Annotated in this window: 63 protein-coding genes and 1 tRNA gene (1 of these 64 cut by a window edge); 41 read left to right on the plus strand and 23 right to left on the minus strand. The window is 63.3% G+C overall.

The annotated features are described in order from the left end of the window. The first annotated feature begins 276 nt into the window (after positions 1–276). Positions 277–492 carry a hypothetical protein gene (locus tag NKJ26_RS26885; protein ID WP_352600194.1) on the plus strand — a complete coding sequence of 72 codons (216 nt, stop codon included), beginning with the start codon at positions 277–279 and terminating at the stop codon, positions 490–492. 82 nt (positions 493–574) lie between these two features. Here NKJ26_RS26885 and tolA read toward each other — a convergent pair whose 3' ends face one another. Next, positions 575–943, minus strand: a complete 369-nt coding sequence (tolA, locus tag NKJ26_RS26890; RefSeq protein ID WP_352698301.1) for a cell envelope integrity protein TolA — start codon at positions 941–943, stop codon at positions 575–577. 51 nt (positions 944–994) lie between these two features. Between tolA and NKJ26_RS26895 the strand changes: the two genes are divergently transcribed. Next, positions 995–1,261 (plus strand): hypothetical protein, encoded by a 267-nt coding sequence (locus NKJ26_RS26895; RefSeq protein ID WP_352600198.1) that lies wholly within the window; start codon positions 995–997, stop codon positions 1,259–1,261. 503 nt (positions 1,262–1,764) lie between these two features. On the opposite strand, the gene NKJ26_RS26900 is transcribed toward NKJ26_RS26895, so the two are convergent. The 3 genes from NKJ26_RS26900 to NKJ26_RS26910 form a co-directional block, all read right to left on the minus strand. Next, a tRNA-Glu gene (locus tag NKJ26_RS26900) sits at positions 1,765–1,839 on the minus strand. 91 nt (positions 1,840–1,930) lie between these two features. Next, positions 1,931–2,338 (minus strand): VOC family protein, encoded by a 408-nt coding sequence (locus tag NKJ26_RS26905; RefSeq protein ID WP_352698363.1) that lies wholly within the window; start codon positions 2,336–2,338, stop codon positions 1,931–1,933. Between the two features lie 14 nt (positions 2,339–2,352). Further along, positions 2,353–2,751 (minus strand): fimbrial protein, encoded by a 399-nt coding sequence (locus tag NKJ26_RS26910; protein ID WP_352600200.1) that lies wholly within the window; start codon positions 2,749–2,751, stop codon positions 2,353–2,355. Between the two features lie 26 nt (positions 2,752–2,777). Between NKJ26_RS26910 and NKJ26_RS26915 the strand changes: the two genes are divergently transcribed. Continuing rightward, positions 2,778–3,830 carry an RluA family pseudouridine synthase gene (locus tag NKJ26_RS26915; RefSeq protein ID WP_352600202.1) on the plus strand — a complete coding sequence of 351 codons (1,053 nt, stop codon included), beginning with the start codon at positions 2,778–2,780 and terminating at the stop codon, positions 3,828–3,830. A gap of 210 nt (positions 3,831–4,040) precedes the next feature. Further along, a complete protein-coding gene (rpoH, locus tag NKJ26_RS26920) occupies positions 4,041–4,952 on the plus strand; it encodes an RNA polymerase sigma factor RpoH (protein WP_352600204.1) in 912 nt (303 codons plus the stop codon). Between the two features lie 152 nt (positions 4,953–5,104). Here rpoH and NKJ26_RS26925 read toward each other — a convergent pair whose 3' ends face one another. The 4 genes from NKJ26_RS26925 to NKJ26_RS26940 form a co-directional block, all read right to left on the minus strand. Next, positions 5,105–5,977, minus strand: coding sequence for an MBL fold metallo-hydrolase (locus tag NKJ26_RS26925; protein WP_352698302.1), 873 nt, complete (start codon positions 5,975–5,977; stop codon positions 5,105–5,107). Between the two features lie 142 nt (positions 5,978–6,119). Then, positions 6,120–6,779, minus strand: coding sequence for a peroxiredoxin (locus NKJ26_RS26930; protein WP_027023480.1), 660 nt, complete (start codon positions 6,777–6,779; stop codon positions 6,120–6,122). Between the two features lie 208 nt (positions 6,780–6,987). Continuing rightward, on the minus strand, positions 6,988–7,353 hold the full coding sequence (locus tag NKJ26_RS26935) for a cell division protein ZapA (RefSeq protein WP_027023481.1): 366 nt from the start codon (positions 7,351–7,353) through the stop codon (positions 6,988–6,990). 4 nt (positions 7,354–7,357) lie between these two features. Beyond that, the gene (locus NKJ26_RS26940; RefSeq protein WP_023763725.1) at positions 7,358–7,630 is read right to left on the minus strand and encodes a DUF4164 domain-containing protein; all 273 of its coding nucleotides are present in this window, start codon (positions 7,628–7,630) and stop codon (positions 7,358–7,360) included. A 259-nt stretch (positions 7,631–7,889) separates the two neighbouring features. Here NKJ26_RS26940 and tkt point away from each other — a divergent pair, with 259 nt between their 5' ends. The 7 genes from tkt to NKJ26_RS26975 all read left to right on the plus strand — a co-directional run bounded on the left by tkt (position 7,890) and on the right by NKJ26_RS26975 (position 17,598). Continuing rightward, entirely contained in the window at positions 7,890–9,881 is a 1,992-nt protein-coding gene (gene tkt / locus NKJ26_RS26945) for a transketolase (RefSeq protein ID WP_352600210.1), read from the plus strand. 158 nt (positions 9,882–10,039) lie between these two features. Beyond that, a complete protein-coding gene (gene gap, locus NKJ26_RS26950) occupies positions 10,040–11,050 on the plus strand; it encodes a type I glyceraldehyde-3-phosphate dehydrogenase (protein WP_352600212.1) in 1,011 nt (336 codons plus the stop codon). A 348-nt stretch (positions 11,051–11,398) separates the two neighbouring features. Continuing rightward, the gene (locus NKJ26_RS26955) at positions 11,399–13,288 is read left to right on the plus strand and encodes a potassium/proton antiporter (RefSeq protein ID WP_352698306.1); all 1,890 of its coding nucleotides are present in this window, start codon (positions 11,399–11,401) and stop codon (positions 13,286–13,288) included. Between the two features lie 175 nt (positions 13,289–13,463). Next, positions 13,464–14,660, plus strand: a complete 1,197-nt coding sequence (locus tag NKJ26_RS26960; RefSeq protein ID WP_352698308.1) for a phosphoglycerate kinase — start codon at positions 13,464–13,466, stop codon at positions 14,658–14,660. 160 nt (positions 14,661–14,820) lie between these two features. Continuing rightward, on the plus strand, positions 14,821–15,846 hold the full coding sequence (locus tag NKJ26_RS26965; protein ID WP_352698310.1) for a class I fructose-bisphosphate aldolase: 1,026 nt from the start codon (positions 14,821–14,823) through the stop codon (positions 15,844–15,846). Positions 15,847–16,015: 169 nt separating this feature from the next. Then, on the plus strand, positions 16,016–16,834 hold the full coding sequence (locus NKJ26_RS26970) for a DUF899 domain-containing protein (protein WP_352698312.1): 819 nt from the start codon (positions 16,016–16,018) through the stop codon (positions 16,832–16,834). Between the two features lie 47 nt (positions 16,835–16,881). Then, positions 16,882–17,598 carry an SGNH/GDSL hydrolase family protein gene (locus NKJ26_RS26975; protein WP_352698314.1) on the plus strand — a complete coding sequence of 239 codons (717 nt, stop codon included), beginning with the start codon at positions 16,882–16,884 and terminating at the stop codon, positions 17,596–17,598. Positions 17,599–17,632: 34 nt separating this feature from the next. Here NKJ26_RS26975 and NKJ26_RS26980 read toward each other — a convergent pair whose 3' ends face one another. Further along, positions 17,633–17,812: a hypothetical protein gene (locus NKJ26_RS26980; RefSeq protein WP_032919006.1), complete on the minus strand. Its 180-nt coding sequence runs from the start codon at positions 17,810–17,812 to the stop codon at positions 17,633–17,635. Between the two features lie 98 nt (positions 17,813–17,910). After that, positions 17,911–18,864 (minus strand): ring-cleaving dioxygenase, encoded by a 954-nt coding sequence (locus tag NKJ26_RS26985; protein WP_352698316.1) that lies wholly within the window; start codon positions 18,862–18,864, stop codon positions 17,911–17,913. Between the two features lie 309 nt (positions 18,865–19,173). Between NKJ26_RS26985 and NKJ26_RS26990 the strand changes: the two genes are divergently transcribed. From NKJ26_RS26990 to NKJ26_RS27005, 4 genes are all read left to right on the plus strand, one after another. Further along, on the plus strand, positions 19,174–19,335 hold the full coding sequence (locus tag NKJ26_RS26990; RefSeq protein WP_081689354.1) for a hypothetical protein: 162 nt from the start codon (positions 19,174–19,176) through the stop codon (positions 19,333–19,335). A gap of 80 nt (positions 19,336–19,415) precedes the next feature. Further along, positions 19,416–20,006 (plus strand): DJ-1/PfpI family protein, encoded by a 591-nt coding sequence (locus tag NKJ26_RS26995; RefSeq protein WP_352698318.1) that lies wholly within the window; start codon positions 19,416–19,418, stop codon positions 20,004–20,006. Positions 20,007–20,080: 74 nt separating this feature from the next. Further along, a complete protein-coding gene (locus NKJ26_RS27000; protein WP_352698320.1) occupies positions 20,081–20,485 on the plus strand; it encodes a hypothetical protein in 405 nt (134 codons plus the stop codon). A 72-nt stretch (positions 20,486–20,557) separates the two neighbouring features. Next, the gene (locus tag NKJ26_RS27005) at positions 20,558–21,277 is read left to right on the plus strand and encodes a helix-turn-helix transcriptional regulator (protein WP_013529238.1); all 720 of its coding nucleotides are present in this window, start codon (positions 20,558–20,560) and stop codon (positions 21,275–21,277) included. Between the two features lie 63 nt (positions 21,278–21,340). Here NKJ26_RS27005 and NKJ26_RS27010 read toward each other — a convergent pair whose 3' ends face one another. From NKJ26_RS27010 to NKJ26_RS27020, 3 genes are all read right to left on the minus strand, one after another. After that, on the minus strand, positions 21,341–22,039 hold the full coding sequence (locus NKJ26_RS27010; RefSeq protein WP_352600230.1) for a DUF1013 domain-containing protein: 699 nt from the start codon (positions 22,037–22,039) through the stop codon (positions 21,341–21,343). 366 nt (positions 22,040–22,405) lie between these two features. After that, a complete protein-coding gene (locus NKJ26_RS27015; protein ID WP_064987068.1) occupies positions 22,406–22,546 on the minus strand; it encodes a DUF1127 domain-containing protein in 141 nt (46 codons plus the stop codon). A 195-nt stretch (positions 22,547–22,741) separates the two neighbouring features. Then, positions 22,742–23,752: an NAD(P)H-quinone oxidoreductase gene (locus NKJ26_RS27020; protein ID WP_352698323.1), complete on the minus strand. Its 1,011-nt coding sequence runs from the start codon at positions 23,750–23,752 to the stop codon at positions 22,742–22,744. 123 nt (positions 23,753–23,875) lie between these two features. Between NKJ26_RS27020 and NKJ26_RS27025 the strand changes: the two genes are divergently transcribed. From NKJ26_RS27025 to NKJ26_RS27035, 3 genes are all read left to right on the plus strand, one after another. Then, a complete protein-coding gene (locus tag NKJ26_RS27025) occupies positions 23,876–24,070 on the plus strand; it encodes a DUF1192 domain-containing protein (protein ID WP_352600234.1) in 195 nt (64 codons plus the stop codon). Positions 24,071–24,159: 89 nt separating this feature from the next. Then, positions 24,160–25,407 (plus strand): MFS transporter, encoded by a 1,248-nt coding sequence (locus NKJ26_RS27030; protein ID WP_352698325.1) that lies wholly within the window; start codon positions 24,160–24,162, stop codon positions 25,405–25,407. A 31-nt stretch (positions 25,408–25,438) separates the two neighbouring features. Continuing rightward, positions 25,439–25,702, plus strand: a complete 264-nt coding sequence (locus tag NKJ26_RS27035; protein WP_027023496.1) for an ArsR/SmtB family transcription factor — start codon at positions 25,439–25,441, stop codon at positions 25,700–25,702. A gap of 29 nt (positions 25,703–25,731) precedes the next feature. Here the strand turns inward: NKJ26_RS27035 and NKJ26_RS27040 are convergent, their stop codons facing one another. Further along, positions 25,732–26,388 (minus strand): glutathione S-transferase family protein, encoded by a 657-nt coding sequence (locus NKJ26_RS27040; protein ID WP_352698328.1) that lies wholly within the window; start codon positions 26,386–26,388, stop codon positions 25,732–25,734. Positions 26,389–26,445: 57 nt separating this feature from the next. Beyond that, positions 26,446–27,300, minus strand: a complete 855-nt coding sequence (locus NKJ26_RS27045) for an alpha/beta fold hydrolase (RefSeq protein WP_352698329.1) — start codon at positions 27,298–27,300, stop codon at positions 26,446–26,448. Positions 27,301–27,391: 91 nt separating this feature from the next. On the opposite strand from NKJ26_RS27045, the gene NKJ26_RS27050 reads away from it, so the two are divergent. The 3 genes from NKJ26_RS27050 to NKJ26_RS27060 all read left to right on the plus strand — a co-directional run bounded on the left by NKJ26_RS27050 (position 27,392) and on the right by NKJ26_RS27060 (position 28,744). Next, a complete protein-coding gene (locus NKJ26_RS27050) occupies positions 27,392–27,913 on the plus strand; it encodes a winged helix-turn-helix transcriptional regulator (protein WP_352600242.1) in 522 nt (173 codons plus the stop codon). A gap of 76 nt (positions 27,914–27,989) precedes the next feature. After that, a complete protein-coding gene (locus NKJ26_RS27055; protein WP_352600244.1) occupies positions 27,990–28,223 on the plus strand; it encodes a hypothetical protein in 234 nt (77 codons plus the stop codon). Positions 28,224–28,312: 89 nt separating this feature from the next. Next, positions 28,313–28,744 (plus strand): GlcG/HbpS family heme-binding protein, encoded by a 432-nt coding sequence (locus NKJ26_RS27060; protein ID WP_352698332.1) that lies wholly within the window; start codon positions 28,313–28,315, stop codon positions 28,742–28,744. 100 nt (positions 28,745–28,844) lie between these two features. Here NKJ26_RS27060 and NKJ26_RS27065 read toward each other — a convergent pair whose 3' ends face one another. From NKJ26_RS27065 to NKJ26_RS27075, 3 genes are all read right to left on the minus strand, one after another. Next, positions 28,845–29,246 (minus strand): hypothetical protein, encoded by a 402-nt coding sequence (locus NKJ26_RS27065; RefSeq protein WP_352698334.1) that lies wholly within the window; start codon positions 29,244–29,246, stop codon positions 28,845–28,847. 335 nt (positions 29,247–29,581) lie between these two features. Then, the gene (gene rpmF, locus NKJ26_RS27070; protein WP_008834724.1) at positions 29,582–29,764 is read right to left on the minus strand and encodes a 50S ribosomal protein L32; all 183 of its coding nucleotides are present in this window, start codon (positions 29,762–29,764) and stop codon (positions 29,582–29,584) included. 143 nt (positions 29,765–29,907) lie between these two features. After that, positions 29,908–30,669: a biosynthetic peptidoglycan transglycosylase gene (locus NKJ26_RS27075; RefSeq protein ID WP_352698336.1), complete on the minus strand. Its 762-nt coding sequence runs from the start codon at positions 30,667–30,669 to the stop codon at positions 29,908–29,910. 78 nt (positions 30,670–30,747) lie between these two features. Between NKJ26_RS27075 and NKJ26_RS27080 the strand changes: the two genes are divergently transcribed. The 3 genes from NKJ26_RS27080 (at position 30,748) to NKJ26_RS27090 (ending at position 35,134) form a co-directional block, all read left to right on the plus strand. Further along, positions 30,748–31,665 (plus strand): polyprenyl synthetase family protein, encoded by a 918-nt coding sequence (locus NKJ26_RS27080; protein ID WP_352698338.1) that lies wholly within the window; start codon positions 30,748–30,750, stop codon positions 31,663–31,665. Between the two features lie 24 nt (positions 31,666–31,689). Next, a complete protein-coding gene (locus tag NKJ26_RS27085) occupies positions 31,690–32,445 on the plus strand; it encodes an SDR family oxidoreductase (RefSeq protein WP_352600254.1) in 756 nt (251 codons plus the stop codon). Positions 32,446–32,797: 352 nt separating this feature from the next. Next, positions 32,798–35,134 (plus strand): response regulator, encoded by a 2,337-nt coding sequence (locus NKJ26_RS27090; RefSeq protein WP_352698340.1) that lies wholly within the window; start codon positions 32,798–32,800, stop codon positions 35,132–35,134. Between the two features lie 6 nt (positions 35,135–35,140). On the opposite strand, the gene NKJ26_RS27095 is transcribed toward NKJ26_RS27090, so the two are convergent. The 4 genes from NKJ26_RS27095 to NKJ26_RS27110 form a co-directional block, all read right to left on the minus strand. Beyond that, positions 35,141–35,893, minus strand: coding sequence for a Stf0 family sulfotransferase (locus NKJ26_RS27095; RefSeq protein WP_352698342.1), 753 nt, complete (start codon positions 35,891–35,893; stop codon positions 35,141–35,143). 135 nt (positions 35,894–36,028) lie between these two features. Beyond that, a complete protein-coding gene (locus tag NKJ26_RS27100; RefSeq protein ID WP_027023508.1) occupies positions 36,029–36,883 on the minus strand; it encodes a transglycosylase SLT domain-containing protein in 855 nt (284 codons plus the stop codon). A gap of 5 nt (positions 36,884–36,888) precedes the next feature. After that, positions 36,889–38,139 carry a flavodoxin-dependent (E)-4-hydroxy-3-methylbut-2-enyl-diphosphate synthase gene (gene ispG, locus NKJ26_RS27105; RefSeq protein WP_352600260.1) on the minus strand — a complete coding sequence of 417 codons (1,251 nt, stop codon included), beginning with the start codon at positions 38,137–38,139 and terminating at the stop codon, positions 36,889–36,891. 307 nt (positions 38,140–38,446) lie between these two features. Next, positions 38,447–38,626, minus strand: coding sequence for a YdcH family protein (locus NKJ26_RS27110; RefSeq protein ID WP_027023510.1), 180 nt, complete (start codon positions 38,624–38,626; stop codon positions 38,447–38,449). Between the two features lie 239 nt (positions 38,627–38,865). Here NKJ26_RS27110 and NKJ26_RS27115 point away from each other — a divergent pair, with 239 nt between their 5' ends. Further along, complete coding sequence (locus NKJ26_RS27115; protein ID WP_027023511.1) at positions 38,866–39,069, plus strand: YdcH family protein; 204 nt, start codon at positions 38,866–38,868, stop codon at positions 39,067–39,069. A 33-nt stretch (positions 39,070–39,102) separates the two neighbouring features. On the opposite strand, the gene NKJ26_RS27120 is transcribed toward NKJ26_RS27115, so the two are convergent. Further along, positions 39,103–39,891, minus strand: a complete 789-nt coding sequence (locus NKJ26_RS27120; RefSeq protein WP_352600263.1) for an IclR family transcriptional regulator — start codon at positions 39,889–39,891, stop codon at positions 39,103–39,105. A 172-nt stretch (positions 39,892–40,063) separates the two neighbouring features. Here NKJ26_RS27120 and NKJ26_RS27125 point away from each other — a divergent pair, with 172 nt between their 5' ends. From NKJ26_RS27125 to NKJ26_RS27200, 16 genes are all read left to right on the plus strand, one after another. Continuing rightward, the gene (locus tag NKJ26_RS27125; protein ID WP_352698365.1) at positions 40,064–40,894 is read left to right on the plus strand and encodes a transporter substrate-binding protein; all 831 of its coding nucleotides are present in this window, start codon (positions 40,064–40,066) and stop codon (positions 40,892–40,894) included. 76 nt (positions 40,895–40,970) lie between these two features. Beyond that, a complete protein-coding gene (locus NKJ26_RS27130; protein ID WP_352698345.1) occupies positions 40,971–41,636 on the plus strand; it encodes an amino acid ABC transporter permease in 666 nt (221 codons plus the stop codon). A 1-nt stretch (position 41,637) separates the two neighbouring features. Then, positions 41,638–42,288 (plus strand): amino acid ABC transporter permease, encoded by a 651-nt coding sequence (locus NKJ26_RS27135; protein ID WP_352698347.1) that lies wholly within the window; start codon positions 41,638–41,640, stop codon positions 42,286–42,288. Positions 42,289–42,292: 4 nt separating this feature from the next. Further along, positions 42,293–43,081, plus strand: coding sequence for an amino acid ABC transporter ATP-binding protein (locus NKJ26_RS27140; protein ID WP_352698349.1), 789 nt, complete (start codon positions 42,293–42,295; stop codon positions 43,079–43,081). A 38-nt stretch (positions 43,082–43,119) separates the two neighbouring features. Next, a complete protein-coding gene (locus NKJ26_RS27145) occupies positions 43,120–43,581 on the plus strand; it encodes a RidA family protein (RefSeq protein ID WP_027023517.1) in 462 nt (153 codons plus the stop codon). Between the two features lie 25 nt (positions 43,582–43,606). Then, the gene (locus tag NKJ26_RS27150) at positions 43,607–44,812 is read left to right on the plus strand and encodes an aminotransferase class V-fold PLP-dependent enzyme (RefSeq protein WP_352698351.1); all 1,206 of its coding nucleotides are present in this window, start codon (positions 43,607–43,609) and stop codon (positions 44,810–44,812) included. Between the two features lie 130 nt (positions 44,813–44,942). Further along, positions 44,943–45,902 (plus strand): metallophosphoesterase family protein, encoded by a 960-nt coding sequence (locus NKJ26_RS27155; protein ID WP_352698352.1) that lies wholly within the window; start codon positions 44,943–44,945, stop codon positions 45,900–45,902. Between the two features lie 18 nt (positions 45,903–45,920). After that, entirely contained in the window at positions 45,921–46,265 is a 345-nt protein-coding gene (locus tag NKJ26_RS27160; RefSeq protein WP_352600274.1) for a cupredoxin domain-containing protein, read from the plus strand. A 46-nt stretch (positions 46,266–46,311) separates the two neighbouring features. Continuing rightward, a complete protein-coding gene (locus NKJ26_RS27165; RefSeq protein WP_352600276.1) occupies positions 46,312–46,851 on the plus strand; it encodes a sigma-70 family RNA polymerase sigma factor in 540 nt (179 codons plus the stop codon). Continuing rightward, positions 46,848–47,753, plus strand: a complete 906-nt coding sequence (locus tag NKJ26_RS27170) for an anti-sigma factor family protein (protein WP_352600278.1) — start codon at positions 46,848–46,850, stop codon at positions 47,751–47,753. The genes NKJ26_RS27165 and NKJ26_RS27170 overlap by 4 nt, the downstream gene beginning before the upstream one ends. Positions 47,754–47,916: 163 nt before the next feature. Beyond that, positions 47,917–48,906: a TIM barrel protein gene (locus tag NKJ26_RS27175; protein WP_352698355.1), complete on the plus strand. Its 990-nt coding sequence runs from the start codon at positions 47,917–47,919 to the stop codon at positions 48,904–48,906. 44 nt (positions 48,907–48,950) lie between these two features. Then, positions 48,951–50,009, plus strand: coding sequence for a sugar ABC transporter substrate-binding protein (locus NKJ26_RS27180; RefSeq protein ID WP_352698357.1), 1,059 nt, complete (start codon positions 48,951–48,953; stop codon positions 50,007–50,009). Between the two features lie 62 nt (positions 50,010–50,071). Continuing rightward, the gene (locus NKJ26_RS27185) at positions 50,072–51,586 is read left to right on the plus strand and encodes a sugar ABC transporter ATP-binding protein (RefSeq protein WP_352698358.1); all 1,515 of its coding nucleotides are present in this window, start codon (positions 50,072–50,074) and stop codon (positions 51,584–51,586) included. Positions 51,587–51,595: 9 nt separating this feature from the next. Then, on the plus strand, positions 51,596–52,564 hold the full coding sequence (locus tag NKJ26_RS27190) for an ABC transporter permease (protein ID WP_352600286.1): 969 nt from the start codon (positions 51,596–51,598) through the stop codon (positions 52,562–52,564). After that, positions 52,561–53,436, plus strand: coding sequence for a MurR/RpiR family transcriptional regulator (locus NKJ26_RS27195; RefSeq protein ID WP_352600288.1), 876 nt, complete (start codon positions 52,561–52,563; stop codon positions 53,434–53,436). The genes NKJ26_RS27190 and NKJ26_RS27195 overlap by 4 nt, the downstream gene beginning before the upstream one ends. Then, a protein-coding gene (locus NKJ26_RS27200; protein ID WP_352698360.1) for a PfkB family carbohydrate kinase crosses the window boundary here: on the plus strand, positions 53,433–53,905 show its 5' portion. Its footprint extends 427 nt past the window's final position; the window shows 473 of its 900 coding nt (coding positions 1–473); the start codon lies at positions 53,433–53,435; its stop codon lies beyond the right edge, outside the window. The genes NKJ26_RS27195 and NKJ26_RS27200 overlap by 4 nt, the downstream gene beginning before the upstream one ends.

Genomic DNA, 53,905 nt, shown 5'->3' on the forward strand with positions numbered 1-53,905 from the left:
CCGTTCGAATCATCAAAACCTCCAAAATGAGGCTTGAATCACTCAAAGGGCGAAAGTGGAATCCTGATTCTCAACAACCCCTAGTTTGATATAGCCGCGCCTGTAAAATCTATATTGCATTTTCATTTCAAGATTGAGACGACACGGCAAACAACGCGGCCAGATCTGCGCCGCAGCGCCAGTGGGCAGAGGCGCACGGATCAATCTGCCGCAACCCACAACCGATGCTGAAACCTTTGGCTGGCCTGCGGCGTTGAATGGCAAAGGAGAACGCGGATGTCGATCCACTTCACGGTATCGGAACTGAGAAGAAATCTCTTTCATTCCCTCGGACTGGATCACCAGCGCGTGCCAAGGCGGCTCAATCCCGAGCAAAGCTTGCTGCTGGAATGCTATCTGGCCGGGCAGATTCCGGAATCGGCCTGGAACGACTACGTCTTCGAGACACCCGATCTGGCGCGGCATGCCGAAGCACGGCGCATGAAGCACTGACCGTTGGGGCAATCCTGGACAGGGCCTGGCGGAGGCCGAAGCCTGCGCCCATTGCCATCCTCCGGCGAGCGATCTGTGGGAGCTACTGTTTGGGAGACACGAACTGCAATGTGAACACGTTACCGGCAATCCCTTGCGCCAGCGTTGGCGAAAGCGTCAGGGGCGTGCAGTTCTTCACTGCCGCGCTTGCCGCGTCGATGAACGATTTTCGCGCCTTGTCGTCGCCGGCCACCTTGGCGGCGGTAGGCCGGGGCGGGCCGAGTAGCGTGCCGTCCCGCTTGAAGCTGAAGCTCAACGTCACACTGGAATTTCCGGCATCCGCCGGGGGCGTCCAGCACGCCTGAATCGCCGCCCCGACTTCGTCCATGGTGTTGAGCGGGGCAGCTGCCAATGGGTGGGTGACACCCGCCGACATCATGCCCGCAATCGCCAGTCTGGCAACGCCTTTCATTGCAAGCCCTCATCCTCGCCTCCAACGGCGAATCCGTGATGGACCACTGAAATGGATGGTAGGGCCAACGTCGGCAATGACAATATCTCCCGGCAAAAAGTTGGCCTCGAAGCGCTGATGCTGGACGCATCGCGTGCGGCCGTCACGCCTATCTCGGCGATGACGTCAAAAAGCAAAAAGGCCGGCATTGCGCCGACCTTTCCTTTCGCCTCGACATCGCGCCAGTACATCCGTGGTCGCGGCCGAGAGCGAATTGCCTCCAATAGACAGGCTAATGGTAAACGAAATCTAAATGCGCGCGTAGTCCAAGCACGATGACGAGAAATCCGATCTTGCTAAAGGCCGACAGGGTGGCACCTCATGTCTATGCGACCGCTCTGAGCGCAGCTTCCGCCAGTGTTCCCAAACCGGCACATTCTGCGCAGACGACGCTCGTCCCCGGACAACCAATCCGATGGGTTCCTTGCGGGCAGCAATGCCCGTATGACGCGTGCCATCTCGAGCACTCGAAAACCTTGCCGCCGCCGTGGCAGCGCGGACATACCGTGTTCACCGAAGTCATTTCTACTTTTCATCCGACCCAAAATCCGCGCTGCGGCGCGGGGTACCCCGCGCCGCAAGTAACAGGAATTGCTGCGCTTTCAACCGTCATGGCCTGACTTAAATTGGGTGCATTCGCGCATTCGAGATGGTCGGGCTTTTCGCAGACACGCCGATCCTCTCGCACGCAGTTAGATGCGCGCAGTCAAAAGGGAGCTCCGGAGAAGAGTGCTTGAACGCTGTTTGACATTTGGGGAGCAACGACCGAGCCGCTGTTTCATTGGTACGCCCAAGGGGAATCGAACCCCTGTTCCCGCCGTGAGAGGGCGGTGTCCTGACCGCTAGACGATGGGCGCGCTCAAGAACCGGCGATATAGGCTGACGGCTGGGAAAAAGCAACTGGGGTTCGGCGAGCTTTGCCACATCGCGCAAAAGTCGGCCGCAGGCTTACCGCTTCGGCTCGACCAGGTCCCAGAGATTGCCGTGGAGATCGGCGAAAACCGCCACTGTGCCGTAGGGCTCGAAGCGCGGCGCCTCGCGGAATTCGACGCCCTTCTCCAGCATCGCCGCATGGTCGCGGGCAAAGTCGTCGGTTTCGAGGAACAGAAACACCCGGCCCCCGGTCTGGTTGCCGATACTTTTCGTTTGCGTCTCGTTGGCAGCCTCGGCCAGAAGCAGCCTGGCCCCGTGCCCCCTGGCCGGCGCGACCGTGACCCGGCGCTTGCCGCCACCGAGATCGACGTCCTCGATGAGCAGAAAGCCCAGCCGCCCGACATACCAGGCAATAGCCTCGTCATAGTTGGCGACGACCAGCGCAACGGTCGCCACCCGGCGCTGTTCGGTGAACCCGGCCACTTGTTGCGGCACGCTCATTTGTTGCGGATCGCAAACTGCCCGATCAGCCTGCGCTCCGCGATATCGTAGATGAAGATCGTCCGGCTGCCGTCGGCGAGCTCGGCATCGATGGAGACGCGGTTTCCCGACAGCGATTGGCTGACCACCTTGGAGCCGACCGGCAGCACGATGTCTCCGCTGGCCGGCTCGCCGGCGGGCGTCTGGATGTCACCAGCCAGCGGCGGGTTCGCCGGGGGCACCTTGCGTGATTTGTAGACAATCGCCGCGATCACCACCATAAGGGCCAATAGCAGCAGGCCGAGATTGATGGCCATGAAGCGGATGAGCTTGCCGCGCACCTTTTCGATCTCGGGTTCGAGCGGCTTTTCCCTGCCTTCAACGACTTGGTCTTCCTCGGCGGTTGGGCTGGCCATGGCAAATATTCCGGAACGGTTTTTCGATGAGCGCTCATAGCGAAGAGGCCCCTGAATTGATAGAGGACCAATTCAGCGGGCCCCCAACCGTGCTGGTTGCGGGCGCGGATGCGGCCGGTCAGCGCCTCGACCAATGGCTGGCCGCCCAGTTTGCCCCCGATCTTTCGCGCAGCCGCGTGCAGATGCTGATCAGGCAGGGCGCGGTTTTGATCGACGGCAAGCCTGTCGTCGAGACCAAGCGCAAGATGATGCCGGGCGAAAGCGTGTCGATCGCCATGCCGGAGCCCGAGCCGGCCGAGCCGCAGGGTGAGAACATTGCGCTCGATGTGCTCTATGAAGACGACGAGTTGATCGTCATCAACAAGCCGGCCGGACTTGTCGTGCATCCCGGCGCCGGCAACTGGACCGGCACGCTGGTCAACGCGCTGATCCATCATTGCGGCGACAGTCTTTCAGGCATAGGCGGCGTGCGCCGGCCAGGCATCGTGCACCGCCTTGACAAGGAGACCAGCGGCGTCATGGTGGTGGCCAAGACCGACCGCGCCCATAAGGCGTTGTCGGAAGCCTTCGCCGATCACGGCCTGACCGGCGATCTCGAACGCGCCTATCTGGCGCTGGTCTGGGGCATACCGCAAAGACCGACCGGTACGGTCGAAGCGCCGCTCGGGCGCGCCGCCGACCGCGTGCGCCGCGCTGTCGTGCCGGAAGGGCGCGGCGATGCTCGCCATGCCGTCACCCATTTTGCCGTGCAGGAGCGCTTCGGCGGGGAACAGCGGGAATTCGCCGCCGCCAGCCTCGTCGAATGCCGGTTGGAGACCGGCCGCACCCACCAGATCCGCGTCCATATGGCCCATATCGGCCACCCAGTGATCGGCGACCCTGATTATGGCCAGGCGTTCCGCACCAAGGCCAACCGGTTGCCGGAACCGCTGAGAAGCCAGGTGAAGGCATTTCCCCGACAAGCTTTGCATGCCTGGCTCCTTGAATTTCGCCACCCCACTACCCATTTAACGATGAGGTTCGAGGCGGCGATCCCGAGGGACATGGAGGAACTTGTCGGCGGCTTTCGTAAACTCTGAACCTGACACCAGGAAGCTTCAGCACAGCCATCAAAAAACCTGACCCGCGTTGTTCACTTCAGCGTGACACACTGTTTCGCGTTGAACAAAAGCTGTCGTTTCTGGTTTTGTTCCTGTATACATCCGATGTCGCGGGTGAGCCGTTTGGTGCTCGCGTCACATGCCCGCCGCGTTTCGGGGGCATCACTCCAATAGAGAGGGGGCGCTATCATGGCCCAGTCACTACCCAGTATCGTTTCCGGCGAAGGCGGCCTCAGCCGCTACCTGGAAGAAATTCGTCGCTTTCCCATGCTTCAGCCGCAGGAAGAGTACATGCTCGCCAAGCGTTATGCCGAGCATGAGGACACGTCCGCCGCGCACAAGCTCGTCACCAGCCATCTCAGGCTCGTCGCCAAGATCGCCATGGGCTATCGCGGTTACGGCTTGCCGATCGGCGAGGTGATCTCGGAAGGCAATGTCGGCCTGATGCAGGCTGTCAAGAAATTCGAACCCGAGCGTGGCTTCCGTCTCGCGACCTATGCCATGTGGTGGATCAAGGCCTCGATCCAGGAATATATCCTGCGCTCGTGGAGCCTGGTCAAGATGGGCACGACCGCCAACCAGAAGCGTCTGTTCTTCAACCTGCGCAAGGTGAAGGGCAAGATTCAGGCGCTGGACGACGGCGATCTCAAGCCCGAACAGATCGCCGAGATCGCCACGAGGCTGAACGTCTCGGAAGCCGAAGTGGTGTCGATGAACCGTCGCCTGTCGGGCGATGCCTCGCTCAACGCCCCGATCCGGGCGACGGAAGGCGAGTCCGGCGAATGGCAGGACTGGCTGGTCGATGACCACGAAAGCCAGGAAGAGATGCTGATCGAGCAGGACGAGCTGGAAAACCGGCGCGGCATGCTGTCAGGCGCTCTTGCCGTGCTCAACGAGCGCGAGCGGCGCATCTTCGAGGCCCGTCGCCTCGCCGACGAGCCGCTGACGCTGGAAGAGCTGTCGGCCGAGTTCGACATCAGCCGCGAGCGCGTGCGCCAGATCGAGGTGCGCGCCTTCGAGAAGGTGCAGGACGCGGTCAAGGCCGCCGCCAAGCGCCAGACCCAGGCGCTGCGCACCATCGAGGCACAACCGGCGGCGTAAAGCCGGGTTCGGCAGTGAGATACAATGGCGGCGTCAGGAAACTGGCGCCGCCGTTTTTTTGGAGGTTCGGTCAACCGCGACGGCGAACTTCATCCTTTGGCGTAGCGCCGCGCGACTTCCCAGAAAGCGGAATGTCCCCTGCGAGCGCTTCCCTATAGCCCATCCAGCGGGAACTTCAGATACCGCCTTCCATTGGCCTCCGGCTCCGGCAGCCGGCCGCCATTCATGTTGACCTGCAGCGCATGCAGGATCAGCCTCGGCATCGGCAATGTCTTGTCGCGCGCCTCGCGCAAGGCGACAAAATCGGCCTCGTTGCGCGCGGCTACGAGGTGGATATTGCCGATCCTCTGCGCCGCGATCGTGCTTTGCCACAAAGGCGCGCGGCCGCCCGCCTGATAGTCATGGCCGACGAAGACGCGCGTTTCGTCCGGCAACGCCAGAATATCCTGGATCGAGCGCCAGAGCCGCGCGGCACTGCCGCCGGGAAAATCCGTCCTGGCCGTGCCGCTGTCGGGCATGAACAGAGTGTCGTGCACGAAAGCGGCGTCACCGATTACATAGGTGATCGAGGCCAATGTGTGCCCGGGTGAGAACAGCACCTTGACCGGAAGAGTTCCGATCCGGAACGTCTCGCCTTCTGAAAACAGCCTGTCCCACTGCGACCCGTCGGCGGGAAAATCCGGCCAGTTGTAGATCGCTTTCCAAAGTTTCTGGACCTCGACGACCCTGTCGCCGATTGCCGTCGGCGCCCCGGTCTTTTCCGTCAGGTAATGTGCGGCCGAGAAATGATCGGCATGTGGATGGGTGTCGAGAATCCACTCGAGTTGCAGCCCGTTTTCCCGGATGAAATCGAGCACGGCATCCGCGCTCTTCGTGCCCGTCGCCCCGGATTTTTCATCGAAGTCGAGGATCGGGTCGATGACGGCGCAACGCTTCGTCGCCTGGTCGGCAACGACATATTGGATCGCCCCGGTCGGCTTGTCGTAGAAGCCGCTGACCTGCGGCCTGGCCAAAGCTATGTCCAATTCCGGCTCCCTCAACCCCGGCCAACAGGAATGATTTTTCCTGACGGCGCCCGAGAAGAGCATGGTTGTCTTCCCGAGCACCCCAGTCAAGCGTCACCTGGCCCGCAAGCGCGAGAAAGCCAAAATTGCTGCTGGGCGCCGATTAGGCGGACGGTTGCTTGGTCTTCCTGAGATAGGGCAGGATCGTCTCATAGGCGCCAAAGCGCTTGATCGCGTCCTCGTTGGAGACGGCCGCGGTGATGATGACGTCCTCGCCCTGCTTCCAATTCGCCGGCGTCGCCACCTGGTGCTTGGCGGTCAGTTGCATGGAATCGACCGCGCGCAGGATCTCGTCGAAGTTGCGGCCCGTGGTCATCGGGTAAGTGAGCACCAGCTTGATCTTCTTGTCCGGGCCGATGACATAGACCGAGCGCACGGTGGCGTTGTCGGCCGGAGTGCGGCCTTCAGAGGTTTCGCCGGCACCGCCCGGCAGCATCTCGTACAGCTTGGCGACCTTGAGGTCCTTGTCGCCGATCAGCGGATAGCGCACCGAATGGCCGGTCGCCGTCTTGATGTCGTCCTGCCATTTGCCGTGGCTTTCGACTGGATCGACCGAAATGCCGATGATCTTGACGTTGCGTTTCTTGAACTCGCCTTCGAGCCCGGCCATCGTGCCAAGCTCGGTCGTGCACACCGGCGTAAAGTTTTTCGGGTGACTGAACAAGATCGCCCAGCCGTCACCGATCCATTCGTGAAACTTGATCGTCCCTTGCGTGGTCTCGGCGGTGAAGTCCGGCGCAATATCGTTGATACGGAGGCTCATGGCACATTTCCCCTTTGAACAGATCGCGTCGGGCGAGAGCGGCAATCAAGGCTGCGGTTAAAGCATTCGCGCTCCGACATCTCCGCATCTTAGCGCAAAAATCGTGACCGCAAGATAATATGAAACTCTTGTCGTCGTCAGAATGGGTATTTTTATGCTGCGGGCAGCCGGATGAGAGCCTCTCGACCGGCCCGGGAAGGCTGCGCGCTCAGGCCTTGTTGATCGCCAGCGTCGTCGCCAGATCTTCCATGCGCTGCGCCAGCGCGCCAAGCGCATCGGTCAGCATGTTGTCGTTCTTGTCGGCCTTGGTCAGCGCGTCGTCGCGCGTCTTGCGCAAGGTCAGCACCTCGCTTTCCATGCCCTTGACGCGCTTCTGCAATTCCGAAAGCTCGTCCATTACCATGATGCCGGCCATGACGGTGAGCCGCTGGTCACCGATCTCGCCGAACGAATCCTTCAGGTGCGAGACATAGCGGTCGAAGCGTTCGGCAAGGTCGATCAGATGCTCTTCCTGGCCTTCGTCGCAAGCCATGCGATACTGCTTGCCGTCGATTGAAACCGTGACCTGTGCCATTGGCCTACCTGTCCAACACAGCGCGGATGGTTTCCATGGCGGTCACCAGTCGTCGCGACACTTCCTTGTTGGCATCCTCCAGCCGTTCGGCGCGCGCCTCGGAATTGTCGAGTTCCTGCGCCAGCCGGGAGCGGTCGGCGTTCATGCGCTGCACCTCGGCCTCGGCTTCCGAATAGTCGCGCTCGTGCTCGAGCTTGGCTGCCACGGCATTTTCCAGCCCTTCCATGGCCTTGCCCAGCCTGGCGATGACTTCCTTGAGCGTGGTTTCCCCGGTCATGGCTTTCGTCCTGCCCTGCCCATCACCGAATCGTTCGCGTTCAGAACGCGTTATCCAGGAAACATTAGGCACCGGGTGAAGGCGACGTCAACAAAGCTCTCGCGACTGTCCCCCGCTAACGCTAATGTAGGCCGCCCGCGGCTTCACAAGACCGGCAAATATGCACCCGATTTGTTGACTAAAAGCCCGCGCCTGCTATGTGTCGCGCACCCTTTTCAAGGGCTCTCCCAAGCCCCCAAACTCCCACCCTGGAGGAACCATGACGTCGCGCGAACAACATGACCGGATGGCAAATGCAATCCGTTTTCTGTCCATGGACGCCGTCGAGAAGGCGAATTCCGGCCATCCCGGCCTGCCCATGGGTTGCGCCGACATCGCCACCGTACTGTTCACGCGCTTCCTGAAATATGATGCCAAGGCCCCGCACTGGGCCGACCGCGACCGCTTTATCCTGTCGGCCGGCCATGGTTCGATGCTGCTCTATTCGCTGCTCCATCTGACCGGCTATGAGGACATGACGATCGACCAGATCAAGCATTTCCGCCAGCTTGGCTCGAAGACGGCGGGCCATCCCGAATACGGCCACGCCACCGGCATCGAAACGACCACCGGCCCGCTCGGCCAGGGCCTTGCCAATTCGGTCGGCTTCGCGCTCGGCGAGCGCATCATGAACGCCGCCTTCGGCAGCGACCTCGTCGACCACTACACCTATGTGCTGGCCGGCGACGGCTGCCTGATGGAAGGCGTCAGCCAGGAAGCCATCGCGCTTGCCGGGCACCTCAAGCTCAACAAGCTGATCGTCTTCTGGGACAACAACAACATCTCGATCGACGGTCCGGTGTCGCTGGCCGACAATACCGATCAGGTTGCCCGCTTCCAGGCCTCCGGCTGGAACGCCAGCCACATCGACGGCACGGATCCCGAAGCCATCGCCTATGCCATCGAGGCCGCCCGCCATTCCGACAAGCCGACGATGATCGCCTGCAAGACGACGATCGGCTTCGGCGCGCCGACCAAGGCCGGCACCAACAAGGCGCACGGTTCGCCGCTCGGCGCCGACGAGATCGCCGGCGCGCGGAAATTCTTCAACTGGGATTCTCCGCCCTTCGAAATTCCGGCCGACATCCTCGACGCATGGCGCACCGCGGGCAGGGCCGGCGTCAAGGCGCGCACCGACTGGGAGGGTCGCCTGGCCAAGGCCGACGCAACGCTGAGGGCCGAGTTCGAGCGCCGCACCGCAGGCAAGCTGCCGTCCAATTTCGACGCCGTCATTGCCGACTACAAAAAGAAGCTCTCCGCCGACAAGCCGAAGGTCGCCACCCGCAAATCGTCCGAGATGGCGCTGGAAATCATCAATGGCGCCGTGCCGGAAACGATCGGCGGCTCCGCCGACCTGACCGGCTCCAACAACACCAAGACCAGCCAGACCAAGAACATCACCCCGGACGATTACGGCCAGCGCTATGTCCATTACGGCATCCGCGAGCATGGCATGGCCGCCGCGATCAACGGCCTGACGCTGCATGGCGGCCTCATCGCCTATGGCGGCACGTTCATGTGCTTCTCCGACTATGCCCGTCCCTCGATGCGGCTTGCCTCGCTGATGGGCATCCGCTCGATCTTCGTCATGACCCACGATTCCATCGGTCTGGGCGAAGACGGCCCCACCCACCAGCCGGTCGAGCATATGGCGGCGCTACGCGCCATTCCCAACCACAATGTCTTCCGCCCGGCCGACGCGGTGGAAACCGCCGAATGCTGGCAGCTGGCCCTTGAATCCGAAAAGACGCCGTCGACCCTGGCGCTGACCCGCCAAAACCTGCCGACGGTGCGCACCGAATTCTCGGCCAAAAACCTCAGCAGCCAAGGCGCCTACGAACTGGCCGCGGCCAGCGCCGAGGCGGCGGTGACGATCTTCGCCACCGGCTCCGAGGTGGAGATAGCGCTTGGCGCCAGGGACCTTCTGGAAAAACACGGTCATCCGACTCGTGTCGTCTCCGTGCCTTGCTTCGAACTGTTCGACAAGCAGAGCGATGATTATCGCAGCAAGACGATCGGCAACGCACCGATCAAGATGGCGATCGAGGCAGGCATCCGCCAAGGCTGGGATCACCTGATCGGCAGCGACGGCATCTTCATCGGCATGACCGGCTTCGGCGCCTCAGGCACCATCGAACAGCTCTACCCGCATTTCGGCATCACCGCCGAAGCGGCGGCCGAGGCAGCCGAAGCCCGCCTGCACGGCAAATAAGGAATTGAGGACGCCAGTTCACGCAACCGCACCCGGCGATTTCGTCGGCTGGCCCAACCCAATCGATTTAAATCCATGCCTTGGATGGCTGGATTCTTCGGCCGTCCGCCGCTATGAAGCTGCGGACCAAATTACCTCCAGCTCCCAGGGAGAGAAAAATGACCGTCAGAGTTGCCATTAACGGATTCGGCCGCATCGGCCGCAACATCCTGCGCGCCATCCATGAATCCGGCCGCAAGGATATCGACGTCGTCGCCGTCAACGACCTCGGCCCGGTCGAGACCAACGCGCACCTTCTGCGCTACGACAGCGTGCACGGCCGCTTCCCGCACGAAGTGTCGGTTTCCGGCGACCAGATCACGGTCGGCAAGGAAACGTTCAAGGTCACCGCGATCAAGGATCCGACGCAGCTGCCGTGGAAGGAGCTGGGCGTCGACATCGCGCTCGAATGCACCGGCATCTTCACCGCCCGCGACAAGGCCGCCGCGCACCTGACCGCTGGCGCCAAGCGCGTCCTCGTCTCGGCGCCGGCCGAAGGCGCCGACCTCACGGTGGTCTACGGCATCAACCACGACAAGCTGACCAAGGACCACATCGTCATCTCGAACGCGTCCTGCACAACCAACTGCCTGGCGCCACTGGCAGCCGTGCTGCACGAGACGGTCGGCATCGAAAAAGGCATGATGACGACGATCCATTCCTACACCGGCGACCAGCCGACGCTGGACACCATGCACAAGGACCTTTACCGCGCCCGCGCCGCCGCCCTTTCGCAGATCCCGACCTCGACAGGTGCGGCCAAGGCAATCGGCCTCGTGCTGCCCGACCTCAAGGGCAAGCTCGACGGCATCTCGATCCGCGTGCCGACGCCGAACGTCTCGGTCGTCGACTTCAAGTTCATCGCCAAGCGCCCGACCACGGTGCAGGAGATCAACGACGCGGTGATCGCCGCTTCCAACGGCAAGTTGAAGGGTATCCTCGGCGTTACCCATCACCCGAACGTCTCGATCGACTTCAACCACGATCCGCGGTCCTCGATCATGGCGCTCGACCAGACCAAGGTCATGGACGGCAACTTCGTTTCGGTGCTGTCCTGGTACGATAATGAATGGGGCTTCTCCAACCGCATGGGCGACACCGCTGTCGCCTTCGGCAAGACGATCGCCTGATCGCCCGGACCTCGCTCAAGAACATCAAACGCCCGGCCCTGGCCGGGCGTTTTTCGTTGGGGCGGCCATCCTTTCGTCATCCACGGGCGGAGCAAGGAGCGTAGCGACGCAGCGCAGTACCCGAGGATCCATGCCGCGACCTCAGAATATGGTCACGATGCAGAATTCTGCTCCGCTGCGTTCCACGACCACACACAGGATTCCAGGGTCGCCGCGACAGAGCTTCGCTCCTGCTCCACCCTGGAATGACGACGCTTCGGCCAAAAAACCGCCCTCCCGCCTTGCGCCGGCCATGCCTTCGCCCCACTCTTCCTTGAATCGAGAGAAGAGGAAGGGGACAAATCACGGATGGAGCATGCGATCTATCTCGTCACGCTGGTCGGCACAGCGCTAGTCGTCGCCGCCGCTTTTTCGAGCCTGATCGCCTTCCGCTTCGGTGCCCCTCTCCTGCTGCTGTTTCTCTGCATTGGGCTCGCTACCGGAACCGACGGCCTCGGCATCCACTTCGACAATGCCCGCATCGCTTATTTTGCCGGCTCACTGGCGCTGGCCGTCATCCTGTTCGATTCCGGTTTCGGCACGCCGCTCAACGCCTTGCGGCAGGCGGCAGGCCCGGCGCTGTCGCTGGCGACCTTCGGCGTGCTTATCACCACCGGTCTGTTCGGCGCCGCCGCCTATTATCTGCTCGACTTGAGCTGGCTGGAATCGTTCCTGCTCGGAGCCGCCGTCGCCTCCACGGACGCCGCCGCGGTGTTCTTCCTGCTGCGTGCCGGCGAGATCAACCTGCGCGAGCGCGTACGCTCCACCCTTGAGGTGGAATCCGGCACCAATGATCCGATCGCCATCTTCCTGACCATCACGCTGGTCGAGGTCATCGCCGCGCACGCCAATCCCGAGGCCAATGTCCTGGTCACCAATCTGGTCCTCGGCTTCCTCGTCAACATGGGTCTGGGCGCCGTCGTCGGCGTGCTTGGCGGCCTCGCCATCGTGCGCCTCGTCGACCGGCTCAATCTCGACCATGGGCTGCTGCCGATCTTCGTGCTGACCCTGTCGCTGATGGTCTTCGCCGCTGCCGGAGCCATCGGCGGTTCGGGTTTCCTCGCGGTCTATCTTGCGGGTCTCGTCGCGGGCAATTCCGACATCCGCGCCGTTACCATCCTGAAGCGCTTCCAAGACGGCATGTCGTGGCTGGCGCAAATCATCATGTTCCTCATCCTCGGCCTGTTCGCGACGCCTTCGCAATTTCCGGCGATCATGGTGCCCGCCATTTTGCTTGGACTGTTCCTGATGTTCGTCGCCAGGCCGATCGCGGTCTGGCTCTGCCTGATCCCGTTCCGTATGCCGCGCCCCGAGGTCGCCTTCATATCCTGGGTCGGCCTGCGCGGCGCGGTCTCGATCCTGCTCGCCATCACGCCGCTGCTCGGCGGGCTGGAGAACGGCCGCGTCATCTTCAACGCCGCCTTCATCATCGTCCTGGTGTCCCTGGTCATCCAGGGCTGGACGGTCGGCCCGCTGGCCCGCCGTCTCGGCCTGATCGTGCCGGCGCGGCTGGGACCGCTTGACAAGGTCGAGCTCGAACTGCCGGGCTCCGCCCATCACGAGCTTCTCGCCTATCGCGTCGCGCCGGGCAGTCCGGTGGCGCGCGGCGAGCGCATTCCGCGCTGGGCACGGCCCTCGCTGGTGCTGCGCGATGGCCGCTCGATGCGCTTCCAGGACATGGGCCGGCTCACCGCCGGTGACCAGGTCTACATCTTCGTACCGGATCGCTACCCGCGCCTGCTCGACAAGCTCTTCGCCAGCCGCGCTGTCGTCGATCCCGAAGACGCCGATTTCTTCGGCGCCTTCGCCGTCGACCCGGCGCGTTCCGCTGCCGAACTTGAGGCCGCTTATGCGCCTGGCCTGACCGAAGCGGAGCAGAAGCTCACCGTCGGTGCCTTGGTCACAACGCGGCTCGGCGGCCATGCCGAATATGCCGACCGCGTGCTGATCGGTCCGATCGAACTGATCGTGCGCGATGTCGACGACAAGGGCCGGATCACCGGGCTCGGCCTTTCCTTCGAGCCGACCGCGCCGGTGGCGCGCGTGCCGGTATTCCTCAGCGCCGGCGAGATCGGCGACCGTATCTCTGCCTTCATCCGCGGCTGGCGCAAGCCGGCCTTGGCCCCGATGGCAGAGGCCCGAGCGGACCAGCACGAAGCGCCGGAGCCAACAGTGGAAAAGGCACCGACCGAGGGCTGATTTGCGGCGATCGCGTGTGCTGCCCTCATTCGCCTGGTGGCTGCAATATTGGCGCGCCCATTATCGCCACTACTTTCGCCCTGACCTCAAATTTTCACTCCATCCGGGCTCAAGCCTTGCATCATCATCGATGCGAGGTATGTTCGCCCCCGATTTTCCACGGAAAGGACCCCGCATGGCCGCCTTCAAGACACTGGACGACATCGGCAACATCAGCGGCAAGCGCGTGCTGGTGCGTGTCGACCTCAACGTTCCCGTTGCTGATGGCAAGGTCACCGACGCCACCCGCATCGAACGCATCGCGCCGACCATCGCGGAACTGTCCGGCAAGGGCGCCAAGGTCATATTGCTCGCGCATTTCGGCCGGCCCAAGGATGGCCCTTCGCCCGAATTCTCGCTGGAGCCGATCGCAAAAGCGACAGCCGAGGTGCTCGGCCGCCCCGTCGGCTTTGCCTCCGATTGTATTGGCGATACGGCCGGCAGCGCCGTGGCCGCCATGGACAAGGGCGACGTGCTGCTGCTTGAAAACACCCGCTTCTACAAGGCCGAGGAGAAGAACGATCCGGCCTTCACGGAAAAACTCGCCGCCAATGGCGACATCTTCGTCAACGACGCCTTCTCGGCCGCGCACCGCGCGCATTCCTCGACCGAGGGGCTGGCGCATCTGTTGCCGGCCTTCGCCGGCCGCACCATGCAGGCCGAATTGGAAGCACTGGAGAAGGGCCTGGGAAATCCTGTTCGCCCCGTGGTCGCCATTGTCGGCGGCGCCAAGGTTTCGACCAAGATCGACCTCCTGATGAACATGGTCAAGAAAGTCGACGCGCTGGTCATCGGCGGCGGCATGGCCAACACCTTCCTCGCCGCACGCGGCACCGACGTCGGCAAGTCGCTGTGCGAGCACGACCTCGCAAACACCGCCAAGCAGATCATGATCGAAGCGGCCGAGGCCGGTTGCGCCATCATCCTGCCGGTCGACGGCGTCGTCGCCAGGGAATTCAAGGCGGGTGCGGCCAGTGAGACCGTTGCCATCTCGGATGTGCCGGCCGATGGCATGATCCTCGACGTCGGCGCCAAAACGGTGAAAGCCGTTGGCGAATGGATCGACCGTGCCGCGACGCTGGTCTGGAACGGCCCGCTCGGCGCCTTCGAGATCGAGCCCTTCGACCATGCGACGGTGGCGGCGGCAAAGCACGCAGCGACCCGCACCAAGGCGGGCCGGCTGGTCTCGGTCGCCGGTGGCGGCGATACGGTGGCGGCGCTCAACCATGCCGGCGTCGCCGACGACTTCACCTATGTCTCGACCGCCGGCGGCGCCTTTCTCGAGTGGATGGAAGGCAAGCCGCTGCCCGGCGTCGATGTGCTGAAGCGCTGAGCGTTGGGCGTCGCAGAATTGCGGCCAAGCCACCGACCCAATCAACTCAAGGAGAGCGAACCGGGCACTCCGAACTTTCAATCGATTCGAGCTTTCCGATGCCATTCCTTTGGCGGTAGACTTCCGTTAGGTGCGGAACAGGCCCTTTCAGGAGAGCACGATGAGCGAACGTCTCGAAGACATTGCCGCCGCGATGGTGGCCAACGGCAAGGGCCTGCTGGCCGCCGACGAAAGCTCGGGCACGATCAAGAAGCGGTTCGACGTCATCGGCGTGGAATCGACCGCCGACAGCCGCCGCGACTATCGCGAGATGATGTTCCGCGCCTCCGACGCGATGACCAAGTATATTTCCGGCGTCATCCTCTATGACGAGACGATCCGCCAGAAGGCCGCCGACGGTACGCCTCTGGTCGATATCATCAAGGCGGCGGGCGCTATCCCCGGCATCAAGGTCGATGCCGGCGCCAAACCTCTGGCCGGATTTCCCGGCGACACCATCACCGAGGGCCTCGACGGGCTGCGCGAGCGCCTTGCCGATTATTACAAGCTCGGCGCCCGCTTCGCCAAATGGCGCGCGGTGATCGACATCGACACCAGCAAGGGCGTGCCTTCGGCCATTTCGATTGGTTCGAATACTCATGCGCTCGCCCGCTATGCAGCGCTTTGCCAGGAGGCCGGCATCGTGCCGATCGTCGAGCCGGAAGTGCTGATGGATGGCGCCCACGACATCGACACCTGCTATGAAACCTCCAAGGCGACGCTGATAAAACTCTATGACGAACTTCATGCGGCGCGCGTCGTGCTCGAAGGCACGATCCTGAAGCCCAACATGGTGCTGGCCGGCAAGAAGTCGGGCAAGGTGAGCAGCCCGGAAGAAGTCGCGGAAAAGACCATAAAACTGTTCCGCGAGACGGTGCCGGCAGCCGTGCCGGGCATCGCCTTCCTGTCCGGCGGCCAGGAGGATGAGGAGGCGACCGCCAATCTCAACGCCATCAACGCGATCGGGCCGCACCCGTGGAAGCTGACCTTCTCCTATGGCCGTGCGCTGCAAGCCGCGCCGCAGAAGGCATGGGGCGGCAAGGCGTCGAACGTCGCCGCCGGCCAGGCCGCCTTTGCCCATCGCGCCCATATGAACCATCTGGCGGCACTGGGAAAATGGAAGGCCGACCTCGAACGGGCCGCCTGACACAGGTCTTCCATGCTCTTCCTGACCCGGGCCAACGTACCCGGGTTCTGTTTGCCGCGAGGTTGGGGCGGAGTCCCGGCATGCCTATGTCCTGCGTGGAAAATGTCGGCGGCCATGTCGGCTTTTTTCGATCTCGAACGTCCTTGGGACGGCAGACAGGGAGAGGTTCATGCATCGCAACAAGGTTGTTTCACGCGAAGACTGGTTCCAGGCACACAAGGCGCATCTGGCTCGCGAGAAGGAACTGACGCGACTTCGCGAGCGCGTCGCGGCTGAGCGGCGTGAACTGCCCTGGCTGAAGATCAGGAAGGATTATGTCTTCGAGACCGAGCAAGGACCGAAAAACCTGGCCGGCCTGTTTGCCGGCAACAGCCAGCTGATCGTCTACCATTTCATGTTCGGGCCGGGTTGTAGTCACTATTGCGAGGGCTGCTCGTTCCTCGCCGACCATATAGACGGGGCCAATCAGCACCTGAGACACCACGACGTATCGCTGGTCGTGATCTCACGCGCGCCGCTGGCGGAGCTTCTGCCCTACAAGCACCGCATGGGCTGGAAATTCGACTGGGTGTCGTCCTACGCCTCGGATTTCAACTTCGACATGCAGGTCTCATTCACCGACAGGCAGATCGCTGCCGGCGACACCACCTACAATTTCGAGACCCGTCCCCGCACCTCGAAGGAGCTCCCCGGCACCAGCGTGTTCTACAAGGATGAGAACGGCGACATCTTTCTCACCTTCCTATCGCGCGCCCGCGGCGGCGAGGCGCTGATCGGCACGTATGATTATCTCGACATGACGCCGAAGGGCCGCAACGAAACCGGTCCCTATCACGGCCTGATGGACTGGGTGCGGCTGCATGACGAATACAGCGACAGGTCCGGATCACAGGAGGGCTGTTGCGACCAGGGCAATTCGAGGGAGAGAATGAACGGTTTTCCCGGGAAAAGCGCATCGCGCCTTCCCTCGGGAATTGCGCCGAAATAAGCAGACAGGCGCGACAGCCAGCCGCCGGATACGATAAAAGGGTGCGCATGCAGCGCTTTCTCGCTTTCTTCACCTGGCTCGCCTTCCCTGTCTATGTCTGGCAGGGATTGGGCGTGCGCCGCCGCACCACGCGCATGCTGCCGGCGCAGGGACCGGTCATGCACGAGCTTGCCGGCATGGCGCCGGCGATCTCGCTTCTGGTGCTGGGCGACTCCTCCGCCGCCTCGGTCGGCATCGGCCATTCCGAAAACGGGCTTGCCGCGCAGCTGGCCATCTTGATTTCGCAGGGCACCGGCCGCGCCGTGCGCTGGCGCGCCGCCGGCTTCAATTCCGCGACGTCGGGCCAGATCCGCGATCATGTCCTGCCCAACCTGTCGGCCGATCCTTGGACCCACATCGTGCTTGCCGTAGGCACCAACGACACCAAGAATTTTCATTCCGTGCCGCGCTTCAAGAGGGAATTCGGCGGCCTGCTCTATGCACTGCGCGCCAAATGGCCGGAGGCACGGGTGCTATGGTCGCCGGTGCTGGAGTTTACCCGTGCGCCGGCCATGCCGCCGCTGCTCGGCAAGATTCTGGAGATCCGCGCCATCGAGATGAACCGGATGGGCGAACGCCTCTGCCTGGAACGCGGCGCGGTGCCGGCGCCGCGCCTGCCGATCACCAATCCCGAGGCCGGCTTTGCCTCGGACGGATTTCATGCCTCGGAGGCCGGCTACCGGGCCTGGGCCGAGCATCTCGTCGGCCCGGTGCTTGCCGGGTGAGCGGCCGGAGAGAAGGCCGCATTGCCCGCTGCAGCTACGCCCAGTGCCCGAGCACGGCGGTTATGGAAATAGCCGCCATGGCCAGCAGCGCGAGCTTCCAGAAGTCGCTGCGCCGTTTCAGGCCCGGCCATCCCAGAGGCTTGATCAGCTGGATGACCATGATGCCAATGATGACAAGGGCGAGGAGTTTCGACATGACGCCTTTGACCAGCAACGCAGCCGGCTGTCAAAGCGCTTCAATTCGTGTCTGGCAAGGCATCGGCGCCGCGATCCCGAACCGGAGCGCGGTGCCCGCCTTGATCGCGGAGCGATTTACTTCAGCGGCTTGAGGCCGGCCTCGATGGAAGCGCGCTTCGGTTCGAGGAACGGCGGCAGGGCCAATCTCTCGCCCAGCGCTTCCAGCGGCTCGTCGGCGGTAAATCCAGGCCCGTCCGTGGCAATCTCGAACAGGACGCCGTTCGGTTCGCGGAAGTAGAGCGAGCGGAAGTAATAGCGCTCGACCTCGCCGCTCGACGGCAGCCGGAATTCTGATAACCGCGCCGTCCATTGATGCAGCGTTTCCTGGTCCGGCGCCCTGAAGGCGACATGGTGGACCGCACCGGCGCCTTGCCGTGCAGGCGCCAGCCCAGGCTGAACGGCGACATGAAGCTCCGCCGCCGGCCCGCCCGTGCCCATTTCAAAGACATGCACCTGCCCTTCGCCGTCCGGCGAGGCATAGCCGCGGACCTTGCGCATGTTCATCACCTCGGTCAGCACCGTCTCGGTGTTGGTGATGTCGGGGACACTGATCACGATCGGCCCGAGCCCTCGGATCTGGTGTTCTGCCGGCACCGGGCTCCGCGCCCAAGGATGGCTGCCGCCCTTGCCGCCATCGCTGACCAGCCGCAGGCGCTGGCCTTCAGGGTCTTCGAAATCCAGCGATGGATAGCCCCCAATGTCGGCGATCTCTCCCGTCACGATGCTTTTGCCGGCAAGGTGCTGCTTCCACCAGGCAAGGCTTTCCCGGCTGCCGACCCTGAGGCTGGTCCGCGCGATGCTGTTCGTGCCGCGCCGCTCGCGTCCGACCGGCCAGTCGAAGAAGGTGAGATCGGTACCGGGCGTCGCTTCGCCGTCGGCATAGAAGAGGTGGTAGGCCGAGGTGTCGTCCTGGTTCACCGTCTTCTTAACCAGCCGCAGGCCGAGCACTCTCGTATAGAAATGCAGGTTCCCGGGCGCATCGGCAGTGATGGCGGTCAAATGATGAATTCCTGTCAGTTGCAGGCTCACGGTCGTCTCCCTTTTTCTGGAGAAGAATTTTCTCCTTCCATATCAGAACTGCGGCCATCCCGCGGAAGGTTTCGGATTCCGACAATCCGTCGCTGAAGGCTGAACGACTGCGCCGCGATCGGCACCTCGACGGTGAACAGTTGGTAGATGCCAAGCTGATGCGGGAACGGTGCAATGTAGGGAGAACCGGCGCTTTTCCCGGAGAAATGCACTGATCGCGATTGTCGTCGCCCGCCTGTCATCCTCCTGACAGACTGCTGTCAGGAGGGGTATGCGATAGTGTCTCCATTCAAAGAGAGGAGACTAGCCATGAACGGTTTGACCATTCTGCGCGGCATGCAGCACTATGTCGGCAAGATCCGGACGATGCGCAACGAGATCCGTACCCAGCGCTTCATGAACTCGCTTCCGTCGGATATCCGCAAGGATATAGGCTGGCCCGACATGTATACCGACCGTCGCGGCAATTGAGCCAAATTCTCGACGCGGTGTTGGACGCGAACCGGGCGGATGCCCAGATATAGGTCCGGCGTGCGGGAGGGAGCAGGCATATGCCAGAACAGAAGAAGATCGGATTTCTGTTTATCGAAGGCTTCGCCGACTGGGAATACGGGCTCCTGGCGGCGACGGCGGTCGAATGGTTCGGCGCTCGCGCCGTCTCGCTGACGCCCGATGGCAAGCCGGTCGCCGGCATAAGCGGGTTTCGGCTGACGTCCGACCGCTCTACCGGGATCGATGAGAATGCCGATCTCGATGCCGTCGCCGTCATCGGCTCCGACCAGTGGGCAGGCAAGGCGCCGCCTGATGTGGCCGAACTGCTCAACGCGGTGGCATCACGCGGCGGCGTGGTCGGCGGTATCTGCGCCGGGACGCTGGCGCTGGCTCGGGCCGGCCTCTTCGAGAAGGCTAGGCACACCAGCAATGGCCGCGACTGGATCAACGGCCACGAAGCCAACTATGCTGGCGAAAGCAATTATCAGGATGTGCCGCATGCCGTTGCCGACGGCAAAGTCGTTTCGGCGCCGGGCTCGGCGCCAGGCACATTCGCGTTGGCCTTTCTGAAGGCACTCTACCCCGAAAGAAGCGGCGATCTCGCTCAGATGCGGACACTCTTCGCCAGGGAATATGCTGAAGCCTCCTGACAGTATGCTGTCAGGAGACACGTGCAATGATGCGAAATCAAGATGCTGCGCGTCGGCGGTCGAGAGGACGATCGATGAAAAGTTGGAACGACAGGCTGGATACATCGGGCATCAACGGCATCAAGATCGCACCACGCGCAGTGGGGGACGTAATCGAGAGCCAGCCAATGCTGCCAACAGCGCGGCAAGTTGATGATTTAATCCGTTTCCTTCCCGAAGGCGTCGAGTTGGATGTGCGTGCGCTGCGCACGGCACTTGCGACAGACCACGGCGCCGAAGTGACATGCCCGGTCACAGCAGGCTATCATCTGCGCACCGTTGCCGAGGCTGCCAAAGAGGATCTCGAGCGCGGCACGACGTTGAGCGACGCGGCACCTTTCTGGCGCGTACTCGACGCCGGGACGCCGACAGTGAGGAAATTGTCCTTCGGCGCGGAATTCTTCGCCGCGCAGCGCAAGCGCGAAGGGCTGAAACCGTAATGCATGTCGCCCAGGAGTGGGAACCGGTTTGGGACCACGACATGCGTAGGAGCAACACCGAGGGACCACACGATGCGCCGCGCCGACAGGCTCTTTCAGATCGTACAGCATCTGCGTGGTGGCCGTCTGGTCACCGCCCAGAAGCTCGGCACGTGGCTCGAGGTTTCCGAGCGAACGATCTATCGCGACATTGCCGACCTGCAGTCGACCGGAGTGCCGATCGACGGCGAGGCCGGCGTTGGCTACATGATGAGGGAGGGTTTCGATCTTCCGCCGCTGATGTTCACGCGTGACGAGATCGTGGCGCTGGTTGCCGGCGCCCGCATGGTGCGTGCCTTCGGCGGTGCCGCCATGGCACGCGCTGCCGACGAGGCTCTGGTCAAGATCGGCGCTGTGCTGCCCGACGCCGAGAAGGACCGCATCGCTCGCACCGAAATTCACACCCCCATGTGGGTGGTCAGCGACGCCGCCCGCGAGGCGATCGACCTGATCGAACGCGCGGTCGAAAAACGCCAGGTGCTGACGATCGATTATTCCGACGAGGCCGGGCGCGGCACAGCGCGCGATATCCGGCCGCTGGGCTTGTGGTTCTGGGGCAAGGTATGGACGCTGGTCGCCTGGTGCGAAATGCGCGATGACTTCCGCGCCTTCCGCATCGATCGCATCGCCTCGGTGGTCATTGCCGGCCGCATCTTCAAGCCGGAGCGCGGCAAGCAGCTTGCGGATTTCTACCGGGCGGTGGAACGGAGCGAGGATTATGGCATGGCGCCGGACCGCGCGGCGCGAAGCTGAAACCTCCGGACTACATAGAAAAGCCCGCTCGAAGCGGGCTTTTTTGTTGAGTTCGCGAGAATTCTATTCCTCGTCGTCGTCGTTATCTTTGTCCTTCGACTTCAGAGCCGAGAGCTTGGCGAACACGGCGTTGGCGTCGAGTTCAGCGTCCTCGTCCTTCGGCTTTTCGGGAGCCGGAACCAGCCGTTCGGTCAACGCCGCCGGCAGCAGCGTGTCGCCGACCGGCTGCGCCTGCTCGCGACCGCGCGACGCACGGTTGACTTCCATGTCGAGGTCGATCTGCGAAGCAAGACCGAGCGTCACCGGGTCCATCGGCTGCAGATTGGCCGAGTTCCAGTGCTTGCGCTCGCGGATCTGCTCGATCGTCGACTTGGTGGTGCCGACGAGGCGCGAGATCTGCGCGTCCTTCAGCTCGGGATGGTTGCGCACCAGCCACAGGATGGCATTCGGCCGGTCCTGACGCTTCGACAGCGGCGTATAGCGCGGTCCCTTGCGCTTGGATTCCGGCACCCGCACCTTGGGGTCGGAAAGCTTCAGGCGCTGGTTCGGGTCCTTCTCGGCGCGCGCGATCTCGTCGCGTGTCAGCTGGCCGGTCATGATCGGGTCCATGCCCTTGATGCCTTGCGCCGCCTCGCCGTCGGCGATCGCCTTGACCTCAAGCGGATGCAGCCCGCAGAACTGCGCGATCTGCTCGAACGAAAGCGCGGTGTTGTCGACCAGCCAGACGGCGGTCGCCTTGGGCATCAGCAACGTATTGGCCATTGTAAAAATCCTTCTCGTTCGCCCGCGTTCCCGCGCGGGCGGTGGTTTAGAGCCACCAAAATGGGAAATTCGCGGTCTGTATAACCGCTCTCCGTTTGTTTCGCAACGTTTTTGGAAGCGCCGTTTTTCGAAGCGCCTGGGGCGTCCGGTCAATTGCAGGGCGCTAGCACATTAGAGGTGTCGCGCCGGCGATGCGGCCGAGCTCGGTCGAGGCGGCCGTCGGCCCGACCATGTCATCCCTGCCGCCAAAACGACAAAACCCGCCGGACTGGGTCCAGCGGGCTCGGAACCGGCGGCGGCAAAGCGCCTGGCTCGGCTCTTGCTTCTACGGCATGGTCCGCTTCTTGAAGCGGACCATGCCCGACATCAGATCGCCTGGCGGGCGATCCGTTCGATGTCGGCGCGGTTGATACCGAGATCGCTGAGCTGACGCGCATTGAGGCGGTTCAGTTCGCGCACGGTCTCGTTGTACATGCGCCAGTTACGGAAAGCGCGGATCGGGTTCATGGTGGTCCTCCAAATGAGTTGTTCGTTTCGGTGATGCTCAAATAGTCATTATCGGTCGGGACTTGAATGGCTGATTTTGCATAGCAATGATGCAAATGCTGCATTGCACAATTAAGCTTTTGTTCAGCTTGTAGGCAGGCGCCGAAGCCTTGGCCGGCCCGGTCCGCCTGCCGACCGGCCCAGGCTATCGCCCTATCAGCCGACGTCGAGCACGATCTTGCCGATATGCTCGCCCTCCTCCATTCGCTCATGCGCGCGCCAGGCCTCGCTGAGCGGGAAGATCATATCCATGACCGGAGCCACCTTGCGCGTCCCGAGCAAGGGCCACACCTGCGCTTCCAGCGCCGCCGCGATCGCCGCCTTGAACTCCACGGTGCGGGGCCTCAACGTCGACCCGGTGTGCGTCAACCGCTTGACCATGATCTTCGAAAAATCGGCGCTGGCAACGGCGCCCGCCTGCAAGGCGATCTGGACAATGCGGCCCTCAACGGCCGCGGCCTCGTAGTTTCGGGCCACATAGTCGCCGCCGACCATGTCGAGGATGACGTTCGCCCCTTTGCCTCCTGTTGCCTCCTTCACCGCGGCGACGAAATCCTCCTCGCGGTAATTGATCGCCCGGTCGGCGCCGAGCCTCAGGCAGGCATCGCACTTTTCTTTGCTGCCGGCGGTGGTGATGACATAGGCGCCGAAGGCCGCGGCAAGCTGGATAGCCGTGGTGCCGATGCCGGATGAGCCACCATGGACCAGCAGCGTCTCGCCTTTCTTCAGGCCGCCGCGCTCGAACATATTGTGCCAGACCGTGAAATAGTTTTCCGGCACGGCGGCGGCTTCCGTGTGGGTGAAGCCGGCCGGCAGCGGCAGAACGCTGCCGGCATGAACCTTGACATATTCGGCATAACCGCCGCCGGGCGTCAGCGCACAAACCCGGTCGCCGATGCGCCAGCGCGATATGTCGTCGCCAAGGGCCGCCACTTCGCCCGACGCCTCGAGGCCGGGCAGGTCCGAAGCGCCGGGCGGCGGCGGATAGACGCCCTTGCGCTGCTGCACGTCGGGTCGGTTGACGCCGGCGGCGTGGACCTTGATCAGTATCTCGCCGGGGCCGGGCTGCGGCACGTCGCGCATTTCCGGTTTCAGCACCCGGGGACCACCCGGCGCCGAGATCGCGATGGCCGTCATTCTTGCCGGAATTTTCTGTCCACTCGCCATAAGATTTACCGTCTTTTCTCGCCGTTATCGGATCGGCTGTTTGCATCGACGCCCCTGCCCTATGTATGCTGATTGCCAAAGCAGGCAAATGGCCAATCCGGTGTAGCGGAGGAGGAGCGACCCATGGCGATCTTCGACGACGAGCCCAAGAAGAAGGCGCGCCCGCACGAAATCGGGCAGGACTTGTCGCTGCTTTCAGTCGGCGAACTGTCCGAGCGGATCGATCTCCTGCGCGCCGAAATTGCCCGGCTGGAGACCGAGCTCAAGACCAAGGACAACACCAAATCGGCGGCCGAAGCGCTGTTCCGGCGCGGGTAGATAAACGGACGGAACGGTCCGCCGCGGAAAAGCCGGAATGCGGCTGTCTTCAGGCCCTGCATCCTCCCAAAATCCAGCCGGATCAAAAAATGCTCGCAGCCTACCGACCGATCCTTTCTCTGCTTCGCGGCACCGCCTTCCTGCTGGCTGCGTCGGGATTGCACGGACTGCTGTTGCCCCTGCGCGGCCAGGTGGAAGGCTTTTCGACCGCATCGCTCGGCCTGATGGGCACGGCCTGGGCCGGCGGCTTCGTCACCGGCTGCTTCTTCGCGCCGCGCATCGTGCGCCGCGCCGGGCATGTGCGCGCCTTCGGCGCCTTCGCCGCTTCCGGCGCCATCGTGGCTTTGCTCACCGGGCTGGTCATCGATGAATATATCTGGATCCTGCTGCGCGCCTTTACCGGCTTCACCATGGCCGGTGCCTTCATGGTCATCGAAAGCTGGCTGAACGAGAAAGCCACCAACGAAAACCGCGGCACGGTGTTCGGCCTCTATATGATGGTCACCTACGCCTCGATCATGGGCGGGCAGATGATCGTCGCCGGCGGCGATGTGAAATCGGCGTCGCTGTTCATGATCACCGGCATCCTGTTCTGCCTGTCGCTGATCCCGACCGCGGTTTCGACAGCCTCGCACCCCAAGCCACTGCAGGACGTCAAGCTCGACGTCAGGGGTCTCTACGCCAACTCGCCGGTCTCGGCCATCGCCTGCGTGCTGATCGGCATAGCCAACGGCGCCTGGGGCACGCTAGGCGCCGTCTACGGTGCCCGCATCGGCATCTCCACCGCCGAGATCGCGTTGATGATGAGCCTTGTGGTAGTTGCCGGCGCCGCCATGCAGCTTCCGGCCGGCCGCATGTCCGATAAGACCGACCGGCGTTTCGTGCTGGCTGGGGCGGCCTTCGGCGCTGCGCTGTTCGCGCTCATGATCTTCCTGTTCGAACCGCGCTCCGGCGTCTTCGTCATCGTCTTCACCGCCGCTTACGGCGCGTTCGCCTACACGCTCTATTCGATCGCCGTGGCGCATGCCAACGACCACGCCCGATCCGAGGATTTCGTCAAGGTTTCCGGCGGTCTGCTCTTGCTTTACGGTTTCGGCACCATGATCGGGCCCTTGCTGGCGGCGGCGCTGATGAGCTGGATGCGCCCGGAAGGCCTGTTCCTGGCGACGGCCTTCGCGCATCTCTGCTTGGCCGGCTACACGCTGCTGCGCATCAGCCGCCGCGCGCCGGTGCCGATCGAGGATCGCGATGCCTTCAAGACCCAACCAGCCGACCGCTCGGTGACGCCGGAAGCGTTGCGGCTTGATCCAAGAAGAAAAGTAGAAACCGACGGTTGAGATTCGAAAAGCTTTGCCTCACAAATAAGACATGATGTTTTCCGACGCCTTCATGGCGATTGCCGACCCGAACCGGCGTTATCTCTTGGAAGAACTTCGACGCGGCCCGAAAACCGTCAACGAACTGGCGTCCGGGCTGCCGGTCTCACGCCCGGCCGTTTCGCAGCATCTCAAAGTCCTGCTCGATGCAGGGCTGGTCCATGCCAAGGCCGAAGGGACAAGGCGCGTCTACAGGGTCAGCAATGCCGGTTTCCTGAAACTCAACATCTGGCTCGATCAGTTCTGGGAGGCCTGACTGTTCTGGCTTACCCGGCAGCATCGTGATCAGCCATTGTTGTACGGGAAGAGTTTGAAGTAGGGCTGTGCTTCCTCGATCACCCTGCTGAAGGCAGGGCGCTGCACCAGGCGGTCATGATAGCGCTTCATGGCCGGGTATCTGTCGCCGAACGGCTCGACCTTGTTGGCATAGAAGAGCGCGGGAGAAGCCGCGCAATCGGCCATGGTGAAGGTGTCGCCCATCGCCCAAATCTTCGTATGCATGTCCTGCTCGATGATGGCGTAGGAATTGCGCAGCTGGTCGCGGGCCTGCTCGACGCCGAATGGATCGGTCTTGTCCTCGGGGCGCAGCCGGTCGCCGACGATCTTCTGCATCGGCTCCTGCACATAGAAGTCATAAAAACGATCAGCCTGGCGAACGGCCAGTGCCAGGTCGATCTCGGCAGGAATGAGTTCAACCGGCCCCGGATAGTGCGCCGCCAGATATTCCACGACGATCGTCGATTCCAGCACCGTGCGGCCGCGTGCATCGTCGCGCAGAGCCGGCATCTTGCCGGTCGGCGATATCTTCAGGAAAGCCGCGCGCGATTGCTCATCGCCAAGATCGACGACGACCGGGGTGAACGGTATGCCGTTCTCATACAGCGCGATCAGCGGCTTCCAGCAGAAGGAGGCCAGCGGATGGAAATGAAATGTCAGGGACATGTTTTGCTCGTTTGTTTGTGGTTGGTCGTAGCCGTGCCGTCACGCAGGCCCTGCTCGTCAAAATGGGGTGCTACCTTGATTGGCCTCGATATGGGCGACCATTGCCGCTGACATCACCGGCCAGTCTTCGGGATGCAGTTCATGCCCGCCGCCTTCGATGCGAACAATTTTCGCGCCGGCGACCGCCTCGGCCATTGCCTCGCCATGCTCGACCGGAAAGATCGGATCCGTCGTGCCGTGGATGACCAGCAGCGGCGCCGTCATTTCGTGCAGACGGCCCTTCCACTCATCGCCGCCCCTGAGCATGAAATGATTGGTCGCGCTCAGAAAGCCGACCGACCGGTCATAATCCTGTTCGACGAAGGCTCTCATCCGGGCCTCGTCGAATGGGTGCACGGTGCTGGCGATCGCCCGCGCATCCCTGACGATGAAATCGATTACCTGCCGGCGGTCCGACCAATCGACTTTCGCCCCCTCGGCCGAATGCTCGACATAGGCATCATTCATCTGCGGCAAATGCGAGGTGTCCATTCCCACGGGCGAGCTGCTGATCACGGTCAGCGACGCGACGCGGGAGGGATGTTTGAGGGCCACGAGCTGCGCGATCATGCCGCCCATCGACATGCCGGCGATGTGGGCCTTGGCGACGCCATGGTTGTCCAGAACGTCGATCGCATCGTCCGCCATGTCATCGAATGTGTAAGGGGACTCTCCCGGCGGATATTTGGTCGAGCATCCGGTATCGCGATTGTCGTAGCGGATCACGAACAGGCCGGCAGCCGCCAGTTTCCGGCAAAATTCCTCCGGCCACCAAAGCATCGACGCCATCGCTCCCATGATCAGCAACAGGGCGGGATCTGCCGGATCGCCAAAGGTTTGAGATATGATCTCAGGACGTTCGATCACGGTCATCGCTTGGCCTCCTTATCTGCTTGCATTTTGCAATCAGTTGCACCATATTGAAACTGATACGATAATGCAACCGGTTTATGGAGAGAATCGAATGACCCTTGATCGCCGGTCCGGCTGTCCGATCAACCTGTCGCTGGAAGTGTTCGGCGACCGCTGGAGCCTGATCATCCTTCGCGACATGATTTTCGGCGGCAAGCGCCATTTTCGCGAGTTGCTCAACGGCTCGATGGAAGGCATCGCCTCGAACATCCTCGCCGACCGGCTGAAACGGCTGATGGAACTCGGCATGCTGACCAAGGCCGACGACCCCTCGCACAAGCAGAAGGCGATCTACAGCCTGACCGAGATGGCCATCACGCTGGTGCCGATCCTGGCCCATCTCGGTGCCTGGGGCCGTGTCTGGCTCCCGGTCAGCGAAGAGCTCTCGATCCGCGCCGAACTCCTGGAAAAGGGCGGGCCGCCGCTGTGGGAGAAATTCATGAACGAGTTGCGCCACGAGCACCTCGGTACGCCGGCGGACCCGGCCGCCGGACCTACCGTTCGGGCGACCCTTCAGGAAGCCTACGAAGCCGTGGTCGCCAGCAAGGCTCTCGCCGCCAGTCCGGCTGCGTGACCAACTTATTTTCCCGTTAACAGGCCGGCTCTGCTAGAAGTGACGGAAATTACAATTCACGGGATTGGATACGCTCTTGGTCGAGAACTCTAAGGACACTGCCCGCGCCCGCGCGGATCAGCGCTTCAAGAAGCAGGAAGAGGCAGCGACCGTCCGCCAGAAAGCGATGGCTGAGTATGTCGCCGAGAGCGATGCCCGCCAGGCCAAGACCAACAAGCTGCGCGCGCTCCGGCTTGCCAAGGAAGCCGAGGATCTGGCCAACGCGCCGGCAACACCTGTCAAGAAGCCGGCCCGAGCCAAGAAGAAGTAACGCGTTCTTCCGCAGCTTCGACACCGCCCTGCCCCCGTTGAACGTGAGCGCATGTCGGCGCGGCGCCGCATGTCAAACAGGAGACCGCCATGACCGCACTGCCGCTCGAAAAGGCCATTGAGATCATCGATGCCGCTTTCGCCAGGGCCGCTGTCCTCAAGCTCAAACCACTGGGTGTCTCGGTGCTTGATGCCGGCGGGCACCTTGTCGCTTTCCAGCGCCAGGACGGCGCCTCGTTCCTGCGCCCGCAAATGTCGACGGGCAAGGCTTATGGCGCGCTGGCGATCGGCATGGGATCGCGTCGGATCGAGGCATTCGCCAAGGAGCGCCCGCATCTGGTCGCCGGCATCTCCGATGTGTCGGGCGGACGCGTGCTGCCGGTCGTCGGCGGTGTGCTGATCCGCGACAAGGCAGGTACCGTTATCGGCGCCGTCGGCATCTCCGGCGACACCTCCGACAATGACGAGGCCGCCGCCATCGCAGGTATCGAGGCAGCCGGCTTCACCGCCGACCCGGGTTGAACGCCGGAGCTTAGCGACTGGCCGAAGCCGATGGCGTTTTGCTCATCGCCAACGTATGCGGCTCGTCACAAGCGACCCGTCAAACTTCCGCACCGAAAACTTAGTTGAGATTGATGTCCCGGCTGGCCGACCGCATCGACACCGCGAAGCCAGCCAGTACGTCGAACAGTGCGATGATCATCAGCGTGAAGAAGATGGAATGCGCCGCGCCCTTCACCAGCAGGAACTCGACCAGGAACGCCACGAAAACCAGCGTCGACAGAAGATGATCCATGATCGAGGCGCTGGTCGTGCGCGCCGACTTCACCATTTCGAGGAACAGGAAGATCAGCCCGATCAGCACTATCAGGTCGCCGAGCGTCATCGAGAACACCCCGCCCGACATCATGCTGAATGAGAAGATTTCGCTAGCCCACGGATCGTCGCCGCTGCCAAAAATCCCGAGCAGGCCGAGGTTGTAGAGCACGAAAGGTACGATCAATAGCGGGACGGCACCGAACATCTGGCGTCTCCATATGGGGGCACCTTCTGTAGAATGCGCCACAGGCACGCCGTCAAGATTTTTCGTGGAAAGCGGCGAACACGCTCGAAGACCGGGTGCAACAACGATGTCAGCCGGTTGCCCGCCCGCATGATCGTCTGACCAGCATTTGAAGCGGGCGCGCAGGGAACCTTCATTGCCGGATTCATGCCGCCGGATTCGGGCCGCCGGATTCAGGGGTGAAAGCCGGGAGACTCCGGCCTTGACCGGCCGACCTTCGGACCGGGACCGCCAGACGCAGAAAGACCGGCCACGGGCCGGTCTTTCGCTAATTCAGACCTTCGAGAAAGCTGGTCTCAGCTTTCCTTGGGCGTCAGCACCTGGCGACCGCGATACATGCCGGTCTTCAGGTCGATATGGTGCGGGCGGCGCATTTCGCCGGAATTCTTGTCCTCGACATAGGTCGGGGCCTTCAGGGCGTCGGCCGAGCGGCGCATGCCGCGCTTGGACGGAGAGGTTTTTCGTTTCGGAACGGCCATGGATATGCTCCACTACATGGTCAAAAAGCCCCGCCCGCCCTCGTGAAAGGGCCGTGTCAGGGGCCGGAATCTGAGAAAGTCGGGTGCCTATACACGCCTGATGCCGTTTTGGCCAGCGCTGCCCGCGAATTTTTTTGAAACAACTAGTGGAGACAACCGACATAAGCACCGGAACGGCCGGCACGGCGCTCGATCAGATTGGCAAGCCGTCTGAGGCCTGGTCCGGGCTTGGCCGGATTGCGGGCGATGGGGTTTGGCAGGCTGACGGCGAGCAGCGCGGCCTGCCGGCGCGACAGTTGTTTCGCCGAAACGCCGAAATGATGCTGTGCCGCCGCCTCGATGCCATAGATGCCCGGCCCCCACTCGGCGACGTTAAGATAGATCTCCATGATGCGCCGCTTCGACATCACCGCGTCGAAATAGATAGCCAGCGGCAGTTCGACCACCTTGCGTACCGAGCCCAGCGGCCGCGACCAGAGGAAAAGGTTCTTCACCGTCTGCATGGTGATGGTCGAGGCGCCGCGAGTCGCCTCGCCGGCCAGCGCATCGTCGACGACACCCCGCAATTCGCCGAGATCGACGCCCCGGTGGAAGCAGAACTGCCCGTCTTCCGACATGATGACCGAGTTGGCCAGCACCGGGGCGACGTCGTCGATCGGGACCCAGCGCCGGTCGTAGCCGGAGAAAGTCGCCAGGTCCTTCAGCATCAGGGTCGAGACCGGATGCACGAAGAATGGCAGATACAGGAAGGTCAGCACTACCGGCACCAGCGCCAGCGCGGCGGCGACGACGATGCCGCACCGGACCCGGCGCTCGATACCGCGGCGGTTCACACGCCTCGATCTCGTCGCCATGTCCAGCTTTTCGGTTTCATGATCGACGATCGGTTCCGCCAAGCCGCCCAACCCGTGCCTCTCCTCGCTCCGGCATAATGGCGCTTGGCTTCTTGCGCAACGTCTGAGTGTCGGCTACCGCTCCCGACCATGACGAATGACGACGAAATGGCGTTCGAAATGGCGCTTGTTGCGCGGGCAGCCGCCGTGGAGACGCTGCTGCGGCGGTTGCTCGACGACCGCGCGCTTTCAGGTGAGATCGCCCGGCCCGACCGCCTGATGGCGGCGATGCGCCATGGCGTGCTGAACGGCGGCAAGCGTCTGCGCCCCTTCCTGGTCATGGAAAGTGCGGCACTTTTTTCCGCCGACGGCGAAGCGGCGCGGCGCGTTGCGGCCGCACTTGAATGCGTGCATTGCTATTCGCTGATCCACGACGACCTGCCCGCCATGGACGACGACGATCTTCGCCGCGGCCAGCCGACCGTGCACAGGGCCTTCGACGAGGCGACCGCTATCCTGGCCGGCGACGCCTTGCTGACCCTGGCCTTCGACATCATCGCCGATGAGGCGACCACGCTGCCAGCCGAACGGCGGGCAGCCTTGGTGCTGGCGCTCGCCCGCGCCGCCGGTGCCGGCGGTATGGTCGGGGGCCAGAAGCTCGACCTCGAGGCCGAACAGGCGCCGCCGGACGAGGCCGGCATCATCCGGCTGCAGGCAATGAAGACCGGCGCGCTGATCCGCTTCGCTTGCGAGGCGGGCGCGCTCATTGCCGGCGCCTCGTCCGAAGACCGCGAGAGGCTGGCCGAATTCGGCTCGGCGACCGGCCTCGCCTTCCAGCTTGCCGACGACCTGCTCGACCTGACGGCGGACGTCGAGCAGATGGGCAAGGCGACCGGCAAGGACGCCGCCGCCGGCAAGGCGACGCTGGTGGCGCTGCACGGTCCGGCCTGGGCGCGCAGCCAGTTGCACGGTCTCATCGATCAGGCGCACGCGCTGCTTGAACCCTATGGAGAACAGGCGGCGATGCTGAAGGCGGCGGCGAAATTCGTCGCAACCCGCAATAACTGACAGAGAGTCGGGAGATCAGGGTCGATGTCGTCCAATATGTTCGATCTCACCGGGCGCCGGGCACTGGTAACCGGCTCGTCGCAAGGCATTGGGTTCGCCCTGGCAAAAGGCTTGGCAGAAGCCGGTGCCAAGGTCGTCCTCAATGGCCGTGACGCGGCGAAGCTCGCCGCAGCGGCGGCACAGATCCCCGGCGCGGAAGCACTCGCCTTCGACGCGACCGATCATGATGCCGTCCGCTCCGAGATCGACGGTTTCGAGCTGTCGGGCGGGCGTATCGACATACTGGTCAACAATGCCGGGATGCAATTCCGCTCGCCCCTCGAGGACTTTCCCGCCGACGCGTTCGAGCGCCTGCTGCAGGCCAACGTCGCCAGCGTCTTCCATGTCGGCCAGGCGGTCGCCCGTCACATGATCGGGCGTGGCCGCGGCAAGATCATCAACATCGCCAGCGTGCAGACCGCACTCGCCCGCCCGGGCATCGCACCCTACACGGCTACCAAAGGCGCGGTTGGCAACCTGACCAAGGGCATGGCGGCCGACTGGGCCAAACACGGCCTGCAATGCAACGCGATCGCGCCAGGCTATTTCGACACGCCGCTCAACGCGGCACTTGTCGCCGACCCGGCATTCAGCGCCTGGCTCGAAAAGCGCACGCCGGCCGGCCGCTGGGGCAAGGTCGAAGAACTGGTCGGGGCCTGCGTCTTCCTGGCCTCCGATGCCTCGTCCTTCGTCAACGGCCATATCCTCTATGTCGACGGCGGCATCACGGCATCGATCTGATCGGGCACGTCGGACAACATCTCACAGGTTCGCCGAATTTTCCCGCTGCCGCCGTCATCCGGTGCGATCCTGGAACGCGCCGGTGTCCACGTCGCTGATGAAGCGAGCGACGACAGCCGCGCACTCGCGATGATGTGTTTCCAGCAGGAAAATCCGTATGATGGCGGCTACGGGCCTGTAGGCGTGTAATTGATGGAACGAGGTTTAGGTTCCGTGGCGGGCACACGCACGAAATGGAGTGCAGGATCACTTGACCGGCGGTCATTCCCGGCATGTCCGCGCGAACGAAATCTTAATGTAAATGAAGCGTAATCCCGACCATTAAAATAATGCGTATGTGTTGGGGTTGCGCATGCCGGAATATTCTTCCTTCATCCGGTCTGTCCGGGTTCGCTATCTTTCAGGATTGTTGATTTTCGCGCTGGCTTCCGCCGCCATCATGGGCGCGCTCGATCGGGTCAATTCCTTCCGCCACCAGATCGATGCCCTGAGCAGCAATCTTGTCGTCTTCGCCCGCGACCTGCGCAACGCAACCAGCTTCGCCGAGACAACCGGCACCGCCTGGCGAACCGAAACGCGCGATGCGCTGACCGCGTCGGCGCGCGGCCATTCCGAGCGCCTGACCGGCGAGATAGAGACACTTACGGCACAGCTCGCCGCGATACGCTCTCGCCTGTCGACCAGCACCATCAACGAGCTCGAATCCGCGTCCGTCAACGGTGACCTGTTCTGGTCGCCGCGCGACATGGTGCGTAACTTCAACCTGATGTCGGTGGCGCAGAAGGTCGACGAGTGGAGCTATCGCGAAATTCGCAATCAGAATGACCTGTTTACCCAACCGATGCTGGTTCGTGTCCGCACCGCGATGGACGGCGAGCGCCATTTGGCCGACGCTTCCAGTGACCGGCTCCTGCTCTGGGCGACCGGTCTGCTGTTCGCCGTCCTGGCCATCGTCGCCTTCTGGATCTTCCGGCCGATGGAAAAGGCCATCCGCCGCGCCTTCGCCCAATCGGCCGAATCCCTGTCCAAGGCAGAGGCCGCCGACCGCGCCAAATCGGAATTCCTGGCCAATATGAGCCACGAGATCCGCACGCCGATGAACGGCGTGCTTGGCATGGCCGAACTCCTGGCCAAGACCGAGCTGACCACGCGCCAGAAGACCTTCACCGACGTCATCGTCAAATCGGGCAACGCGCTGCTCACCATCATCAACGACATCCTCGATTTCTCCAAGATCAATGCCGGCCAGCTGACGCTCGACCCCGCTCCCTTCCGCCTTACCGAAGCGGTCGAGGATGTCGCCACCCTGGTATCGGCGCGGGTCGCCGAAAAGAACCTCGAACTGATCGTACGTGTCGACCCGCGCCTTCCCGCCCATGTCGTCGGCGACGCCGGACGGTTCCGGCAGATCGTCACCAACTTGGTCGGCAACGCGGTGAAGTTCACCGAGAAGGGCCATGTGCTGATCGATGTCGGCGGTGAAATCGTCAACGATGTCGTCCAGCTCAAGCTCCGCGTCGAGGACACCGGCATCGGCATTCCGGCCGAGAAGCTTCAGAACGTGTTCGAGAAATTCGCGCAGGTCGACGGCTCCTCGACCCGCCGCCACGAAGGCACCGGCCTTGGGCTTGCCATCGCCGCTCGCCTCGTCGACCTGATGGCTGGCAAGATCGGCGTCGAGAGCGAGATCGGCCGTGGCTCCGTCTTCTGGTTCGCGGTGCCGCTGCCCGCGCACCACGCCGACACACGCGACGCGGCCGTGCCGGTCGACGTCACCGGCGCGCGCGTGCTGGTCATCGATGACAATCCGGTCAACCGCGAGATCCTGCTCGAACAGCTCAGAGGCTGGAGCTTCGATTGCGCCGCCGCCGAAAGCGGCGCCATCGGGCTGGCCTTCCTCGATCGCGCCTGGCAGCTGGGTGCCGCCGTGGACTGCATCATCCTCGATTACCAGATGCCCGGCATGAACGGCGCCGATGTCGCCAGGGCGATTGCCGCCGACAGCCGCCTGTCCAGCATTCCGGTCGTTCTGCTGACCTCGGTCGACCAGGTCGATTTCGGCAAGATGATCATCGATTTCGGAATTGCCGCGCATCTGACCAAGCCGGCGCGCTCCGCGGTCCTGCTCGGCACCGTCATTTCGGTCGTCCAGAAGGCCCGTTCGCAGGTCGGCAAGGCGCAGTTCGTCCGCGAACCGGTCCGGCCGCCGCCGGCAGCGGCGCCCGCCTTCACCGTCATCCGCGGCCCGGCCATGCCGGTCGCCCCGGCGCCGGAATCGACGGCCACGCCGAACGGCCCGATCGACATCCTCATCGCCGAGGACAATGACGTCAACCAGCTGGTGTTCGGACAGATCCTCAACGGGTTGGGCTTGAGCTACCGCATCGCCGGCAACGGCCGCACCGCGGTCGAAATGTACCGGTCGCTGCGCCCCAGGCTGATCCTGATGGACGTCTCGATGCCCGAGATGAACGGCTACGAGGCGACCCGCGCCATAAGGGCCATGGAGGCCCCGGCGGGCGCCCACATACCGATCATCGGTGTCACCGCGCATGCCCTGAAGGGCGACCGCGACAAATGCATCGATGCCGGCATGGACGACTACCTGCCGAAGCCGGTTTCGCCGGACCGCCTCGGCGCCAAGATCGGCACCTGGCTCAGCGAGACAGTGGTGGCGAAGACGGCCTAGCCGGCGTCAGACGGCTGCATCCAACTGATAGCGGCGCATCCAGTCGAGGCTTGTCTCATCGGAGAGCTTTGCAACGCCCGGCCTTACATCCTCGGCATTCGGTGAATGGACGCCCAGGGCTTCGCAGATGTCGAGCAATGTCGCGGCTGGGTTGGTGGAAAGGCGCTCATAGCCGACCCGCAGCGGCGTTATGCCTTGCTCCGCGAACCAAATGTCCCAGGCAGCATCGTAGGTCCCGAGTTCCGCGACCTCTTTTTTGATCCGCTGGAAATCATATTCGGGTTCTTTCGCCGGTGCGACCCTTTCGATCTCGGTCCCGTCCGGAGCGACATGCCAGAGTCCGGTCTGCTCCGCCTTGATCAGGGAGACGGCTTGGGCGAGCTTGTCCCCACGCGAAAGATGTATGTAGACGATACGGCCAAATGCCTTTTCTAAACGCGCCTTGTCCGACGGAAGCCCGGGGAAAATCTGCTCGAGGATCGCCGAGAGCTCATCCAGATTTTCCCGCATCAGACGAAGCCCGAAGACACCTGTCCCACTCTTGCCAGCGGCGATCGCCGCGTTGAGATAGGCGACCTGGAATTCGAGCTCGCTCATCGTGCCGCGACTGGACAAGTTCCACTCTTCGGCCCACTCCGCGACGTCCTGCCGCCGATAGAACGAGTGGGGATCGCCGGCTGTCTTCGTAGATGCCAGAAGTTTGCACAGCAAAGTGCTCCCGGTTCTCGGCGTACCGCAGAGAATGTATCCATCGAACATGTTGCGGCCCTGTTGCTCACAAGTGGCAGGGGCTGTTGCCCGGGAGGGATGATGGCTGCCTATACCCGAAATTCCAAGCCGATGCGACGGGCACACGCCAGCTGCGGGCGCTTTCCTGTAAGCAAAACCGCCGGTCTACCGGTTGCGCACCACCACGCACGCTCCGCCGACGCTCTGCAATTTCTGGCAGATGACATTGGCCGCGGCGCGGTCGTCGACCCCGATCCTGACCGCATAGATGCCGCGCCGGCCGATTGGCGTGCGCACCCGGCTGACCACTGGATCATGCCCGCTGAGCAGTGCCGGAAAACGGCTCCGCACCCGCAGCCACTGGCTTATCGCGGCGCTGCGGCGGAAATTGCCGGCCACCTGGATGCCCCATCGCTTTACGTTGATCGAGGCCATGGCCACCGTCCGCGACATGATCACCGGCAGCTTTCGGCACGCGGCGGCAAAATCGGCCTTCGCGTCAAGCGGCTGGATCTTCCCGGCATAGGCCCGGTCGGTGAACTTGTCGACCGGTTCGCCCATGATGTCGAAGACATAGCTCTCTGTTTCCATCGGCAGAAAGCCACCCGAACCCAGCCAGCGCGACACCCGGTTTTCGCCCGCATTGTAGGCGGCGGCCGCCAGTCCCAGGTTGCCATAGCTGGTTTTCATCTCGGCGAGATACTTGGCCGAAGCCGGGATTGCCTGGTTGATGTCGAAGGAATTGCCGAGCCCCCGCATCTTGGCTGTGCCCGGCATGAACTGCGCGATGCCTTCGGCACCGACTGGACTGACGGCGTTGGGATCGAACCGGCTTTCCTTCCAGATCAGCCGGGCGAAGAAATCCCTGGACAGGCCGTTCTGGTCGGCATGGGCCTGGATCAGGTTGCAGACCTTGTCGATCAGCCTCTGCTTGGCGGATTGCGGCGGATCGGCCTGAACACCTGTCGAGCAGCCCAGGACGCAAAGCAGAACCAGCGTCACCCCGGGGAAACGCCGCATGGTGCCTACTCCGCCGCGGCCTTGCCGCGACCGAACCTTTGCTCGATATAGTCGGCGACCATCTTCTCGAAATCCGCCGCGATTGACGGCCCGCGCAGCGTCGCCGCCTTCTTGCCGTCGACGAAGACCGGCGCCGTCGGCGTCTCGCCGGTGCCGGGCAGCGAAATGCCGATATCGGCGTGTTTGGATTCGCCCGGGCCGTTGACGATGCAGCCCATCACCGCGACCTTGAGGTTCTCGACGCCGGGATATTTCTCGCGCCACACCGGCATGTTTTTCCTGAGGTCAGCCTGGATGTTCTGGGCCAGTTCCTGGAATACGGTCGAGGTCGTGCGGCCGCAGCCGGGGCAGGCGGCGACGATCGGCACGAACTGCCGGAAGCCCATGGTCTGCAGCAGTTCCTGCGACACCTGCACCTCCCGGGTGCGGTCGCCATTGGGCTCCGGCGTCAGCGAGATGCGGATGGTGTCGCCGATGCCTTGCTGGAGCAGGATGCCCATTGCGGCAGACGAGGCGACGATGCCTTTCGACCCCATGCCGGCCTCGGTGAGGCCGAGATGCAGCGCATGATTGGAGCGGCTGGCAAGCTCGGTGTAGACGGCGATCAAATCCTGCACGCCGCTGACCTTGGCCGACAGGATGATCTTTTCGCGGCCAAGGCCGATCTCTTCCGCCATCTCAGCCGACAGGATCGCCGACTGCACGATCGCCTCGCGCGTCACTTCCTGCGCCGTCAGCGGGAAGCCCTTGGCCTGATTGTCGTCCATCAGGCGGGTCAAGAGCTCCTGGTCGAGCGAGCCCCAGTTGACGCCGATGCGCACAGGCTTGTCATGCTTGATCGCCATCTCGACGATCGCCGCGAACTGCCGGTCCTTCTTGTCCTTGAAGCCGACATTGCCGGGATTGATACGGTACTTGGCCAGCGCCTCGGCGCAGGCCGGATGGTCGGCCAAAAGCTTGTGGCCGATATAGTGGAAGTCGCCGACCAGTGGCACGTTGATGCCTAATCGCGCCAACCTTTCATGAATGCGCGGCACCGCGGCGGCACTCTCGTCACGATCGACGGTGATGCGCACGATCTCGGAACCAGCGCGGTGCAGCGCCGCCACCTGGGCGACGGTCTGGTCGATATCGGCCGTATCGGTGTTGGTCATCGACTGCACGACAACGGGCGCGCCGCCGCCAACGACCACGCCGCCGACATCGACGCCAACCGACGTGCGGCGGGGGAAGGGAGATGAAAAATATCCGGTCATGCCGGCAGCCTTCTGTCTCTGGAGCGCCATGCGTCCGCTTGGACGCACGAAGTACGCTCCGGGCCGATGCGCTGAAGTCCGGCATGAGGTGGATGAGCAAAGATGGCTTGTCAATGGCGACAGGTCGCCACTGGCCGGAATCCGCCGCCAGAACAATCCATGATCTGGCGACGGCCAAAGGGCAATGGACCCGAATGGATGCCCGTTTCGGTTGCAGCTGGGCGCTGCAAATCAAAAAACACCACACCGGCAACAAGCGCTGCCGGCAGAGAAGCCGCGGATCGTAGACGGCTATGTCAGGAGGGTATCAATGCGTGGTGGGTTGCGCCCTCAGTTTTTCAATCTCGTCCTTGAGTGCCAGCTTGCGTCGCTTGAGATTCACGATTTCGAGGTCGTCCACCGACGGGTGGTTCATCGCGTCATCGATCTCGCGTTCGATGTCGCCGTGTTTCCGCTGCAACTCATCAAGATGGGATGCAAGAGACATGATTGGTTCTCCCTTTCATGGTTTCCTCGATGCAACCGTCAAGGCGCGTCCACCGCAAGTTCGCATCTGTGACGGCACGGTGACAGTGTGCCACCATCTGTCGGCGATGTCGAATGCTGCGTGGTAGCATTCCACGGCAATATGAAATGTGGTATGGCCTGCGCGCCGGTGGCAGAATTGCCGCCCCCGCCCAAATCAGGCCCACTATTTGGGCGTAGCAGACGTGCACACGGTAGAGAATGTCCGATCAGGAACAGGCCGATATTCGCCTCGAATTTTCCCGGCTGAAGCAGGAACACGCCGATTTCGATGCCGCGATCAATGCGATGATCGCCATGAACTGCGACCCGCTGCAGATTCAGCGCATGAAGAAGAAGAAGCTGGTGCTCAAGGACCGGCTGATGGCGCTGGAAGACAGGATCATCCCGGACATCATCGCGTAAGCGGCAACGCCCGGTCTCTTCGTCCCTTTTCGACTATCCGCCGATCGAAAGCCTGGACGCGCGTTCGCGCAGCAGGCCCAGGAGCTCGCCGGTTTTTTCGGTCGACGTATCGATGGGTACCACCAGGCACATTGTCGCCTCGACCTTGCCGGCAGCGGAGAACACGGGGGCGGCCAGGCATTTCGTGTAGGCGTCGACCAGCCCTGAGGTAACGCAATAGCCGGTCGATTTGGCCGTCGCGATGTCGGCGACGAAATCGTCGAACTCGATCCTGCGCCCATCAGGCAGCACGAGATCGTCGTCCGAGACCATGCCCTCGATATCAGCCCGTTCGAAGCCCGCAAGAAGCAGCCGCCCGGAAGCGGTCCAGGGCAGCGGGATCTGCAGGCCGGTGGCCGAGCTGATGCGGAATGGCCTGGTGCCAGGGCTAGCGTGGACGATCGTGTAGCGTCCGCTCTGCAGCATGCACAATTCGGAGGTTTCGCCGGTCTCGCGCGACAGATTGTCGACCTCCTGGCGCCCGCGCCTCAACAGGTCGTTGCCGCGCACATAATCCATTCCGTAGAGATAGAGCTTCTTGCCGAAATAGACGCGGTTGCCGTCGCCGGTCATTTCCAACAGGCCGGCGTCGACCAGCGAGCGCACAAGCGTATAGGTCGTCGAGCGGGGCGCGTTCACTCCCTTGGCAAGGTCGCCGATACCGGTCGCGCGCTGCGTCGCATGAAGGAACTCAAGAATCTCGAGCACCCGGTTGAGGCCCTTTTCACGAGAGCCTGGCGTCTTCTCGCCAGCTGAAATTACCAAGGCGCTGCCATCTTGCATTGTTGATTCCTGATGTTAGTATCTGTCTTGTACAGGATACATACGTCTCTTGTAAGAGACAATTTTGATCAAACACTGACGCGTGTATCTCTCGTTCAAAGGGGAACAACAACACGAAAGGAAGGTCGCCGTGAACGACACATCCGGAAGACGTGATTTTCTGAAAATGGGAATGGCCGGACTGGCCACGGCTGGCGTGCTGGCAACGGTCGACGCCCAAAAGGCGGCCGCCCAGGCGGCATCCGATAGCCTGCTGCGCACCGTGCTCGATCGCGGCAAGCTGATCGTCGGCACCGGCAGCACCAACGCGCCCTGGCACTTCGAGAACGATGCCGGCGAACTGGTCGGCATGGACATCACCATGGGCCGTATCCTTGCCAAGGGCCTTTTCGACGATCCGACCAAGGTCGAGTTCGTCATGCAGGATCCGGCGCAGCGCATTCCGAACGTGACCACCAACAAGGTCGATATCACCATCCAGTTCATGACCATGACGGCGCAGCGCTCGCAACTGATCAACTTCTCCAGGCCTTACTATGTCGAAGGCGTTGCCTTGCTGACGCTTCCCACCGCCGAGAACAAGACCTTCGACAAATTGCTTGCCGCCGGTTCGGCGACGCGCATCTCCATCCTGCAGAACGTCGATGCCGAAAACTCGGTGCATTTCGCCCTGCCGCAGGCGCAGGTGATGCAAATCGACACCCAGGCCAATGTGCTGCAGGCGCTGGAATCCAAGCGCGCCGACGCCGCCGCGGTCGATCTCTCGACTGTGCGCTGGCTCGCCTCGCGCAATCCGGACAAATACTTCGATGCCGGCAAGAGCTGGTATTCGATGCTTTATGGCGCGGCACTGCGGCAAGGCGATCTCGACTGGCTGACTTTCGTCGACCAGACCTTCACCATCGCCATGTTCGGCCATGAAACGGCACTCTACGACGCCGCGTTCAAGGACTATTTCGGACAGGAGCCGCCGGCCCGCCATCCCGGCTTCCCGGTCATCTGATCCCAGCAGGCGGAAGGGCGGCAATCTGCGCCCCTCCGCCTCCTTTTCTCCGACGGCTTCGCACTGAGGCGGACGCATGGGCTATGCCCTCAATTTCAACCTGATCTGGCGGCATTTCGACAAGCTCTGGGGCGGCCTGCTGCTCAGTCTCGAGCTCGCCGTCATCTCGATCGCCATCGGCATCGTCATCGGGCTGGTGCTGGCGGTCTGGTATGTCTCGGCCGGACGTGTGGTGCGCGGCATCATCGCCGCCTATGTCGAATTCATCCGCAATGTGCCGCTGATCCTGCTCGTCTATCTCGTCTTCTACGGCCTGCCGACCGTCATCGACGTCGCCTACAGCGCGCAGACTTCGTTCATCGCGACGCTGTCGGTCTACAGCGGCGCCTATTTGGTCGAGGTGTTCCGTTCGGGGCTGGAGGCCGTCCCGCGCGGCCAGCTCGACGCCGGCAAGGCGATCGGGCTCACCCCCTGTCAGCGACTGTTGCATGTGCGCCTGCCGACCATGCTGCGCATCACCTTGCCGGCGCTCTCCAACACCTTCATCTCGCTATTCAAGGACACCTCGATCGCTTCGGTCATCTCGGTGCCCGAACTCACCTTTGGCGCGCAGTGGATCAACTTCAACACCTTCCGCATCGTCGAGGTCTACCTGGTCACGACGGCGATGTATCTCTTGACGGGCTATGCGCTGCTATTCGCGCTGCGGCTGGTCGAGCGCAGGTTCAGGGCGGCGCGCTGACATGTACAGCCAGATCCTCTATGCCTTGCCGTTTCTCGCCCAGGGTTTCGCCCTGACCTTGTGGGTGTCGCTGCTGGTCGTGGTGCTGTCGCTCATAATCGGCGTGCTGCTGGGCGTCGGCCTGGTCTATGGCCCCACGCCGCTGCGCTGGGCGGTGCGTGTCTTCAGCGACACCATCCGCGGCATTCCGATCCTCGTGCTGATGTTCTTCGTCTATTACGGCCTACCCGCGATCGGGCTGCATCTGCAGTCTTTCTGGGCCGCGGTGGCGGCGCTCACTCTGTTCAAGACGGCGCAGGTGGTTGAATATCTGCGCGGCGCCGTCGGCTCCATTCCCAACGGCCAGTCCGAAGCGGCGATGGCGATCGGGCTGACCTTCCGCCAGCGGTTGGCCTACGTCATCTTCCCGCAGGCCTTCAGGCGCTTCCTGCCACCATGGATCAACGGCGTCACCGACGCGGTCAAGGGCAGCGCGCTGGTCTCGCTGCTCGGCATCACCGATCTCATGCAGGCCATCAACCAGGTCATCGGCCGCACTTATGAGGCAATGCCGCTCTATATCCTCGGCGCGCTGGTCTATTTCGGCGTCAATTATGCGCTATCGCTCGCCAGCCGGCGGCTGGAGCGGCGCTTCTCCTTCATCCGGGAATAGCACCATGTCCGCAAACACCAATCCCGCGCTGCTCGAAGTGCGCAATGTCTCCAAGGCGTTTGGTGCCGTCGAAGTGTTGCGCTCCGTCAGTCTCGAGGTGAAGCGCGGCGAGGTGGTGACGGTCATCGGGCCCTCCGGCAGCGGCAAGACCACGCTGCTGCGCTGCGTCAACTTCCTCGAAAGCTACGATAGCGGCTCGATCCGCATCGACGGCAGAGAGGTCGGCTATCGCGAAGCCGCAGCCCGTCAGCGCCGCAGCGAGCGCGACCTAGCCGCGATGCGCGCCGAAACAGGGATGGTGTTCCAGAGCTTCAACCTCTTTCCGCACCTGACGGCGGCCGGCAACATCATGCTCGGCCTCACCAAGGTGCGCGGCAAGAGCAATGCCGAGGCGCGCACGATTGCCGAACATTGGCTCGGCCGGGTCGGCCTCGCTCACAAGGCCGACAGCTTGCCGGCCGAATTGTCGGGCGGCCAGCAGCAGCGTGTCGGCATCGCCCGCGCGGTGGCGATGGGCCCTAAAATCCTGCTGCTCGACGAGATAACCTCCGCGCTCGATCCCGAGCTCGTCGGTGAGGTGCTGGAAGTCGTGCGTAGCCTGGCCGAGGATGGTATGACGATGGTGATGGTCACGCATGAGATGGCCTTCGCCCGCGATGCCTCGAGCCGCATCGTCTTCATGGCTGATGGCGGCGTCAGCGCCGTCGGCCCGCCAAAGGAGATCCTGGCGGCGGACACCGACAATGAGCGCCTCCGCACCTTCCTGGCGCGCTTCCGCGCCTCGCATTTCTGATATCGGGTGGTGAAAGTCATCCCAAGGAGCCCTCTCCCATGACGCCTTACATCCGTCTCGCCGAGCTCGGCCTGACGCTGCCCGAGCCGCCGACGCCCATCGCCAACTTCGTCACCCATGCCGAAAGCGGCCGGTTGATCTTCCTGTCTGGCCAGGGACCGCTGCGGGCGGACGGCACGCTGTTCACAGGCAAGGTCGGCGAGGACGTCACAGTCGAGCAGGCCTATGAGCATGCCCGCCTCACCGGCCTCAATCTGCTTGCCGTCATGCATGCCGCCGCCGGCGATCTCGGCCGCATCGTGCGCATCGTCAAGCTGCTCGGCTTCGTCAACGCGATACCGACCTTCAGCGACCATCCGAAAGTGGTCAACGGCTGTTCCGACCTGTTCGCGGACGTCTTCCACAAGATCGGCGGCCATGCCCGCTCGGCGATCGGCGTCGGCTCGCTGCCTGGAAACATCACTGTCGAAATCGAAGCGGTCGTCGAGATCGCCGCCTGATTTTGCCATCCACGGGATTGCTCAAATGAAAACCTATTCCGACACTGGTTCCAACACCACGATCCGCGAACGGCTCGGCCTTCGTCCGATCATCAACGTCTCCGGCACGATGACGGCGCTCGGCGCATCGATCATCGTCCCGGAAGCGATCCGCGCCATGTCCGAAATAGCTTCGCAATGGGTGGAAATGGACGATCTGCAGCGCGCCGCAAGCACGGTCGTCGCGCGCCTGACCGGCGGCGAGGCCGGTTTCATCACCGCTTGCTGCGCCAGCGGCATCACCATGGCGATCGCCGGCGCGATGACGGGGACCAACTTGTTGGCTATCGAACGCCTGCCGGACGACACCGAGGGTCTCAAGTCGGAGGTCATCGTCCAGCTCGGTCACATCGTCAATTATGGTGCTCCGATCGACCAGTCGATCCGGCTGGCCGGCGCCAGGGTGGTGCCGGCCGGCACGGTCAGCGTCACGCAGGACTATCATGTGCGCGACGCGATCCGCGACCGCACGGCGGCGGGCCTCTATGTCGTTGCCCACCACACGGTGCAGTACGGCATGCTGTCGTTAGAGGAATTCTGTGAGATCTGCCACGCCAGGGGCGTCCCGGTGATCGTCGACGCCGCTTCCGAATATGACCTGCACAGCTTCCTGGCGCGCGGCGCCGACATCGTCATCTACAGCGGCCACAAATTCCTGTCAGGACCCACCAGCGGCATCGTCACCGGACGCAAGGACCTGGTGCGCGCCGCCTATCTGCAGAACCGCGGCGTCGCGCGCGCCATGAAGGTCGGCAAGGAAAGCATCGCCGGCACCATGGCAGCACTCGAAGCCTGGGAAAAGCGCGACCACGCCGGCATCCGCGAGCGCGAAGAGGCAGCCCTCGATCTGTGGAAGGACACGCTGCAGGGACTGCCTGGCATCGTCGCGCAGATCATTCCGGACCCGACAGCCAACCCTCTGGACCGGCTGCAGATCTTCGTGTCGCCCGAGAGCCGGTTCACCGCCGCCGGCCTTGCCTCGGCACTGGCCGCGGGTTCGCCGCCCATCATCGTGCGCAATCACGAAGTCGAGCGCGGCCACTTCTTCCTCGACCCCTGCAATCTCCACCCCGGCGAGGCGGCGATCGTCGCCGAACGGCTGCGCGCCATCTTGACCGCCAAGGACCGCCCCGCCGATGCGATGAAAACTCCCCGCAAGGATTCGTCCGGCGCCTTGCGCTGGCCGGATTAGACCGCGAACGGCCGCGCCGTGCCACGCCATCACGCGACCGTGAACGACCGGACCTGCACCCGCAGGGAATAAACCGCCATCATCTCGGGTCTCCTCAGCATACGCCACTCCGGGCGTTGAGGAGACCGACATGACCCATCACCACGATGACGACAGCGGACGCGACGGCATCAGCCGCCGTCATGCGCTGGAATGCATGATCTGGGCCGGCACGGGTGTGCTGTGGACGATTTCAGGCGGCGTGCCGATGTCGCTCAACCTGCTTGGCGCCGCTGAGGCCGCCGAAGCCGTGGCCACCGGCTTCACCTTCCTGCAGATCTCCGACAGCCATATCGGCTTCGACAAGGCGGCCAACCCGCATGCCATCGACACGCTGAAGGAAGCGATGCGCAAGATCCAGGCGCTTAAGCAAAAGCCGGCCTTCATGATCCACACCGGCGACATCACCCATCTTTCCAAGGCCGCACAATTCGACAACGCCGCCGAGATTATCGGCGGCGCCGGCTTCGACGTGCATTACGTGCCGGGCGAGCATGATTTGATCGACGACGGCAATGGCAAGGCCTATCTCGAGCGCTACGGCAAGGGCACCAAGGGCGCCGGCTGGTATTCGTTCGACCAGAACGGCGTGCATTTCGTGGCGCTGGTCAATGTCGTCAACCTCAGGGCTGGCGGGCTCGGCAATCTCGGCGCCGAGCAACTGGCCTGGCTAGCCGACGACCTGAAGGCGCTCAGCGCCTCGACGCCGATCGTCGTCTTCGCCCATATCCCGCTATGGGCCGTCTATCCCGAATGGGGCTGGGGCACCGACGACGCTGCGCAGGCGCTTGGTCTGCTCAAGCGCTTCGGCTCGGTCACGGTGCTCAACGGCCATATCCACCAGATCATGCAGAAGGTGGAAGGCAACGTCACCTTCCACACCGCGCGCTCGACCGCCTTCCCACAGCCCGCACCTGGCACTGCCCAATCGCCTGGACCGATGACGGTGCCGGCTGGGCAGTTGCGCGGCCTGCTCGGCACCAGCAGCGTCACCGTGAAGCAAGGCGGGCAGGATCTAGCCATCATCGACACGACGCTCGCCGGCGCCTGAACGGGAAAGGAAATCACCATGATCTGCATACGCCTTCCGGCCCGGCACATGGCCGCGATCCTTGCGGCCTTCAGCTTGGCAACGGCGACTTGCCAGCCGTTGCGCGCGGCCGACGGGCCGATGGTCAAAATAGAGAATTTCGCCTTCACGCCACCTGAGCTGACGGTCAAACCCGGCACTACCGTGACCTTCAGGAACGATGACGACATCCCGCATCAGGTCGTCGCCAACGATTCCTCCTTCCGCTCCAAGGCCCTTGACACCGGTGACACATATGAATTCACCTTCACCAAAGCAGGCGACTTTGCCTATTTCTGCGGGCTTCACCCGCACATGCAGGGCAAGATCACCGTCGCTCCCTGAAGGGGCGTGGCGAAACCTGCCCGGAGTGCCGGATCATGCAGCGGTGTTGAGCGAAAAGGCCCTGGCCGAGCGCTTCGGCGAGGTGGTGCTCCCGCATCTCGGCGATGCGCTTGTGCTCGCCCGCTGGCTGACAGGCAACGCCGCCGATGCCGAGGATGTCGTGCAGGAAGCCTGCGTGAAGGCGCATGCCGGCATCGCCCGCTATGCCGGCGGCAATGCCCGCGCCTGGCTGCTGACCATCGTGCGCAACACCGCCTACACCTGGATGTCGCGCAACCGGTCGCGCGGCATCATGGCCGTCGGCGACCTCGGCGATCTCGACGAGATGGCGGCAGCACACGGCCCCAGCCTGCTCGATGAGAATGGCCCTGAGGCGAGCCTGATCGCCAGGGCCGATACGGCGGCGCTTGAGGCGGCGATCGCCGCACTGCCGCAGCCGTTTCGCGAGACGTTGGTGTTGCGCGACATTAATGGTCTCACCTATCGCGAGATTTCGGCCATGCTCGGCGTGGCGATGGGCACGGTCATGTCACGGCTGGCGCGGGCGCGGAGCCTGCTTATGTCTGAACTTGGGAGCGCGCCATGAGCGACGACGGACTGCCCAACGACGCGGAGGGGATCAGGCTGATGATCCACGCCCTGGTCGATGGCGAACTCGACGCCGCGGCTGCACTTGCGGTGGAGCGGCGGATCGCCGCCGACCCGGCGCTGGCCGCCGAACATGCCCGCATCGTCGCCTTGCAGGCGGCGGTCGGTCGCTTGCCACGCCCCGATGTCAGCGATGCCTTTCGAGCGCGCATCGCCGCACTTGGTGCGACAGGCACGGCACATTCAGCACAAGATGAGGCTTTGGAGCCGCAGTGGGGCAAGCCGTCGACGCGGCCGGATCAGATAGAGGCGGACCAGGTCCACGCAACCGCGAGGCGGGGGACAAGGCCATCGCAGATGCGGACGCTGCCAAGGGCGCACCGCTTCGGCTCGTTCGACTGGCGAGCGCTGGCCGCGTCGATCGTGGTCACTGCGGTGCTGGCCAGCGGGGCGACGCAATGGATGATGTTCGACAGCGCGTCGGACGGCTTTGCAGCGGCGGTCGCCAGCGGCCATCGCCGCAGCCTGCTTGCGGCGAGCCCCATCGACATCGTCTCGTCCGACCGCCATACGGTCAAGCCATGGCTCGACGCTCGGATCGGCGTTTCGCCGCCGGCGCCCGATCTCGCGCAGGATGGCTACGCCCTCATCGGCGGCCGGGTCGAGGTGATCGCCGACCGGCCGGTGCCGGCGCTGGTCTACCGCCACCGCGAGCACCTGATCACGCTGGTCGCCGAACCGCAGCAGGGCGGCGGCACGGCCGCGCCTGACGATCTCTCGTCAGGCGGCTTCTCGCTGGTGCACTGGAGCGACGGCGCGTTCTCCTATTGGGCGATCTCGGACATGGAACGGCCAGAACTCGACGACTTCGTCGCCCGTTTCCGCAAGGCGGCGGTGTAGACAGACCCCTCCTGCTCACCACCTCCCCAGCGGCGGCGGGCTCGAAGGCTGCCGCGCCAGTTGGACCTGCCGATGTCGCGTCGAAAGGCAGTTCCCCCATTCCAAATAGTAACTTTACAAATTTTTTTATATGTGTGAAGTTATGATCGACACAGGGCCGATCATGACCACCAATCGTTTTGCAACACGCCTGAACTCCTTTGCCTCGCGGCCGCAGGCTGAATGGCCGGGCCTTGTCGGCAAGCCGTCGCTGATGCAGATGGCGGCGCGCGCCGCCAAGGTCGGTGGACTGACCGATCTTGATCTCAACTTTCCCGACCACGTTGGCGAAAAGCCTGCCGAAATCGCACGCAAGCTTGGCGACCTCGGCCTTTCCATCAATGGCTTTGCCATGCGCTACTACTCCAATCCTGCTTTCAAGCTTGGCGCCTTCACCAATCCCGACCCGGTAGTGCGTCGTGAAGCGATCGACATGACCAAGGCCGGCATCGATGCCGTGCGCGAGGCAGGCGCCAATCTGATGACATTGTGGCTCGGCCAGGATGGCTTCGACTATGCCTTCCAGGCGGACTACGCGGCGCTCTGGCAACACGAAATCGATGGAATTCGTGAAGTCGCGGCACATGATCCGGATTGTCGGATCAGCCTCGAATACAAACCCAACGAGCCGCGCTCTTACAGCCTGATGCCGGACGCGGCGACAACCCTGCTGGCGATCCGCGATGTCGGCCTGCCCAACCTCGGCGTCACGCTCGACTTCGCCCATGTGCTCTATGCCGACGAACAGCCGGCTTTCGCCGCCGCCTTGGTGGCGCGCCACAGCAAGCTGCTCGGCGTGCATCTCAATGACGGCTACGCCAAGCGCGACGATGGCTTGATGGTCGGCGCGGTGCATACACTGCAGACGATCGAACTGCTGCGCCAGATCCGCCGCGACGGATACGCCGGCGCCATCTACTTCGACACGTTCCCCGACATGACCGGGCTCGATCCGGTGCATGAGTGCGAGGTAAACATCGCGACCGTCAAGCGCATGCTGCGCGTCGTCGACCGACTCGACCGGGACAACCGCTTGTCCGCCGCCATCGACGGTCAGGACGCGGTCTCGGCGCAGGCCATCATCCAGGAACTCATGCTCGGCCCGGAGAACTGAGGCCCGGCCGGGCCACGACCGTTTTTCAACAAGGGAGGAAGACAATGAAATTTCTGCTCGCTACCGCCACCGCCGCACTTATGGCGCTATCGATGGGCACGGCCCTTTCGGCCGAACTCGCGCCGCTCAATTCCGACACCGAGAAGGACCGCATCGACTGGTCGCAGGTCGAGGCCAAGTTCGGCGCGCTTCCCAAGCTGCCCGAAGGCACAAAGGCCGGCGCCGTCTCCAAGACACTGACCAACGAGTACTGGCGTTCGTTGGGCGAAGGCTACAAGGCGTTCGGCGACAAAACCGGCGTGCCGGTCGTCTATCAGGCGGCGCAGAGCGAGGGCGATCAGCTCGGCCAGCTCACCATCGCCGAGGGCCTGGTGACACAGGGCTACAATGTGCTGCTCGTCTCGCCGCAAACGGACGCCAACCTCCAGCCGATCATGGAACAGGCCAAGGCGGCGAATGTTCCGGTGGTCAATGTCAATGACGCCGTCATCCCGCAGGCCGAGCACTATGTCGGCAACGTCCAGCGCGACAACGGCGTGCGCGTCGCAAAATGGTTCATCAAGAACCGTCCGAATGGCGGCAAGGTCGCCATCGTCGAAGGCCAAGCCGGCGTCTACGCGGCCGTGCAGCGCACCGACGGCTTCAAGTCGACGATCACGCAGGCCGGCAAATTCGAGGTCGTCGCCAGCGTTCCCGGCAACTGGGACCGGCAGACCTCATACGACGCGGCCACCAACATTCTCCAGCAGCATCCCGACCTGATCGGCTTTTATGCCAACAATGATGGCATGGCGCTGGGCATCGTCGAAGCGGTCAAGGCGGCCGGCCTCCAGGACAAGATCGCCGTGTTCGGCACCGACGGCATCTCCGACGCCTATGCCTCGATCCGCGCCGGCGAACTGACCGGCACGGTCGATAGTTTCCCGGTGCTGACCGGCGAGGTGGCGTTGGAAACGGCGCTGAGGCTGGTCGCGGGGCAGAAGCTGCCGCGCGTCGTCGCCACGCCGCAGGCGCTGATCACCAAGGACAATTCCGATCGCTATTCCGGCCCCGGCGACGCCGTGCGCAAGGCGCTCCTCGAAGACGCTGCCGCGGGCCAGTAGGCCGAGCGGCGGGTGCCGGCCTCGTGCCAGCTGGCCGGCACCTTCCCGGAGAAATCGAACCAATGTCAGCCCGGCTGCAATTCGACGGCATTTCCGAGGTGTTTCCGGCGGTGCGGGCACTCGATGACGTGTCCTTCTCCGTCGGCGCCGGCGAAATCCATGGCCTGCTCGGCGAGAACGGCGCCGGCAAGTCGACGCTGCTGCGCATCCTGTCGGGCGTCTATCGGCCGACGGCGGGAAGCGTCCTGATCGACGGCAGGCCGGTCACCCTCGCCAATCCGGTTGCGGCGCGCGCGGCGGGCATTGCCATGATCCATCAGGAATTGCAGCAGGTGCCACGTCTCAGCGTCGCGCAGAACATGTTCCTCGGTCATCCGGTGACGCGCGGCGGCATCTTCGTCGCCCGGCGCGAGCAGGAGCGCCGGGCCGCCAAAGCTCTCGCGGCGATGGATCCGTCCATCGATCCAGCCGCCCCGCTTGGCAGCCTAAAAGTGGCGCAGCGGCAGATCGTCGAGATCGCTCGCGCACTGCTCGATCGCGCGCGCATCGTGGCCATGGACGAGCCGACATCGAGCCTGACGCCAAGCGAGTTCCAGCGCCTGGCACAAGTCATAAAAGGTCTGGCGCGCGACGGCGTCGCGGTCGTCTATGTCTCGCACAAGCTCGACGAAGTGTTCGGCATCTGCCAGCGCGCCACCATCATGCGCGACGGTGCCGTCATCGATTCCGTCGATCTGAAACGCGTTTCGGAAAAGGCGGTGGTGGCTATGATGGTCGGCCGCGAACTGGCGCAGGAACAGCATCGCTCCTACGCCTCCAGCGATGTCATGCTGAGCGTGCGTGGGCTCGCCTCGGCGACGAAGGTGCGCGACGTCTCTTTCGACCTGCATCGAGGCGAGGTGCTCGGAATCGCCGGCCTGGTCGGCTCCGGGCGTACCGAGTTGCTGCGGCTTCTTGCCGGTGCGGACCGCGCTACCGCCGGCACCATGGCGATCGACGGCAAGCCAATGCGCTTCGCAACCCCGCGTGACGCCATCGCCGCCGGCATCGGCCTGGTGCCGGAGGAACGCAAGCGCGAAGGCATCGTGCCGTTGCGCTCGATCACCAGCAACATGGCACTGGCCTCGATGGGCGTGTTCACGCCGCGCGGCATGATCGATCATACCAGTCTTAAACGGGCCGCGGCCGACAAGATGAAGCGCGTGAATCTGCGACCGTTCCTACTCGACCGGCCGATCCGCCTGTTCAGCGGTGGCAACCAGCAGAAAGCGATCATTGGCCGATGGCTGGCAGCGGGCACGCGCATCCTCCTGTTCGACGAACCGACGCGCGGCATCGATGTCGGCGCCAAGGCGGAAATCTACCATTTGATCGAGGAACTCGCCGCCGAAGGCCATGCGGTGGTCGTCGTCTCCTCGGAGCTTCCCGAGGTGATCCGGCTGGCGGACCGCGTGCTGGTCATGCGCGACGGCACGATCGCCGCCGAACTCCAAAGTGGCGACATCACGGAAGAGGCAATCGCGGCGCACGCCATCCCGCAAACGCAAACGCCGGCCGCATGGCAGGCAAGGCAGTAGGTGACGGATATGTCGGATACCACTCTTGTGCAGCCACGGTCCGAATTCCTGCGCGGCGTTTCCATGCGCGATGCCGGCACACTCATCGGCCTTGTCGTGATCCTGGCCGTCTTCGGCGCGCTGGTGCCTGGCTTCTTCGCCGAACGCAACCTCATCAATATCCTGCAGCAGTCGAGCATCAATGCCTGCCTGGCGCTGGGCATGACGCTGGTGATCATCTCCGGCGGCATCGATCTGTCCGTCGGGCCGACGGCGGCCCTTTCGGCCGTCATCTCGGCCTCGATGCTGGTTGCCGGCATACCGTTTCCGCTGGCCATCGCCGCCGGTTTCGCCATCGGCCTCGGCTGCGGCCTGGTGAACGGCATCCTCGTCGCCTATGTCGGACTGCAACCCTTCATCGTCACATTGGGAACCCTTAGCACCTATAGGGCCCTGGCGCTGATCTATACCGGCGGCAATCCGGTGCTCGGCCTGCCCGCGGGCTTTCGCGCCGTTTTCAACGGTTCGCTATTCGGCCTGCCGCTGGCGGTCGTCATCGTTGCGGGCGTGGCTTTCGTCGCCTGGATCGTGCTCAAAAAGACGCCCTTCGGCGAATATCTGCTCGCCGTCGGCGGCAACGAAGAGGCGGCCTACATCGCCGGCGTGCCGATCGCCCGCACCAAGATCGCCGCGTACATGATCTCCGGCCTGCTGGCGGCCCTTGCCGCGCAGATCCTGATCGGCCGATTGGGCGCCGCCGAGCCCATCCTCGGCAATCTCTGGGAACTCGACGCCATCGCCGCGGCTGCCATCGGCGGCGCCTCGCTGATGGGCGGCAAGGGCAGCATCGTCGGCACCATCCTCGGCGCCGTCATCCTGGGTGCCATGCGCAACGGTTTGACACTGATGAACGTGCAGTCCTTCTATCAGCTTCTGGCAACTGGTCTTATAATCCTCGCCGCGATGCTTATCGATCGCGTGACGAGGGGGCGTGGATGACCTTGAGCGGGCTGGACCTGAAAGCGGTAGGACCGCGCATCCGCATGATGATGCCGCACCTCACCCCGCTGGAGGCGAAGGTGGTGGAAACCGTCTTCGGCCGGCGCGGCTTCGACGAGAGCATTCCGCTGAAGCAGATCGCCGAGGAGTCCGGCGTGTCCGAGGCGATGGTGGTCAAGATCGCCAAGAAGCTAGGCTTCTCCGGCTATCGCGACTTTCGCACCGCCGTCTATGAATACAGCCGCCTGCCGACCGCCGAGATGCACCAGGAATTGTCGTCCGACGACAGTTCGGCCGAGATCGTGCAGAAAGTGTTCCGCACCTCTATCCAGGCGCTGGAGGAGACGTTGGCGATCCTCGACATCGAGGATTTCGACCGCGCCGCCGACCTTCTCTATCGTGCGAGGAACCGGGATTTCTATGGCGTCGGCGGGTCGGCGCAGATCGCGCGCGACGTCTCGCACAAATTCCTGCGCATCGGCATCCGCGCCTCCGTCTACGACGATTCGCATATGATGCTGATGTCGGCTTCGCTGCTCGGCGGCGACGATATCGCTGTCGGTTTCTCGCATTCGGGCAACACGTCCGCCGTCATCGACGCCATCCAGCTGGCCCGCAAGAACGGTGCCCGCACGCTTGCCATCACCAATTACGACAACTCGCCCCTGGCCCAGATCGCCGACATCGTCCTGTGCTCGACGGCGCAGGGTTCGCCCTTGATGGGCGAGAATGCGGCGGCGCGCATCGCCCAGCTCAACATTCTCGATGCGCTGTTCGTGGCGGTGGCACAGCGCGACTACCAGGCGGCGGAACGTAATCTCGGCCGCACCATGTCGGCGGTGGCGTCGAAACGAAAAGACCGGGGCTCATGACGCCGCAGACAAAGCCTCTGGTCACCGTGTTCGGCAGCCTGCATTACGACATCATGGTCGAAGCTGCCGACCGTCCGCGCAAGGGCGAGACGCTGACCGGCCATGCCTGGCACCCCAAATGCGGCGGCAAGGGCGGTAACCAGGTGGTGTCCGCGGCGCGGGCCGGCGCCTCCGCTGCGATGATCGGCACCGTCGGCGACGATGATTTCGGCGCGGCACTGCTCGCCAATCTCGACCGCGCCGGTGTCGATCGACGCTTCGTGCGAGTGGCGCCCGGCGCCGCCTCCGGGATGAGCGTGGCGATCTTCGACGAAGGCGGCGACTATGGAGCGGTGATCGTCTCCGGCAGCAATCTGACGCTGGCCGACACCGACATTGCCTCTGCCTCCGAAATGGTGGCACGAACCGCGGTGCTTCTGTTGCAGAACGAAGTGCCGGAAGCCGCCAACATCGCCGCCGCACGCGCGGT

Source organism: Mesorhizobium sp. M0152 (assembly GCF_040322415.1).
Classification (GTDB): Bacteria; Pseudomonadota; Alphaproteobacteria; order Rhizobiales; family Rhizobiaceae; genus Mesorhizobium.

What these genes read in the sequence shown, in the direction of transcription:
- NKJ26_RS26885 (WP_352600194.1), top strand. Translation starts at nt 277, where the DNA reads ATGTCGATCCACTTCACGGTATCGGAACTGAGAAGAAATCTCTTTCAT.
- tolA (WP_352698301.1), bottom strand. Translation starts at nt 943, where the DNA reads ATGAAAGGCGTTGCCAGACTGGCGATTGCGGGCATGATGTCGGCGGGT.
- NKJ26_RS26895 (WP_352600198.1), top strand. Translation starts at nt 995, where the DNA reads ATGGATGGTAGGGCCAACGTCGGCAATGACAATATCTCCCGGCAAAAA.
- NKJ26_RS26910 (WP_352600200.1), bottom strand. Translation starts at nt 2,751, where the DNA reads ATGGCCAGCCCAACCGCCGAGGAAGACCAAGTCGTTGAAGGCAGGGAA.
- NKJ26_RS26915 (WP_352600202.1), top strand. Translation starts at nt 2,778, where the DNA reads ATGAGCGCTCATAGCGAAGAGGCCCCTGAATTGATAGAGGACCAATTC.
- rpoH (WP_352600204.1), top strand. Translation starts at nt 4,041, where the DNA reads ATGGCCCAGTCACTACCCAGTATCGTTTCCGGCGAAGGCGGCCTCAGC.
- NKJ26_RS26930 (WP_027023480.1), bottom strand. Translation starts at nt 6,779, where the DNA reads ATGAGCCTCCGTATCAACGATATTGCGCCGGACTTCACCGCCGAGACC.
- NKJ26_RS26935 (WP_027023481.1), bottom strand. Translation starts at nt 7,353, where the DNA reads ATGGCACAGGTCACGGTTTCAATCGACGGCAAGCAGTATCGCATGGCT.
- NKJ26_RS26940 (WP_023763725.1), bottom strand. Translation starts at nt 7,630, where the DNA reads ATGACCGGGGAAACCACGCTCAAGGAAGTCATCGCCAGGCTGGGCAAG.
- tkt (WP_352600210.1), top strand. Translation starts at nt 7,890, where the DNA reads ATGACGTCGCGCGAACAACATGACCGGATGGCAAATGCAATCCGTTTT.
- gap (WP_352600212.1), top strand. Translation starts at nt 10,040, where the DNA reads ATGACCGTCAGAGTTGCCATTAACGGATTCGGCCGCATCGGCCGCAAC.
- NKJ26_RS26955 (WP_352698306.1), top strand. Translation starts at nt 11,399, where the DNA reads ATGGAGCATGCGATCTATCTCGTCACGCTGGTCGGCACAGCGCTAGTC.
- NKJ26_RS26960 (WP_352698308.1), top strand. Translation starts at nt 13,464, where the DNA reads ATGGCCGCCTTCAAGACACTGGACGACATCGGCAACATCAGCGGCAAG.
- NKJ26_RS26965 (WP_352698310.1), top strand. Translation starts at nt 14,821, where the DNA reads ATGAGCGAACGTCTCGAAGACATTGCCGCCGCGATGGTGGCCAACGGC.
- NKJ26_RS26970 (WP_352698312.1), top strand. Translation starts at nt 16,016, where the DNA reads ATGCATCGCAACAAGGTTGTTTCACGCGAAGACTGGTTCCAGGCACAC.
- NKJ26_RS26975 (WP_352698314.1), top strand. Translation starts at nt 16,882, where the DNA reads ATGCAGCGCTTTCTCGCTTTCTTCACCTGGCTCGCCTTCCCTGTCTAT.
- NKJ26_RS26990 (WP_081689354.1), top strand. Translation starts at nt 19,174, where the DNA reads ATGAACGGTTTGACCATTCTGCGCGGCATGCAGCACTATGTCGGCAAG.
- NKJ26_RS26995 (WP_352698318.1), top strand. Translation starts at nt 19,416, where the DNA reads ATGCCAGAACAGAAGAAGATCGGATTTCTGTTTATCGAAGGCTTCGCC.
- NKJ26_RS27000 (WP_352698320.1), top strand. Translation starts at nt 20,081, where the DNA reads ATGAAAAGTTGGAACGACAGGCTGGATACATCGGGCATCAACGGCATC.
- NKJ26_RS27005 (WP_013529238.1), top strand. Translation starts at nt 20,558, where the DNA reads ATGCGCCGCGCCGACAGGCTCTTTCAGATCGTACAGCATCTGCGTGGT.
- NKJ26_RS27010 (WP_352600230.1), bottom strand. Translation starts at nt 22,039, where the DNA reads ATGGCCAATACGTTGCTGATGCCCAAGGCGACCGCCGTCTGGCTGGTC.
- NKJ26_RS27015 (WP_064987068.1), bottom strand. Translation starts at nt 22,546, where the DNA reads ATGAACCCGATCCGCGCTTTCCGTAACTGGCGCATGTACAACGAGACC.
- NKJ26_RS27020 (WP_352698323.1), bottom strand. Translation starts at nt 23,752, where the DNA reads ATGGCGAGTGGACAGAAAATTCCGGCAAGAATGACGGCCATCGCGATC.
- NKJ26_RS27025 (WP_352600234.1), top strand. Translation starts at nt 23,876, where the DNA reads ATGGCGATCTTCGACGACGAGCCCAAGAAGAAGGCGCGCCCGCACGAA.
- NKJ26_RS27030 (WP_352698325.1), top strand. Translation starts at nt 24,160, where the DNA reads ATGCTCGCAGCCTACCGACCGATCCTTTCTCTGCTTCGCGGCACCGCC.
- NKJ26_RS27035 (WP_027023496.1), top strand. Translation starts at nt 25,439, where the DNA reads ATGATGTTTTCCGACGCCTTCATGGCGATTGCCGACCCGAACCGGCGT.
- NKJ26_RS27040 (WP_352698328.1), bottom strand. Translation starts at nt 26,388, where the DNA reads ATGTCCCTGACATTTCATTTCCATCCGCTGGCCTCCTTCTGCTGGAAG.
- NKJ26_RS27045 (WP_352698329.1), bottom strand. Translation starts at nt 27,300, where the DNA reads ATGACCGTGATCGAACGTCCTGAGATCATATCTCAAACCTTTGGCGAT.
- NKJ26_RS27050 (WP_352600242.1), top strand. Translation starts at nt 27,392, where the DNA reads ATGACCCTTGATCGCCGGTCCGGCTGTCCGATCAACCTGTCGCTGGAA.
- NKJ26_RS27060 (WP_352698332.1), top strand. Translation starts at nt 28,313, where the DNA reads ATGACCGCACTGCCGCTCGAAAAGGCCATTGAGATCATCGATGCCGCT.
- NKJ26_RS27065 (WP_352698334.1), bottom strand. Translation starts at nt 29,246, where the DNA reads ATGTTCGGTGCCGTCCCGCTATTGATCGTACCTTTCGTGCTCTACAAC.
- rpmF (WP_008834724.1), bottom strand. Translation starts at nt 29,764, where the DNA reads ATGGCCGTTCCGAAACGAAAAACCTCTCCGTCCAAGCGCGGCATGCGC.
- NKJ26_RS27080 (WP_352698338.1), top strand. Translation starts at nt 30,748, where the DNA reads ATGACGAATGACGACGAAATGGCGTTCGAAATGGCGCTTGTTGCGCGG.
- NKJ26_RS27085 (WP_352600254.1), top strand. Translation starts at nt 31,690, where the DNA reads ATGTCGTCCAATATGTTCGATCTCACCGGGCGCCGGGCACTGGTAACC.
- NKJ26_RS27090 (WP_352698340.1), top strand. Translation starts at nt 32,798, where the DNA reads ATGCCGGAATATTCTTCCTTCATCCGGTCTGTCCGGGTTCGCTATCTT.
- NKJ26_RS27095 (WP_352698342.1), bottom strand. Translation starts at nt 35,893, where the DNA reads ATGTTCGATGGATACATTCTCTGCGGTACGCCGAGAACCGGGAGCACT.
- NKJ26_RS27100 (WP_027023508.1), bottom strand. Translation starts at nt 36,883, where the DNA reads ATGCGGCGTTTCCCCGGGGTGACGCTGGTTCTGCTTTGCGTCCTGGGC.
- ispG (WP_352600260.1), bottom strand. Translation starts at nt 38,139, where the DNA reads ATGACCGGATATTTTTCATCTCCCTTCCCCCGCCGCACGTCGGTTGGC.
- NKJ26_RS27110 (WP_027023510.1), bottom strand. Translation starts at nt 38,626, where the DNA reads ATGTCTCTTGCATCCCATCTTGATGAGTTGCAGCGGAAACACGGCGAC.
- NKJ26_RS27115 (WP_027023511.1), top strand. Translation starts at nt 38,866, where the DNA reads ATGTCCGATCAGGAACAGGCCGATATTCGCCTCGAATTTTCCCGGCTG.
- NKJ26_RS27120 (WP_352600263.1), bottom strand. Translation starts at nt 39,891, where the DNA reads ATGCAAGATGGCAGCGCCTTGGTAATTTCAGCTGGCGAGAAGACGCCA.
- NKJ26_RS27125 (WP_352698365.1), top strand. Translation starts at nt 40,064, where the DNA reads ATGGCCGGACTGGCCACGGCTGGCGTGCTGGCAACGGTCGACGCCCAA.
- NKJ26_RS27130 (WP_352698345.1), top strand. Translation starts at nt 40,971, where the DNA reads ATGGGCTATGCCCTCAATTTCAACCTGATCTGGCGGCATTTCGACAAG.
- NKJ26_RS27135 (WP_352698347.1), top strand. Translation starts at nt 41,638, where the DNA reads ATGTACAGCCAGATCCTCTATGCCTTGCCGTTTCTCGCCCAGGGTTTC.
- NKJ26_RS27140 (WP_352698349.1), top strand. Translation starts at nt 42,293, where the DNA reads ATGTCCGCAAACACCAATCCCGCGCTGCTCGAAGTGCGCAATGTCTCC.
- NKJ26_RS27145 (WP_027023517.1), top strand. Translation starts at nt 43,120, where the DNA reads ATGACGCCTTACATCCGTCTCGCCGAGCTCGGCCTGACGCTGCCCGAG.
- NKJ26_RS27150 (WP_352698351.1), top strand. Translation starts at nt 43,607, where the DNA reads ATGAAAACCTATTCCGACACTGGTTCCAACACCACGATCCGCGAACGG.
- NKJ26_RS27155 (WP_352698352.1), top strand. Translation starts at nt 44,943, where the DNA reads ATGACCCATCACCACGATGACGACAGCGGACGCGACGGCATCAGCCGC.
- NKJ26_RS27160 (WP_352600274.1), top strand. Translation starts at nt 45,921, where the DNA reads ATGATCTGCATACGCCTTCCGGCCCGGCACATGGCCGCGATCCTTGCG.
- NKJ26_RS27170 (WP_352600278.1), top strand. Translation starts at nt 46,848, where the DNA reads ATGAGCGACGACGGACTGCCCAACGACGCGGAGGGGATCAGGCTGATG.
- NKJ26_RS27175 (WP_352698355.1), top strand. Translation starts at nt 47,917, where the DNA reads ATGACCACCAATCGTTTTGCAACACGCCTGAACTCCTTTGCCTCGCGG.
- NKJ26_RS27180 (WP_352698357.1), top strand. Translation starts at nt 48,951, where the DNA reads ATGAAATTTCTGCTCGCTACCGCCACCGCCGCACTTATGGCGCTATCG.
- NKJ26_RS27185 (WP_352698358.1), top strand. Translation starts at nt 50,072, where the DNA reads ATGTCAGCCCGGCTGCAATTCGACGGCATTTCCGAGGTGTTTCCGGCG.
- NKJ26_RS27190 (WP_352600286.1), top strand. Translation starts at nt 51,596, where the DNA reads ATGTCGGATACCACTCTTGTGCAGCCACGGTCCGAATTCCTGCGCGGC.
- NKJ26_RS27195 (WP_352600288.1), top strand. Translation starts at nt 52,561, where the DNA reads ATGACCTTGAGCGGGCTGGACCTGAAAGCGGTAGGACCGCGCATCCGC.